The 57,036-nt window shown below is 60.2% G+C and carries 55 protein-coding genes, 1 other RNA gene and 1 pseudogene (2 of these 57 running past the window's edge); 37 read left to right on the top strand and 20 right to left on the bottom strand.

Translation table 11 applies throughout. The features are described from left to right. Both ACP3TE_RS01280 and ACP3TE_RS01275 read left to right on the top strand, forming a co-directional pair. Positions 1-96 carry the 3' end of a hypothetical protein gene (locus ACP3TE_RS01280; protein WP_426734936.1) on the top strand. The gene continues 216 nt to the left of window position 1, outside the view, so 96 of the gene's 312 nt are visible here — the last part of the coding sequence; its start codon lies off the left edge, out of view; its stop codon occupies positions 94-96. 211 nt (positions 97-307) lie between these two features. After that, complete coding sequence (locus tag ACP3TE_RS01275) at positions 308-2,197, top strand: FAD-binding monooxygenase (protein WP_105662555.1); 1,890 nt, start codon at positions 308-310, stop codon at positions 2,195-2,197. Positions 2,198-2,433: 236 nt separating this feature from the next. Here ACP3TE_RS01275 and ACP3TE_RS01270 read toward each other — a convergent pair whose 3' ends face one another. After that, positions 2,434-2,796 (bottom strand): DUF488 domain-containing protein, encoded by a 363-nt coding sequence (locus ACP3TE_RS01270; RefSeq protein ID WP_426734934.1) that lies wholly within the window; start codon positions 2,794-2,796, stop codon positions 2,434-2,436. Positions 2,797-3,063: 267 nt separating this feature from the next. Here ACP3TE_RS01270 and ACP3TE_RS01265 point away from each other — a divergent pair, with 267 nt between their 5' ends. The 4 genes from ACP3TE_RS01265 (at position 3,064) to ACP3TE_RS01250 (ending at position 5,705) form a co-directional block, all read left to right on the top strand. Continuing rightward, positions 3,064-3,516: an FHA domain-containing protein gene (locus ACP3TE_RS01265; protein ID WP_105659058.1), complete on the top strand. Its 453-nt coding sequence runs from the start codon at positions 3,064-3,066 to the stop codon at positions 3,514-3,516. A 74-nt stretch (positions 3,517-3,590) separates the two neighbouring features. Further along, positions 3,591-4,346, top strand: coding sequence for a MerR family transcriptional regulator (locus tag ACP3TE_RS01260; RefSeq protein ID WP_426734932.1), 756 nt, complete (start codon positions 3,591-3,593; stop codon positions 4,344-4,346). A 40-nt stretch (positions 4,347-4,386) separates the two neighbouring features. Continuing rightward, complete coding sequence (locus ACP3TE_RS01255; RefSeq protein WP_105662558.1) at positions 4,387-4,869, top strand: bifunctional nuclease family protein; 483 nt, start codon at positions 4,387-4,389, stop codon at positions 4,867-4,869. 242 nt (positions 4,870-5,111) lie between these two features. Then, complete coding sequence (locus tag ACP3TE_RS01250; protein ID WP_105659060.1) at positions 5,112-5,705, top strand: MerR family transcriptional regulator; 594 nt, start codon at positions 5,112-5,114, stop codon at positions 5,703-5,705. A gap of 93 nt (positions 5,706-5,798) precedes the next feature. Here ACP3TE_RS01250 and ACP3TE_RS01245 read toward each other — a convergent pair whose 3' ends face one another. Next, positions 5,799-6,614 (bottom strand): ParA family protein, encoded by an 816-nt coding sequence (locus ACP3TE_RS01245; RefSeq protein WP_105659072.1) that lies wholly within the window; start codon positions 6,612-6,614, stop codon positions 5,799-5,801. 351 nt (positions 6,615-6,965) lie between these two features. Between ACP3TE_RS01245 and ACP3TE_RS01240 the strand changes: the two genes are divergently transcribed. Together ACP3TE_RS01240 and ACP3TE_RS01235 are read left to right on the top strand one after the other, a co-directional pair. Further along, on the top strand, positions 6,966-10,418 hold the full coding sequence (locus ACP3TE_RS01240) for a pyruvate carboxylase (RefSeq protein ID WP_133834490.1): 3,453 nt from the start codon (positions 6,966-6,968) through the stop codon (positions 10,416-10,418). 98 nt (positions 10,419-10,516) lie between these two features. Further along, entirely contained in the window at positions 10,517-11,059 is a 543-nt protein-coding gene (locus ACP3TE_RS01235) for a hypothetical protein (RefSeq protein WP_105662560.1), read from the top strand. On the opposite strand, the gene ACP3TE_RS01230 is transcribed toward ACP3TE_RS01235, so the two are convergent. The 3 genes from ACP3TE_RS01230 to ACP3TE_RS01220 form a co-directional block, all read right to left on the bottom strand. After that, positions 11,032-12,843: an AMP-dependent synthetase/ligase gene (locus ACP3TE_RS01230; RefSeq protein ID WP_426734928.1), complete on the bottom strand. Its 1,812-nt coding sequence runs from the start codon at positions 12,841-12,843 to the stop codon at positions 11,032-11,034. The two genes, ACP3TE_RS01235 and ACP3TE_RS01230, sit on opposite strands and share 28 nt — an antisense overlap. 113 nt (positions 12,844-12,956) lie before the next feature. Continuing rightward, on the bottom strand, positions 12,957-13,391 hold the full coding sequence (locus ACP3TE_RS01225; RefSeq protein ID WP_133834488.1) for a hypothetical protein: 435 nt from the start codon (positions 13,389-13,391) through the stop codon (positions 12,957-12,959). After that, entirely contained in the window at positions 13,388-14,161 is a 774-nt protein-coding gene (locus ACP3TE_RS01220) for an alpha/beta hydrolase (protein WP_133834487.1), read from the bottom strand. The genes ACP3TE_RS01225 and ACP3TE_RS01220 overlap by 4 nt, the downstream gene beginning before the upstream one ends. A gap of 135 nt (positions 14,162-14,296) precedes the next feature. Between ACP3TE_RS01220 and ACP3TE_RS01215 the strand changes: the two genes are divergently transcribed. Both ACP3TE_RS01215 and ACP3TE_RS01210 read left to right on the top strand, forming a co-directional pair. Continuing rightward, the gene (locus ACP3TE_RS01215; protein ID WP_105659066.1) at positions 14,297-14,968 is read left to right on the top strand and encodes a lysophospholipid acyltransferase family protein; all 672 of its coding nucleotides are present in this window, start codon (positions 14,297-14,299) and stop codon (positions 14,966-14,968) included. Positions 14,969-15,039: 71 nt separating this feature from the next. Further along, on the top strand, positions 15,040-16,443 hold the full coding sequence (locus tag ACP3TE_RS01210) for a class II 3-deoxy-7-phosphoheptulonate synthase (RefSeq protein ID WP_105659067.1): 1,404 nt from the start codon (positions 15,040-15,042) through the stop codon (positions 16,441-16,443). Between the two features lie 72 nt (positions 16,444-16,515). On the opposite strand, the gene ACP3TE_RS01205 is transcribed toward ACP3TE_RS01210, so the two are convergent. The 3 genes from ACP3TE_RS01205 to ACP3TE_RS01195 all read right to left on the bottom strand — a co-directional run bounded on the left by ACP3TE_RS01205 (position 16,516) and on the right by ACP3TE_RS01195 (position 23,631). Beyond that, positions 16,516-18,732 (bottom strand): Stk1 family PASTA domain-containing Ser/Thr kinase, encoded by a 2,217-nt coding sequence (locus ACP3TE_RS01205; protein ID WP_105659068.1) that lies wholly within the window; start codon positions 18,730-18,732, stop codon positions 16,516-16,518. A 202-nt stretch (positions 18,733-18,934) separates the two neighbouring features. Further along, entirely contained in the window at positions 18,935-19,183 is a 249-nt protein-coding gene (locus tag ACP3TE_RS01200) for a WhiB family transcriptional regulator (RefSeq protein ID WP_013348560.1), read from the bottom strand. Between the two features lie 638 nt (positions 19,184-19,821). After that, a complete protein-coding gene (locus ACP3TE_RS01195) occupies positions 19,822-23,631 on the bottom strand; it encodes an FHA domain-containing protein (RefSeq protein WP_166650817.1) in 3,810 nt (1,269 codons plus the stop codon). 249 nt (positions 23,632-23,880) lie between these two features. Here ACP3TE_RS01195 and ACP3TE_RS01190 point away from each other — a divergent pair. The 9 genes and pseudogenes from ACP3TE_RS01190 to ACP3TE_RS01150 form a co-directional block, all read left to right on the top strand. Next, positions 23,881-24,147, top strand: a pseudogene (locus ACP3TE_RS01190) (CpaF family protein); the annotation flags it as partial. Positions 24,148-24,187: 40 nt separating this feature from the next. Continuing rightward, entirely contained in the window at positions 24,188-25,600 is a 1,413-nt protein-coding gene (locus ACP3TE_RS01185) for a recombinase family protein (protein WP_426734924.1), read from the top strand. 194 nt (positions 25,601-25,794) lie between these two features. Then, positions 25,795-26,013 carry a hypothetical protein gene (locus tag ACP3TE_RS01180; RefSeq protein WP_426734922.1) on the top strand — a complete coding sequence of 73 codons (219 nt, stop codon included), beginning with the start codon at positions 25,795-25,797 and terminating at the stop codon, positions 26,011-26,013. 135 nt (positions 26,014-26,148) lie between these two features. After that, positions 26,149-26,358 (top strand): hypothetical protein, encoded by a 210-nt coding sequence (locus ACP3TE_RS01175; RefSeq protein ID WP_426734920.1) that lies wholly within the window; start codon positions 26,149-26,151, stop codon positions 26,356-26,358. A gap of 265 nt (positions 26,359-26,623) precedes the next feature. Beyond that, the gene (locus tag ACP3TE_RS01170; RefSeq protein WP_426734918.1) at positions 26,624-27,331 is read left to right on the top strand and encodes a hypothetical protein; all 708 of its coding nucleotides are present in this window, start codon (positions 26,624-26,626) and stop codon (positions 27,329-27,331) included. Positions 27,332-28,103: 772 nt separating this feature from the next. Continuing rightward, positions 28,104-28,442, top strand: coding sequence for a hypothetical protein (locus ACP3TE_RS01165; RefSeq protein WP_426734916.1), 339 nt, complete (start codon positions 28,104-28,106; stop codon positions 28,440-28,442). 301 nt (positions 28,443-28,743) lie between these two features. Next, positions 28,744-30,012: a phage major capsid protein gene (locus ACP3TE_RS01160; RefSeq protein WP_426734914.1), complete on the top strand. Its 1,269-nt coding sequence runs from the start codon at positions 28,744-28,746 to the stop codon at positions 30,010-30,012. A 222-nt stretch (positions 30,013-30,234) separates the two neighbouring features. Continuing rightward, positions 30,235-30,528, top strand: a complete 294-nt coding sequence (locus ACP3TE_RS01155) for a hypothetical protein (protein ID WP_426734912.1) — start codon at positions 30,235-30,237, stop codon at positions 30,526-30,528. Continuing rightward, a complete protein-coding gene (locus ACP3TE_RS01150; protein ID WP_426734911.1) occupies positions 30,525-30,656 on the top strand; it encodes a hypothetical protein in 132 nt (43 codons plus the stop codon). The genes ACP3TE_RS01155 and ACP3TE_RS01150 overlap by 4 nt, the downstream gene beginning before the upstream one ends. Positions 30,657-30,733: 77 nt before the next feature. Here ACP3TE_RS01150 and ACP3TE_RS01145 read toward each other — a convergent pair whose 3' ends face one another. Next, positions 30,734-30,910, bottom strand: a complete 177-nt coding sequence (locus ACP3TE_RS01145; RefSeq protein ID WP_426734909.1) for a hypothetical protein — start codon at positions 30,908-30,910, stop codon at positions 30,734-30,736. Positions 30,911-31,474: 564 nt separating this feature from the next. Next, positions 31,475-31,756 (bottom strand): hypothetical protein, encoded by a 282-nt coding sequence (locus tag ACP3TE_RS01140; protein WP_426734907.1) that lies wholly within the window; start codon positions 31,754-31,756, stop codon positions 31,475-31,477. 153 nt (positions 31,757-31,909) lie between these two features. Here ACP3TE_RS01140 and ACP3TE_RS01135 point away from each other — a divergent pair, with 153 nt between their 5' ends. From ACP3TE_RS01135 to ACP3TE_RS01070, 14 genes are all read left to right on the top strand, one after another. Next, positions 31,910-32,812, top strand: a complete 903-nt coding sequence (locus tag ACP3TE_RS01135) for a CpaF family protein (protein WP_426734905.1) — start codon at positions 31,910-31,912, stop codon at positions 32,810-32,812. A 2-nt stretch (positions 32,813-32,814) separates the two neighbouring features. Beyond that, entirely contained in the window at positions 32,815-33,666 is an 852-nt protein-coding gene (locus tag ACP3TE_RS01130) for a type II secretion system F family protein (protein ID WP_426734903.1), read from the top strand. Next, the gene (locus ACP3TE_RS01125) at positions 33,663-34,604 is read left to right on the top strand and encodes a type II secretion system F family protein (protein WP_105662566.1); all 942 of its coding nucleotides are present in this window, start codon (positions 33,663-33,665) and stop codon (positions 34,602-34,604) included. Before ACP3TE_RS01130 ends, ACP3TE_RS01125 begins: the two co-directional genes overlap by 4 nt. An 81-nt stretch (positions 34,605-34,685) precedes the next feature. Further along, positions 34,686-34,901: a hypothetical protein gene (locus ACP3TE_RS01120; protein WP_286134310.1), complete on the top strand. Its 216-nt coding sequence runs from the start codon at positions 34,686-34,688 to the stop codon at positions 34,899-34,901. A gap of 6 nt (positions 34,902-34,907) precedes the next feature. Then, on the top strand, positions 34,908-35,327 hold the full coding sequence (locus ACP3TE_RS01115) for a TadE family protein (RefSeq protein WP_105658363.1): 420 nt from the start codon (positions 34,908-34,910) through the stop codon (positions 35,325-35,327). Then, on the top strand, positions 35,320-35,766 hold the full coding sequence (locus ACP3TE_RS01110) for a hypothetical protein (protein ID WP_105658364.1): 447 nt from the start codon (positions 35,320-35,322) through the stop codon (positions 35,764-35,766). The genes ACP3TE_RS01115 and ACP3TE_RS01110 overlap by 8 nt, the downstream gene beginning before the upstream one ends. Before the next feature lie 49 nt (positions 35,767-35,815). Continuing rightward, entirely contained in the window at positions 35,816-36,214 is a 399-nt protein-coding gene (locus tag ACP3TE_RS01105; RefSeq protein WP_332487271.1) for a hypothetical protein, read from the top strand. A 391-nt stretch (positions 36,215-36,605) separates the two neighbouring features. Beyond that, a complete protein-coding gene (prfB, locus tag ACP3TE_RS01100; protein WP_105658366.1) occupies positions 36,606-37,721 on the top strand; it encodes a peptide chain release factor 2 in 1,116 nt (371 codons plus the stop codon). Between the two features lie 280 nt (positions 37,722-38,001). Further along, positions 38,002-38,799, top strand: coding sequence for a cell division ATP-binding protein FtsE (gene ftsE / locus ACP3TE_RS01095; RefSeq protein WP_105658367.1), 798 nt, complete (start codon positions 38,002-38,004; stop codon positions 38,797-38,799). Then, positions 38,796-39,710, top strand: a complete 915-nt coding sequence (gene ftsX, locus ACP3TE_RS01090; protein ID WP_105658368.1) for a permease-like cell division protein FtsX — start codon at positions 38,796-38,798, stop codon at positions 39,708-39,710. The genes ftsE and ftsX overlap by 4 nt, the downstream gene beginning before the upstream one ends. 53 nt (positions 39,711-39,763) lie before the next feature. After that, positions 39,764-41,227, top strand: a complete 1,464-nt coding sequence (locus ACP3TE_RS01085) for a M23 family metallopeptidase (protein ID WP_105658369.1) — start codon at positions 39,764-39,766, stop codon at positions 41,225-41,227. A gap of 54 nt (positions 41,228-41,281) precedes the next feature. Beyond that, positions 41,282-41,761 (top strand): SsrA-binding protein SmpB, encoded by a 480-nt coding sequence (smpB, locus tag ACP3TE_RS01080; protein ID WP_105658370.1) that lies wholly within the window; start codon positions 41,282-41,284, stop codon positions 41,759-41,761. Between the two features lie 113 nt (positions 41,762-41,874). Continuing rightward, positions 41,875-42,243, top strand: a transfer-messenger RNA (tmRNA) gene (gene ssrA / locus ACP3TE_RS01075). A gap of 177 nt (positions 42,244-42,420) precedes the next feature. After that, the gene (locus ACP3TE_RS01070; RefSeq protein WP_166650814.1) at positions 42,421-42,894 is read left to right on the top strand and encodes a DUF2568 domain-containing protein; all 474 of its coding nucleotides are present in this window, start codon (positions 42,421-42,423) and stop codon (positions 42,892-42,894) included. Positions 42,895-42,941: 47 nt separating this feature from the next. Here the strand turns inward: ACP3TE_RS01070 and crcB are convergent, their stop codons facing one another. From crcB to aroA, 7 genes are all read right to left on the bottom strand, one after another. Continuing rightward, a complete protein-coding gene (crcB, locus tag ACP3TE_RS01065) occupies positions 42,942-43,322 on the bottom strand; it encodes a fluoride efflux transporter CrcB (protein WP_105658372.1) in 381 nt (126 codons plus the stop codon). Further along, entirely contained in the window at positions 43,322-43,783 is a 462-nt protein-coding gene (locus ACP3TE_RS01060) for a CrcB family protein (RefSeq protein ID WP_105658373.1), read from the bottom strand. The genes crcB and ACP3TE_RS01060 overlap by 1 nt, the downstream gene beginning before the upstream one ends. Then, entirely contained in the window at positions 43,780-44,265 is a 486-nt protein-coding gene (locus ACP3TE_RS01055) for a universal stress protein (protein WP_166650813.1), read from the bottom strand. Before ACP3TE_RS01055 ends, ACP3TE_RS01060 begins: the two co-directional genes overlap by 4 nt. 74 nt (positions 44,266-44,339) lie before the next feature. Continuing rightward, positions 44,340-44,969, bottom strand: coding sequence for a metal-dependent transcriptional regulator (locus ACP3TE_RS01050; protein WP_105658375.1), 630 nt, complete (start codon positions 44,967-44,969; stop codon positions 44,340-44,342). Between the two features lie 14 nt (positions 44,970-44,983). Next, on the bottom strand, positions 44,984-45,790 hold the full coding sequence (locus tag ACP3TE_RS01045) for an inositol monophosphatase family protein (RefSeq protein WP_105658376.1): 807 nt from the start codon (positions 45,788-45,790) through the stop codon (positions 44,984-44,986). A gap of 14 nt (positions 45,791-45,804) precedes the next feature. Beyond that, on the bottom strand, positions 45,805-46,896 hold the full coding sequence (gene rsgA / locus ACP3TE_RS01040; RefSeq protein WP_105658377.1) for a ribosome small subunit-dependent GTPase A: 1,092 nt from the start codon (positions 46,894-46,896) through the stop codon (positions 45,805-45,807). After that, a complete protein-coding gene (gene aroA, locus ACP3TE_RS01035) occupies positions 46,896-48,212 on the bottom strand; it encodes a 3-phosphoshikimate 1-carboxyvinyltransferase (RefSeq protein ID WP_426736263.1) in 1,317 nt (438 codons plus the stop codon). Before aroA ends, rsgA begins: the two co-directional genes overlap by 1 nt. 295 nt (positions 48,213-48,507) lie before the next feature. Here aroA and ACP3TE_RS01030 point away from each other — a divergent pair, with 295 nt between their 5' ends. After that, positions 48,508-49,161 (top strand): sigma-70 family RNA polymerase sigma factor, encoded by a 654-nt coding sequence (locus ACP3TE_RS01030; protein ID WP_166650812.1) that lies wholly within the window; start codon positions 48,508-48,510, stop codon positions 49,159-49,161. 1 nt (position 49,162) lies between these two features. Then, positions 49,163-49,423 carry a mycothiol system anti-sigma-R factor gene (gene rsrA, locus ACP3TE_RS01025; RefSeq protein ID WP_105658379.1) on the top strand — a complete coding sequence of 87 codons (261 nt, stop codon included), beginning with the start codon at positions 49,163-49,165 and terminating at the stop codon, positions 49,421-49,423. Positions 49,424-49,495: 72 nt separating this feature from the next. On the opposite strand, the gene ACP3TE_RS01020 is transcribed toward rsrA, so the two are convergent. The 3 genes from ACP3TE_RS01020 to ACP3TE_RS01010 form a co-directional block, all read right to left on the bottom strand. Further along, the gene (locus ACP3TE_RS01020; protein ID WP_369299107.1) at positions 49,496-49,570 is read right to left on the bottom strand and encodes a 50S ribosomal protein bL37; all 75 of its coding nucleotides are present in this window, start codon (positions 49,568-49,570) and stop codon (positions 49,496-49,498) included. A 98-nt stretch (positions 49,571-49,668) separates the two neighbouring features. After that, complete coding sequence (locus tag ACP3TE_RS01015) at positions 49,669-50,274, bottom strand: GDSL-type esterase/lipase family protein (RefSeq protein ID WP_105662568.1); 606 nt, start codon at positions 50,272-50,274, stop codon at positions 49,669-49,671. Positions 50,275-50,489: 215 nt separating this feature from the next. Beyond that, a complete protein-coding gene (locus ACP3TE_RS01010) occupies positions 50,490-54,248 on the bottom strand; it encodes a multifunctional oxoglutarate decarboxylase/oxoglutarate dehydrogenase thiamine pyrophosphate-binding subunit/dihydrolipoyllysine-residue succinyltransferase subunit (protein WP_426734894.1) in 3,759 nt (1,252 codons plus the stop codon). A 429-nt stretch (positions 54,249-54,677) separates the two neighbouring features. Between ACP3TE_RS01010 and ACP3TE_RS01005 the strand changes: the two genes are divergently transcribed. Further along, on the top strand, positions 54,678-55,994 hold the full coding sequence (locus tag ACP3TE_RS01005) for a hemolysin family protein (protein WP_105658381.1): 1,317 nt from the start codon (positions 54,678-54,680) through the stop codon (positions 55,992-55,994). Further along, positions 55,987-57,036, top strand: partial view of a hemolysin family protein gene (locus ACP3TE_RS01000; protein WP_166650811.1) — the 5' portion only. It continues 24 nt past the right edge of the window; only the first 1,050 of its 1,074 coding nucleotides appear in the window; its start codon is at positions 55,987-55,989; its stop codon lies off the right edge, out of view. The genes ACP3TE_RS01005 and ACP3TE_RS01000 overlap by 8 nt, the downstream gene beginning before the upstream one ends.

The raw sequence follows: 57,036 nt of genomic DNA, 5'->3' as shown, positions 1-57,036 counted from the left end.
GGGAAGTTCAACGCGGTGCACGGAGCCTATGGGCGTTCGCAACTTAATGAAGAGCAGATGCTGGAGTATGCCGGACCCGAGTGGGAGCATCGGTAGCAGCTGGCATCAGTGATGGGCCCCGGCGCGAGGTTATTGCGCCGGGGCTTCTGCCCATCTGCGGCTTAGGGTGGCCGGCGCAGCGTGCGTGAACTTGTGCCTGAGCTCACAGATTGTATATGATTAGTGTGCGATAAAAGATCATGCAGTTCTAATATCGAACATTATATTTATTGACTGAGGTCATCACAGGGAATTGGGGGATGAAACGGTGCAGTTTCACCACAACGGATACATTTCAGCCGATCCACGGGTGCAGCCAGCGGCTGGCGTGGGCATAAACCGTCCCATGGAGATGCCCGATGTCATGGATGTGCTGATCGTCGGTGCCGGTCCCGCAGGCATCATCACCGCCGCCCAGCTTTCTCAGTTCCCTGATGTGCACACCCGCATCATCGACCGACGGCCCGGCCGCCTGGAAATCGGCCAGGCTGACGGGATCCAGTCACGCACGGTGGAGACGTTCCAGGCTTTCGGTTTTGCCGAGCGCATCACCGCCGAGGCCTACATCATCAAGGAAACCACCTTCTGGAACCCTGATCCGCAGAACCCGGATCAGATCATCCGCACCGACCGCACCGCCGATGATCCAACCGGCGTCAGCGAATTCCCGCACCTCGTGGTCAACCAGGCGCGCGTTATCGACTATTTCGCTGATTTCGCGGCGAACTCCCCAGCTCGCACCGTCCCGGACTACGGGTGGGATTTCAAGGAACTGGTCGTTGAAGACGGCGAAGAGTACCCGGTGAAGGTCACCCTGATCGGCTGCGGCGAGAGCAATGACGGCATTGAGCGTGTAGTGCGTGCCAAGTACGTGGTCGGTTCCGATGGGGCCAGAAGCAATGTCCGCCGCTCGATCGGCGCGAAGCTCTCCGGTGACAAGGCCAATCACGCTTGGGGCGTCATGGACACCCTGGGCCTGACCAACTTCCCGGATGTGCGCACCAAGTGCGCCATCCATTCCAAGGCTGGTTCGATCCTGCTGATTCCGCGCGAAGGCGGGCAGCTCTTCCGCCTCTACGTCGACCTGGGTGAAGTTCCGGAAGGGGATAACGGCAAGGTCCGCGAGACTCCGCTGGAAGAAATCATCGAGCGCGCCAAGGCGATTTTGAATCCCTATACCCTCGAGGTCAAGGACGTCGCGTGGCACAGCGTCTACGAAGTAGGCCACCGGCTGGCTGACCGCTTCGATGATGTGCCGGTTGAAGAGATCGGTACCCGTGAGCCGCGCGTGTTCATTACCGGCGACGCCTGCCACACCCACTCGGCCAAGGCCGGCCAAGGCATGAACGTCTCCATGCAGGACGGGTTCAACCTGGCCTGGAAGATCGGCTATGTGCTCTCGGGCCAAGCTCCGGAAAGCCTGCTGCGCACCTACTCGGACGAGCGCAAGGTGATCGCCAAGGACCTGATCGACTTCGACAAGAAGTGGTCCTCCATCATGGCTGCTACTGCGAAGGAGCTTGAAGGCCAAGAAGGCGTTGCCGAGTTCTATGTACGCACGGCCGAATTCCCTGCCGGCTTCATGACCGAGTACGCGGCATCTGCGCTGGTCGCCGGCAAGGAGCACCAGGAGCTGGCCGCCGGATTCCCCGTGGGCAAGCGCTTCCGCTCTTCGGAAGTCATGCGCTTGGCCGATGCCAACCCAACGCACCTGGGCCACCACCATCGTGCCGACGGCCGCTACCGCATCTACGTCTTTGCTGATCAGCAGCCGGTGGGAGAGTCCCAGAAAATTGCCGCCTTGTCGAGTTGGCTGCTGGAGAATGAGCGCTCGCCACTGGTTCGCTTCACGCCGAAGGGTGCCGACGCCGACGCGCTGTTCGATGTCAAGGTGGTCTACCAGCAGGACTACACCACGATGAACGTGAATGACGCGCCGAAGGTGTTCCGTCCGGACACCGGCGTGTTCGGCCTGATGGATTACGAGAAGGTCTACACCGCATTGGACGGCTCGGACATCTTCGAGGAGCGCCAGATCTCCCGCGATGGCGCGATCGTGATCGTCCGTCCGGATATGTATGTTGCCAGCATCCTGCCATTGGATGCGGCCAACGAGCTGGCCCGTTTCTTCGAGCCGATCCTGCTGGAGCAGAACTAGTAGCGCCCTCGCTCCACACATCACCGATGGCGCCGCGAGTATCTCGCGGTGCCATCGGTTTCCCTGCGCAGGGCGTCGCGTGGAAGTGCGGAATATTCTTTGTCGCAACATGGTTGAACCACCAAGGGACAGGACTTCGATGAAAGGTGCCACGGTGAGCCAGGAATTCAGCTTTGACCTTCAGCAGGTGGTCGATTCGGATATGGTGTGTGCCGACGGCGTGTGCTTCGTGCCGCCTACGGACCAGAGAGCTGATCGAGCAGATAGTCACGCAACACCACAGCATGATTAGCCTGCTCATTTTTTGCTCCGTAGACCAAAGTGACCACGGGATGCTGGTCCACTACTTCCAGAAAGCCATCGACAGCGGGGTTCTGATATAGCTCGGCGCGATAGTGCTGCGCAAATTCGCCAAAGCGGTCGGCATCGTGATCCCAGCCTTTGCGAAGCCCGGTGCTCGGTGCCAAGGCCTTGGCCCAGTGATCCAGCTGAAGGGCAGCCTTGCTCTTCCCGCGCGGCCAGAGCCTGTCAACCAGGATCCTGTAGCCGTCCTCGACGCTGGGCGCGGTATACGCGCGTTTGAGAAGTATCTTCGTCATGATTCACCTGAAAGTTCCTGATTTATCCTTGCATCGCCTCCATCTGTGGGAAAGGATCGAAGTGCAGGCGCTGCCAAGGCATCATCGTCTCTCTTGGCATCTTGCCACACTGGCAATCCCTTGCAGCGGAAAATATGTACTTTTCTGTTATCAGTTGGGCAGTGAGTAGGCTAATCTGTAAATAGTTTGGTATTACTGACTGTGCCAACACAGAACTCAAGGTCGTCACGCACGAACTGTTAACAGAATTTTCTGGAGGACCCCATAATGTCGGAACATCGGCCGGTTGACCCGCACAACGAGTCTGCCTCTGAGACGACCAATATCGCTCTTCCTGCGGTGCACAAGGGTGCTGAACCTTCGGTCATCTACACCCTGAGTGAGGATGAGAAAAACGCAGTTAACGCCCTGCCAGCTGGTTCTGCGCTGCTGATTGCCCATTCCGGACCAAACAAGGGCGCACGCTTCTTGCTGGACACCGACGAGAGCATCGCAGGCCGCCATCCAAACGCGGATATCTTCCTGGACGATGTGACCGTTTCGCGTCGGCATGCCAAGTTCTCCCGAACGGACGCGCGGTTCACGCTCAGCGACATCGGATCGCTGAATGGTACCTACATCAACGGCGACCGTATCGACGAGATCCCGTTGAGCACTGGTGTTCAGGTTCAGATCGGCAAATTCCGCCTGAATTTCTACCAAAGCGTTCCGAACCTTTAAACTAGTAGAGTTCGAGGTTTTGTCCGCCGGCGTCTGGCACGCCGACATATCCATACATCCGAGGTGTAGACCCTTTGCCGATCTTTGACGCAGCCCGCAGCCCACGTCTCGAGGCTCAACGCCACGAGACCGTCCGGCAGGCCGCGCTGAATATCGGCGAGGTGCTCTCGGAACTCAAGGATGAGTTCCCACGTGTCACTGCGTCCAAGATCCGCTTCCTGGAAGACAAGGGACTGATCATCCCGCAACGCACCTCCGCTGGATATCGAAAGTACTCCGCGTCGGATGTGAGCCGCTTGCGTTTCATCCTTTCGGTTCAGCGCGACCAGTACCTGCCGTTGAAGGTCATCAAGGACCATCTCGACTCGGTGGATCGCGGTGAAGCGCCAGCAGCATTGCCTGGGGGAGCCCCGGTGGCGCCACAGGCGGTCAACGATGACATGGCTGAGGCCGTGGAGCGCAAAACCCGTTCGGTGTCCTTGGCTGAACTGCAGGGGCTGACCGGTGCCAGCGAGGAGCTCGTTGGCGAATTGATAAAGTTCGGCTTAATCGAACCGGTTGCTGGCCTGTTCGACGCCAACAGCATCAAGGTCACCAAATCGGCCGTTCAGCTGGCGGGCCATGGCGTTGAACCTCGCCACCTGCGGCAGTTCCGTACCGCAGCTGATCGCGAGTTCTCGCTGATTGAATCGATTGTCGGCAACGAACTGAAGAAGCCTGAAGTCTCCGCTCGTGCCCGCGCTGCGGAAGAGGCCCAGGAAATCTCGCGCCAGTGCCTGGAAATTCACGAGGCCCTGGTGCAACGTGCTATTTCCCAACTGGATCGCTAGGCTGAATTCGAACAGGCAACAACAACTCTAAGGGGCTAGCATGCTGGAACTGGAGTTTGCCGGAATCCGTATTCAATTGCCGGCGAATCAGCCGCTGTTGCTGCTCAAATACCCTGAGCGTAATCTCTACCTTCCGCTGTGGATAGGTGCGCCCGAAGCCTCGGCCATCGCAATGTCTGAACAAGGGCTCACTCCGCCTCGGCCGATGACCCATGATCTGCTGCTCAGCGTCATTGAAAGCATGGACGTGAAGCTTGAGCGGATCGAAATAGTCTCGGTAAACAATGCCGTGTTCGTCGCGGAGCTTGTCCTTTCCAACGGCAAACGCGTAGATTCCCGTTCCTCGGATGCCGTCGCCCTTGCCGTGCGCGCCCAGTGCCCGATCATGTGCGCCGAGCACGTCCTGGAAGAAGCTGGCGTGGCCATCGAGAATGAAACTGGCGGCGAAGAGGCACCCGAAGAGCAGTTGCGCGAATTCCGTGAATTCTTGGACAATATTGATCCAGAAGATTTTTCTTCGTAGATATCGCGCGTTTGGTTTCAGTGGAATATTGGCCTTGAATTGGGTAATTCCCCAAGCCTGCGCGACACGCCTTAAAGTTAAGCTTGAAGGTCTTTGACCATTAGTCGTTATCGCCGTACCGTCTTTGCATAGGGACATTTAAAAAGAGCTGTTTTTTGATGGTCATCACTCGCATCTGCGCGGTTCTCATTCGGTCCCTGGATACTCGTTTAGGAACGTGCTGACACGCAAGGAGCAATTGGATGGAGTCTCGCCAGACTGGGCCTCACTATGGGGTCGACGGTGGCAACAAGCAATCCAGCACCCAGGGATTGCTCTTCACCGATGACCTGCCTGAGCTGGATGAACATGCCGGCTACCGCGGTCCAATTGTGTGCAAGGCAGCCGGCATTACCTACCGCCAACTCGACTACTGGGCACGTACTGGCCTGGTAGAGCCGGCAGTGCGCGGAGCCAAGGGATCCGGCAGCCACCGCCTTTATTCATTCCGGGATATCCTCGTGCTCAAGGTTGTCAAGCGGCTGCTGGACACCGGAGTATCCCTGCAGCAGATCCGTTCGGCCGTTTTGCACCTGCGTGAACGCGGCGTTGAGGACCTTGCCCAGATCACGTTGATGAGCGATGGAGCTTCGGTCTACGAATGCACCAGCGCCGACGAGGTCATTGACCTTGTCCAGAAGGGCCAGGGCGTATTCGGCATCGCCGTAGGCCGTGTTTGGCGCGAGGTGGAAGGTTCCCTTGCCCAGCTGCCTTCAGAGAGCTCTGTGCAGCAGACCCTGCCAGAAGATGAATTGGCTGCCCGTCGGGCTGCCAAGGCGGCGCGCAACGTCGGCTAGGGCCGGCAGATAATTCAAGAGCTTAAGCAATTGACCGGATCTTCCTTGAAGGAAGATCCGGTCAATTGCTTAAGCTGCTATCCGTATCCGGGCCTAGGTGTTGTTCGGGCCTGCTGCGGACATGACTTCCTTGAGCAACGCGTCGAACTGAGCCAGCATCGGAGCAGTAGCCTTGGAAGGCCACTGGTGCACCGAGTACGCGGCACCTTGGATCTGCTGCCATTCCGGGTGTTCGGGAATCTCGGGCTTGACCATGGAGTCGCCGAACATCTGGCGCATTTCGCCCAAACGGAAGGTATGCTCCGCGGAGTCCTTGCGGACGCGGTTGGCGACAACACGTACCGGTCCCAGGGAAGGAGCGAATTCACGGCGGAAGAGTTCCAATGCGCGCTGGGTGCGCTCGGTGCCGGCCACGGAGAACAAGCTGGGTTCTGCCACTAGCACGAGCTGATCCGACGCGCTCCATGCCATGCGGGTCAAGCCGTTCAGCGATGGCGGGCAGTCGATGAGAACCAACTGGTAACCGCTGGTGCGGCTCAGAAGCTGGGAGAGGCGGCGTAGGTCGCGGGTCCGCAGATCTGGTCGATCGTAGATGCCGGTGAATGCGTCGCCAACGGCAACATCGAGCACTGGAATGCGGGTACGGGATTTCTTCTCTGCTGCCTTGGACTGCCAAGCGCTGGCGACAACCTGATCTTGCAGACGGGCGCGACGAGCGTTCTTGAGCATTTGCCCAATTGGCTGCTTCCCATTAGCCCGGACTCCAAGGCCAGTGCTGGCATCCGCATGGGGATCCAGGTCAATGACGAGAGTCGGAATGCCGGCGGCAAGTGCTGCTGAAGCCAATCCGAGTGTCACGGAGGTTTTTCCTACGCCACCCTTGAGGCTGCTGATGCTCACTACGTGCACGGACCAGACCACGCCTTTCACTGTTCGTTAGTTTAAACGTCCCACCGAATTTTTAGTCTCTCATCATCATAGTGTGCCGAGCCGTGTTTCTCCGACTTTGCAACGTCAGTTTTTGCCATTAGGCACAAGTTAGTGATTAAAACTTCAAAGATCCAATTATTTCATGTGGTCTGACCACAAGGCGAAATGTTTGGACGTTCTGGAGAATCCCCGTGTAGTGTGTTTCACAGAAGTGGCAAATGCTAGCTGCTTTTCGAGACCCGACACGCTGGGATGGCGGGCCTGCACCTGAGGGGAACAGTCCTGATTGTGCCGTTGAACCAGCGTGTACAGATTCGATGTAGGGACACTATGTTTGAAAAGATCTTGGTCGCCAACCGCGGTGAGATTGCGATTCGCGCTTTCCGCGCCGGCTACGAGCTGGGCGCAAAGACCGTTGCTGTCTACCCACATGAGGATCGCAATTCGATCCACCGTCAGAAGGCCGCAGAGGCCTACCAGATCGGCGAAGAGGGCCATCCGGTCCGCGCCTACCTGGATATCGACGAGATTATCCGCGTTGCCAAAGAAGCCGGCGCGGATGCAATCTACCCGGGCTACGGCTTCCTCTCGGAAAATCCTGACCTCGCACGAGCTGCCGAAGCAGCAGGCATCAAGTTCATCGGTCCAAAGGCGGACGTGCTTGAACTGGCCGGCAATAAGGTAGCGGCGCTGAAGGCTGCTCGCGAGGCAGGCATTCCGGTACTGGAATCCTCCGAGCCAAGCGATGATGTTGATTACCTGATTGCCGAGGCCGATCGCATCGGCTTCCCGATCTTCGTCAAGGCTGTAGCCGGCGGCGGCGGTCGCGGCATGCGCCGTGTCGACAAGCGCGAAGACCTGCCGGAGCTGATGGGCGCGGCAATGCGCGAAGCCGGCACCGCCTTCGGGGACCCCACCGTTTTCCTGGAACAAGCAGTGCTGCGTCCGCGCCACATCGAGGTGCAGATCCTCGCCGACGAGCAGGGCAACATTGTCCACCTGCATGAGCGCGACTGCTCGCTGCAGCGCCGCCACCAGAAGGTTGTCGAAATCGCTCCAGCACCGAATCTGGATGAATCGATTCGCCAGGCGCTGTTCCGGGACGCCGTGAAGTTCGCGCAGACTCTGGGCTACCAGAACGCAGGCACCGTCGAATTCCTCGTTGATACCGTGGGCGACCGCGCCGGGCAGCACGTATTCATTGAAATGAACCCGCGCATCCAGGTTGAGCACACGGTGACCGAAGAGGTTACCGACATCGACCTGGTGCAGGCGCAGATGCGCATCGCTGCTGGCGAGTCGCTGAAGGATCTGGAGATCAGCCAGGACACCATCCAGGTGCGTGGCTGGGCCTTGCAGTCCCGCATCACCACCGAAGATCCAGCCAATGGCTTCCGTCCGGATGTTGGAACCATTACCGTCTACCGCTCCGCCGGCGGCTCGGGTGTCCGTCTGGATGGCGGCACGATCTACACCGGCGCCGAGGTGTCCCCGCACTTCGACTCGATGCTGGTCAAGCTCACTTGCCGTGGCCGTGACTACCAGACGGCTGTGGCTCGCGCCCGCCGTGCGCTGGCCGAGTTCCGCGTGCGCGGTGTGGCCACCAACATCCCGTTCATCCAGAATGTGCTCAGTGATCCGCAGTTCCTGGCCGGTGATGTCGCTACCGACTTCATCGACTCCCGCCCGGATCTGCTCACCGGCAATGAATCCCAGGACCGCGGTACCAAGGCGCTGAACTTCCTGGCCCATGTCACGGTGAACCAGCCAAATGGCAGCCGTGTCGAGGGAATCGACCCGCGCAAGAAGCTTCCTGCTTTCCCGGGTGACAAGACCGACGAGCCAGAGCGTTCGCCATTCGATGGCCCCTCCAAGTCCGCCGTGCCGGCCGATGGCTGGCGCCAGAAGCTGCTGGATCTCGGTCCGGAAGGATTCGCCAAGGCCCTGCGCGAGTCGAAAGCGGTGGGCATCACCGATACCACCTTCCGCGATGCGCACCAGTCGCTGCTGGCCACCCGCGTCCGCACCCGCGACCTGCTCGCGGCAGCACCGGCCTACGCGCACAACGTCCCGCAGCTGTTCTCCATGGAAGTCTGGGGCGGTGCCACCTACGATGTGTCCCTGCGATTCCTGGGCGAAGATCCCTGGAAGCGCCTGGAGCTGCTGCGTGCGGAGCTGCCGAACATCCCGTTGCAGATGCTGCTGCGCGGCCGCAATACCGTGGGCTACACTCCATACCCAACCGAGGTCACCGACGCTTTCGTGAAGGAAGCCGCGTCCGCAGGCATCGACATCTTCCGCATCTTCGATGCGCTGAACGATGTTTCGCAGATGGCTCCGGCCATCAAGGCGGTACGCGACACCGGCACGGCAGTCGCCGAAGTGGCCCTGTGCTACACCGGCAACCTGCTGGATGCCAACGAGAAGCTGTACACCCTGGACTACTACCTGGAGCTGGCACAGCAGATCGTCGACGCTGGCGCGCATATCCTCGCAATCAAGGACATGGCCGGCCTGCTGCGCCCAGCGGCAGCAACCAAGCTGGTCACGGCCCTGCGCGAACGCTTCGATCTTCCGGTGCACCTGCACACCCACGACACCTCCGGCGGGCAGCTGGCGACGTTGATGGCTGCCATCGACGCCGGTGTGGACGCCGTCGACGTGGCCAGCGCGGCCATGGCGGGCACCACCTCGCAGCCATCGGCCTCTGCACTGGTCGCAGCGCTGGAGTTCACCGAGCGTGATCCCGGCCTGTCACTGGATGCCGTGGCGTCGCTGGAACCGTACTGGGAAGCAGTGCGCGCCATGTACAAGCCATTCGAATCCGGACTGCCAGCGCCAACCGGCCGTGTCTACCAGCACGAGATTCCGGGCGGCCAGCTTTCGAACCTGCGCCAGCAGGCCATTGCATTGGGCCTGGGCGAGCGTTTCGAAGCGATCGAATCGATGTACGCCTCGGTCAATGACATGCTCGGCAATGTGGTCAAGGTGACTCCATCGTCCAAGGTCGTCGGCGACCTGGCCTTGCAGCTGGTGGGTTCCGGAGTCCCAGCCGCGGACTTCGAAGCGAACCCGCAGAACTACGACATCCCGGATTCGGTCATCCAGTTCCTCTCGGGAGAGCTGGGCAACCCTCCAGGCGGCTGGCCGGAACCGTTCCGCACCAAGGCGTTGCAGGGACGCAATGTCAAGGCCCATGTCGAGGACCTCTCGGCAGAGGACCTGGCAGCGCTGCAGGCGGATTCGGACACGATTCGCGGTACCCTGAACCGGTTGCTCTTCGCTGGCCCAACCCGTGACTTCGAGAAGTCGGTGGAGAACTACGGCGATTTGTCCGTCCTGCACACCCGCGACTACCTCTACGGCCTGGTTCCCGGCTTTGAGCATGTCATTTCGCTGGGTACCGGTGTTCGATTGCTGGTCAGGCTGGTATCGGTATCGGAAGCCGATGAGAAGGGCCTGCGCACCGTCGTGGTCAACCTCAACGGCCAGTCCCGCCAGCTCAAGGTCCGCGACGAATCGGTAGAATCCACCGTGAAGTCCGCGCCGAAGGCCGATCCGAACAACAACGGCCACGTCGCTGCACCCTTCGCGGGAGCGGTGACTGTGAACGTCAAGGTCGGCGACCTGATCGAGGCCGGCCAGTCCGTGGCCACCATCGAAGCAATGAAGATGGAAGCTGGCATCACCGCCAACGCGGGCGGCGTGGTCAGCCAGGTAACCCTGAATGGCACCAGCCAGGTACAGGGTGGCGATCTGCTGCTGGTGATCGAACCCAAGTAGCATCCGCAGTACCCAGAGCACGGGGGCTCGTGACCAAAGTTGCGGGCCCCTGCGCTCTGCCAACTAATCGTGCGAACCACAAAGCAGAAGGAGCTGTGATGCGCCCAAGCAAGATGACGCCCGGGGCTGTGCCCGCCCGGCTGAGGCAGCAGGTTGCCGAGCTGGGATCCAAGGGCCAGCCGATCACGGTACTGGTCTTCACCCTCGACACGCATCTTCCGTTCTGCGAAATCGCAGAGCACCTGGCCGAACAATTCGGCGAATTGGATTGCAAGGCCCAGGTGGCCACGGCCGGACCGCAGCGCGTGCAATCGGTGATGGACGGGAAATTCACCGGCACCAACGTGTTGGTGGTTGTGGGCGATACCAGTGCCGACTCGGAAGACCGGCTCATGGAATTGGTCGAATGGCTGCTGGCCAATGGCCGCAAGGACCTGGCTGGGAACCTGATCTACGCGGTGCTTGGCCACGAGCACCAGAATCACGCCACCCAGGCATTCAGCCGCGTGGTATTGCCGCGCAGCTACTATGCCCGAACACAGCAAAGCGGCCTCAAGTTGCCTTGGGCCGCCTCAGCTCGCGAATCGTGGGAGCTGGCTAATGCAGTGCTGGACTATGCTGTCGGCTTGGGCGCCGAGTAGATGCCTTCGATCACGGCTTCGTAGTCCTTGAGCACTACTGCACGCTTGATCTTCATCGAGGGAGTCAAATGACCGGTTTCCTCGGTGAAGTCAGCAGGCACAACGCGGAAGGACTTGATCGCCTCGGCCTTGGATACCGAGGTGTTGGCCTTGTCGATGACCGCCTGCACGGTTTCGAGCACCTTTGGATGGGTCGATAGCTCGTCCAGCGACAGGTTCTGGTCCATCTGGTGACGGGCCAGCCAACCTGGCAGGGCTTCTGGATCCAAGGTCACCAGGGCCGCAATGAACGAGCGGCCCTCGCCGATGACCACGCACTGGGAAACCAGCGCGTCGGCGCGGATCTGGTCCTCAAGCAGCGCAGGAACCACGTTCTTGCCGCTGGCGGTGACGATGATTTCCTTCTTGCGCCCGGTGATTCTCAGGAATCCGTCGGCGTCGAGTTCGCCGATATCCCCGGTGCGGAACCAGCCATCGGTGAAGGTCTCATCCTGCAGCTCTGGACGGTTGCGGTAGCCGCGCATCACGCAAATGCCCTTGGTGAGGATCTCTCCGTCCGCGGCGATGCGCACGGCGTTGCCCGGCAGCGGCTTGCCTACGGTGCCGATCTTGATCCGGTCCAGGGTGTTCACCGTGATCGGTGCGGTGGTTTCAGTCAGGCCGTAGCCTTCCAGAATGGTGACCCCGATGCCGTTGAAGAAGTGGCCGAGGCGCTCGCCCAGCGGACCTCCGCCGGAGACCGCATGGCGGATGTTGCCACCCATCGCGGTGCGCAGTTTCTGGTAGAGCAGGACGTCGAAGAGCTTGTGCTTCAGGTTCAGCACGAGCGGTACCTTGCCCTCCTGCTTGGCGCGGGAGTATGCCACTGCAACGTCAACGCCGGCGTGGAAGATCTTGCCCTTGCCGCTATCTTCAGCCTTGAGCATGGCCGAGTTGTAGACCTTCTCGAAGACGCGTGGCACAGCGAGGATGAAGTTCGGCTTGAAGGACTGGAGGTCCTCGAGCAGGTGCTTGACATCGGGGGTGTGTCCGGTGCGGCAACCAGCGGCAATGTTGACTACCGAGATGAAGCGGGCGAAAACGTGAGCCAGCGGGAGGAACATGATGGTCGATGCGCCCGGGTAAACGGCGCCGGGCAAGGTAGCCACAGCGTTCTCCGCCAGCTCCACGAAGTTGCCGTGGGTCAGCTCGCAGCCCTTGGGGCGGCCGGTGGTGCCCGAGGTGTAGATGATCGTGGCGATGTCATCCAATGCTGTGCCCGAACGGCGGGCTTCGAGCAACTGGTCATCGACGTTCCGGCCATCTTCGGAGAGCTGTTCCAGCCCGCCATCGAACTGCCAGACGTGATCCAGTCCGTCGAGCTGTTCCTGATGGGCGGCGCGGCGGACCACGGCTTCCTGGGCGGCGGCCTCAACGACGACGGCCTTGGCACCGGAATCGGAAACGATCCAGGCAACCTGGCTAGGGGAGGAAGTTTCATAGACGGGGACGGTGACGCAGCCGGCGAACCAGATGGCGAAGTCAACCAGCGTCCACTCGTAGCGGGTCTTGGCCATCAGCGCGATGCGGTCGCCAGGTTCGATGCCATTGGCGATGAACCCCTTCGCAATAGCCCGGGCGTCGGCAGCGAACTGCGATGCCGTGACATCATTCCACGTTCCGTCGGTTCCCGGCTTTGAGAACAATGCCGGGTTGGCCGCTGAATTCGCGTGGCGTAATAGCAGATCTGTAATATTCGACTGCTGTGGCGAATGAATGCGAATTGGCGAGCTGTATTCGCGCATCTGGTCTTCAACTCCTGAAACTCTGTGTGACCCCATTAGCAATAGCGGGTAACCCGCATCACATATTTATTACTATAGAGTAACCTACCGTGTGGTGTACTCAAAGCCGTTTTCTATACTTGAGCCCCATCATCTCCCGGATCGCGTTCAGTGGGAAGACGTTTGAGCAAGTAGGCGATTCCGAGCAGGGCGGCGAGTGCCAGTCCGAAATAGATGAACACCGGAGCTGCGCGGAAAAACACCACGCACAGCAGCAACCCAAGCGGACCGCCAGCGGCGCCAACCCAGGCGAGGTTCAGCATCGGATCACCTGAACCCAGCGCGGCGGGTTCTTCTGGAACGAACTCTTCCGGGGTCTGCTCAGCAACATAGTCGCGCGGTCCGCGAACCGCGGCAGGCCCGGTGTTGAAGAGCTTCTCCAGTCTCGCCGCGCGCTCGTCGGCGCTGGGTTCGCGGGGTACCGAGGCATCAAGCTGACGGAAATTCTCGACTAGCTCATCCCACTGCGGATCATTCTGGTTTGAAGGATGGGCATCTTCCGGATTCATGCGCGCTCCTCCTTGCGCTTCTGTTCCGTGGCGGCCAGCTGCGCGAAGAAGCGAGCGGATTCGTGGAAAATCTGCTCCGCATCGTAGTCCAGGGTGGCTACGTGCTTGGAGTGCAAGAGCATGTGGTGCTCGGCCAGGGTGCCTGAGTTCAGGCCCTCGACCAGCTCGCGCACCGACTGCTCTGAGACTACGTTGTCGACGGTGGAACGGAAGAGCTGCACCGGGGCGTTCACCAGCTCCAAGCGCCGGCGGGTCTGGGCAAAGAGCGAACGGAGTTCGGCTACGGCTGCTACCGGGGTGCGCGGGTAGGCCCCTTCATCGACACCGCGCTTGGCGATGTCATTGCTGATAGGGGCAACGCTGCGCACTACATGCTTGAGCCAAGGAGTATAGGAGGACAAGGGGGAGTCCACGACCAGGCCCGGATTGACCAGCGAAACACCGGCTACATTGCGGCGGGTCGCCAGATGCAGGGCCAGGGCGCCGCCCATGGAAAGGCCAGCGGCGAATACCTGCTCGTGCGTGCGCGCGAGCCTGTCAAAAGCCGCTTCGGTAGCGTGGATCCACTGGCCATAACCTCGACCGACCATGTCCTGCCATTGCGTTCCGTGCCCGGGCAAAAGGGGAATGTCCGTGTCGAATCCGGCCTGCTCCAAGGAATCCGCCCATGGCTGCATGGAAACAGCGGAGCCGGTAAAACCGTGGATCAAAAGTACTGCACATGGACGTTTGCGCTCGTCCAGCGGAGTATTGCCTGCATCAAGTTTCATCGTGAACCCTCCGGATTTCTGCCTTCACCTTCGAGCGTAGTGCACAATTGAAGGGTGCGGAGTGCGCTTCGACCAGTAAGGTCGCGGTTTCTCTTCCCGCGTAGCTGGTCAACTAGAAGAAGGAATTTTCCCGCTGTGCTGTACGACTTCCTCAAGCGTTTCGCTGTCCGGCCGCTAATACGAATTTTCTTCCGCGTCAAGATCCAGGGCATCGGCAATGTGCCTGAAACCGGTGCGGCGATCTTGGCTTCCAACCACCTGTCGGTGAGCGACTCGGTGTTCCTCCCAGCGGCGCTGGATCGTACCGTGATTTTCCTGGCCAAGGACGAGTACTTCAACGGCAAGGGCATCAAGGGCCGGATCACCGCGTGGTTCTTCCGCAATATCAACCAGCTGCCCATGGACCGTTCAGGCGGGCAGAAATCGGCTGCTTCGCTGGCCAGTGCCAAGAACGCACTGGCGCAGGGCCAGGTGCTGGGCATCTATCCGGAAGGCACCCGTTCACCGGATGGACGGTTGTACCGGGCCAAGCTCGGCGTCGCCAAACTCGCCCTGGAAACAGGTGCACCGGTGATACCAATTGCAATGATTGGCACCGACAAGGTCCAGCCCATCGGCCAAAGCCTGCCGCATCCGGGCCGGATCGGGATCAAGATCGGCAAGCCGCTGACCTTCGAGCACCTGAACGGCAGGTCCGCGAATCCTGAAACGCTTCGCGCTTGCGCCGACGAGATCCGCAAGGCAATCAATGTCCTGTCAGGTCAGAGCTACGTCGACATCTATGCTCCACGCAAACCAAAGAAGTAGCAGGCCGCTATGCGCAGTGTTACGGCGACTTGTTACATTCATCGCGGTCCTTTGAGCTGATGCCACGTAGAATGGGCAAGGTGAGCGAAGAAAACCGAACCCCATTGCCAGGCTCCTCCGTAGCCGGCCCCGCCACCGATCCGCAACTAGATTTGTGGCGTGAATTGCCAATTGCCCAGCAGCCGACTTGGCGTGAGCACAAGGACTATCAGTCCTCCATCAACGAATTGGGTTCGCGTCCGCCACTGGTATTTGCCGGCGAAGTCGACGTACTGCGCGAACGCTTGGCCGCAGCAGCCCAGGGCAAGGCCTTCTTGCTGCAGGGCGGCGACTGCGCCGAAACCTTTGCCGATGCAACCGCCGACAAGATCTCCTCGCGAGTTCGCACCATCTTGCAGATGGCTGTGGTGCTGACCTATGGCGCATCGATGCCGGTAATCAAGATGGGACGCATGGCTGGCCAGTTCGCCAAGCCGCGCTCCTCGAATGACGAAACCCGAGATGGTGTTACTTTGCCGGCATTCCGCGGCGACATCGTCAACGGCTTCGACTTCACACCCGATTCCCGTGCCCACGATCCGAAGCGCATGGTGCAGGCCTACAACACCTCATCGGCCACGCTGAACCTGATCCGCGCGTTCACCCAGGGCGGCTTCGCAGACCTGCGCAGCGTGCACTCGTGGAACAGCGGATTCATGGCCAACCCGGCGCACTCCGCCTACGAGCAGCTGGCCGGCGAGATCGACTCGGCCATCCGCTTCATGGATGCCTGCGGTGCAGACTTCGAGGCGCTTAAGCGCACCGAGTTCTTCGCCTCCCATGAAGCACTGCTGCTGGACTACGAGCGTGCGTTGACGCGTACCGATTCGCGGACCGGCCTGCCGTACGACACCTCCGGCCACTTCCTGTGGATCGGTGAACGAACCCGTCAGCTGGACCACGCACATGTGGACTTCCTCTCGCGCGTGCGCAACCCAATCGGCGTGAAGCTGGGCCCGAACTCGGATCCGGAAGATGTCCTCGCGCTGATCGAAAAGCTCGATCCGAACCGCGAACCAGGACGCCTGACCTTCATCACCCGCATGGGTGCGAAGAACATCCGCGAGAAGCTGCCAAACCTGATCGAAAAGGTCACGGCCTCCGGCGCCCAGGTGCTGTGGGTTACGGACCCAATGCACGGCAACACGGTCACCAGCCAGAACGGCTACAAGACCCGCAACTTCGAAGATGTCATGGACGAAGTCCGCGGCTTCTTCGAAGTGCACGACGCGCTGGGCACCTTCCCAGGCGGCCTGCATGTGGAGATGACCGGCGACGATGTGGCTGAGTGCCTCGGCGGAGCGGATCCGATCCGCGAGGAAGACTTCGACTCGCTGTACGAGTCGCTGTGCGACCCGCGCCTGAACCACCGCCAGTCCCTGGAGATGGCCTTCCTGGTCTCCTCGGCACTGCAGAGCCGCAGCCGAAACCGCTAGCAGCTAGAGAATAATCCGGTTCCCGACAGCGGGAACCGGATTATTTTTATGCCTGGGGGAACGGCGCAGGCCTCAGAAGGCGTAGATGCTGATCTCGCTGCCGCGCACGGCTTGCTGGTGCAATGGAGACTGCATGCGAACGGTCTGGCTGAAACCGCCAAAGACATTGTGCGTCTTCACGGAAAAGCCGGCGGCTTCCAGTGCAGAGAGTGCTTCCTCGACGCCCATGCCGAGCACGGATGGGATCTGGACGTATTCTGGTCCTTCCGAGAGATTCACTGTCACGGTGCTGCCGTACGCAACGGTGCCCTGGGCCGGGTCCTGGACGGCGACTAGGCCTTTTTCGGTCGTCGTGGAATGGACGGATTCACCGGTTTCCAGCTTCAAGCCCATGGACTCAAGCTTTTCCTTGGCCGCATCCTTGCCAAGACCAATGACCGCAGGAACAGGAACCGGAGCATGTCCCTTGGAAACAGTGAGGGTGATGATGTTCTTCCGCGGCAATTTCTTGCCGGCGGCAGGGGAGGAACTGATAATCTCGCCCTTCGTCACCGATTCCGAGTAGGCCTCGGCTTCCTGGACATCTTCGAAACCGATTTCATCGAGCAACTTGGTGGCCTGATCCAGGGTTTTCCCGGTGAAATCCGGAACTGCAAAAAGCTGAGGGCCTTGCGAAACGATCAGATCGATTCCCTGGAACTTCATGATGTTCTCGCCGGTCCCCGGCTGCGAGTCGACCACCCTGCCGATGGCAATCTCATCGTTGTAGGTCGTGCCTACCCGAACTGGAACACCTTGGCCATCCATTTGCGCGACTGCCTGCGATTGAAGCATGCCGGTCAATGACGGGATGCGGATGACGGTTCCGGGGCCGCGGCCGAAGAACCATCCGGCACCTGCGACCAGAGCCACGATGAGGATCCACATCACGGTGATGACGAACTTCTGCGTACCCGAGCGAGGCTGACGCAACCGGTGGGTGGGTACCTGTGCTTCCTTGCGCCACTTTCTTGCAGCCTGCTTCTGCGCACGCTTTTGGCCACGTACCGACAGCGGTGCTTCGGAATCGGCGTCATTCTCGTGGGCCGGTTCCAGATCGCGGCCGCGGGTGTACACCGACGTTGCGGCTATGCCAGAATCAGCGGCAAGATCAGTGGGACGAGGCTGGGCCAGTGTGGCTTGCGCATCGCGAAGATCCAAGACTTCGGTGGCGTCAACCGCGGCAATGACGGTTGTCTGGTCAGGATCGGCGGGGGCATCATCGATAACGTAGCTGTCCTCGTGCTGAGCAGTATTCCGCTTCAGCCATAGCTGTTCACGCTCATCTTCGCGCTCGCGTTGCATCGCATCAAGACGCTGCTGCAGCGTAGTGGGCATCTGCGCCATAGTTTGCGGGGTGAGATCTTCAATCCCGCCGAGGTCCTCGGCGCCCAGGTCCAGTTGCGCATCGTTGAGCGTTGAGCGGATCTGGATGATCTCCTCCAGCAGCAGCGAAGCATCTTGCGGGCGCTTCTCTGGATCCTTCTCGGTGCACCATCGAACCAACTCATCGAGATCTTCGGCCAATCCCGGAACCAAGTCCGAGGGCATGGGCATGGGGGAGTCCAGATGATGCTTCATTAATGCAGCGGCATTGGTCTCGGTATACGGTGCTTGTCCAGTCAGCATCTGGTAGATCATGATGCCCAGTGCGTAGATGTCGCTGCGCGAATCGGCTGGTGCCCCTGAAACTAGTTCGGGGGAGACATGGGACAGCGTGGCGACGAGCGTGGCTGACTGGGTATGGGCGCTGGCAGCACGGGCCAAGCCGAAGTCGGTAACTTTCACTTCGCCGGTATCGGAGAGCAGCACATTTGCCGGTTTCATATCCCGGTGGATGATTCCCTCGCTGTGCGCGGCGCTGAGACCGTGGCAAATTTGTTCAAGGACGCTTAGCGCCTGACGCGGAGTAAAGCGGCCGCGTTCTTCAATGACCTGTTCGAGGTTCCGTCCTCGAACATACTCCATCACGAGGTACACCAGATTATCGCTCACGTTGTGATCGCGGATGGAGACCACATTCGGATGAGTGATATTCGCAGCGATGACAGCTTCGGATTCGAATCGCTCACGCACTGTATGCTCGCTGGAGAAGTTGTCGTTCAGGATCTTCACGACAACCGCTCGATGCAGGCGCTTGTCCATGCTGCGGTAGATGCGTGACATGCCACCCAGGGCAAGCAGATGGTCCAGTCGGTATCGACCATCCAGCGTCTTGCCCAGGTTGGGGTCGGTCAGGGCCGGGCTCATTTTGCGGTCGCACCTGCCTGAACGGTGCACGCGAAGCGGGCCAGAGTCACTAACGGATCCTTTCGAACATGAATACTACTTTTAATGTACCTAGCTGAGCTGACAATTTGTCGCTTAAACTCGAAATCCGCCAGTGGTGTTTACCTCTGGCGGATTTCGTATAGCGTCTCGGGTTGCGAGAATTACCTCGAGCGCAGCTTAATTAGGAAGCGCGGCGAGCTCGTGCTGCACGACGCTTCAAGGCACGACGCTCATCTTCGCTCATGCCACCCCAGACGCCTGCATCCTGGCCGGACTCAATAGCCCACTGCAGGCAGGTTTCGGTTACTTCACATCGACGGCAGACGCTCTTGGCCTCTTCGATCTGCAACAGGGCCGGACCGGTGTTTCCCACTGGGAAAAACAGTTCCGGGTCCTTTTCCAGACACGCCGCGCGGCTACGCCAATCCATGCTTATTGATGCTCCTTGAAATCTGAGAGGGTGTGAAACACCAACGACAATCAACACACAGGCAAAAAATAACTAGGAGTGAAATGAAATCCTGGTTGCCTAGCGGTTAACATCTGGCGTCTCGAAAGGTCGGAGAAGTCCATTCGGGCACTTCGTTTAACCGACCACATAAGGTTTTCATGTAACGCGGAAGTAAACAAGAGTCACGGTAGCGAAATGTTGCTGAATGCCTGAGTGCTTTCTCACATGGCATTTGGCACTAGGATCCGCTAGTTATCAGAGGTGTGGCGCGAGCAACAGCAAAAGTCAATTGTTGCGGTTTGAGTTCCTGCAGAAGGTCAACGAAAATTGTTGATGTGAGCAACGAAAATGCAATCTCGTCCCGCCCAACCAGTGTTTTCGTGGTTGCCGCGCTTGTCCTAATTGAGGCCCTGGCTGTTCTGGCGTACGCCATCAGCTACATGTTGAACCTCGACACCAACGGAACAGTCAATATGGGCGGGCAGTTATTCATGCTGGCCCTGTGCTTGCTTCTTGCCGTTTGGCAAGGCTCGGTAGCTGTCAACTTCTTCAAGGGAAAAGCGTTCACTCGTGCTCCGATTGTCGTTTGGCAACTATTCCAGCTCATCCTCTCTGTTTCATTCCTGAGCTCCAATATCCCGATGGTGACGGCCGCGGCGGTACTTTCCATCGTGGTCGCCGGAACCACTGTGGTGATGCTCTTCGCGCCGAAGACCACCGCATTCCTCGGAGACCGGCCAAACCGCTGAATTGCCAGCAGATAATTCGTACGGAATATGAATCATCCGCGGTTTGCCTCGTTTGGAGATGACCGCGCACCAATAGTCTTTGGCTCCTTGATGAGGCACCTGATGGATTGGCTGCCAATTCATCGGTTGTAGATCTTGCGGATGATGGGCTTCGACAGCGACTACCTGGCGATCATCGAACCCGTTGGCGCTCAATCCCAGGTCGAAGGCCATCCTGCTGGACGGCGGAACGAATAGCGCGACACCGATTCCCCTCGAATTCAGAGCGTTCAAGAGCGGTGGCAACCGAGAGTCATTGGTGGTTTCGAGGAAGAGGCAAAGCAAGTCCTGCCGAACACGGTACGAGCCGTCCTCGAGAGAACGTACGAACCGTTCAAAGTCCGGTAGGCCGCAAATATGCGGGGAGTTCCAACGCACAGCGAGTACGGCAGTCAGCTGCCGGCGCTGTTGCGTATCGGGGCACAGCACAACAACCATCGGACCTGCTGGTCGAGGGACCGCCTCACCATCGAAGGGCGAGTATCCCAGAAAGTTTGCCGGTTGAAGGGCAGAACCTGAAGGCATCTGCCAAGCCGAAGGCACTTCGGGCCAGGTGCTTCCCGGGATTTCAGCTAATTGAACTTCGGTGAGTTGGAAGACCTGCGGAGGATGCCCCGAACTCAGCTTGACCCCTCGACCCGGCAAAAGCGAACAGGCCGGGATCTTGGGCCACATCATCTTTAATGACTCGGTAGCGTTGAATGGGAAGAACCATTGCTCTGTACAAAGACCGGTGGACTTCAACGCGTTTTGGTCGCGGTCAACTGAACAAATCACCATAGGCGATTGCGGGCCGCCGAAACGCAATAGCGTACCGAGTGCTTCGTCCAGGCGTTGGAAATGTTGCGGGTGGATATTGGACTGCAACTGGGCCAGTGAATGAACGAGAATGATCAATGCTGGATCACTGGGCATGGATTCCAGGAAGTCGACAGCATCGAAAAAGCCATAGGGATCCTCACCCGTGACAACCTTGACGTTTTCAGTGGCATCCGGGATCGGCGACGGACCGAAGCAAAGTATTTTTCTGGGCGAACGGGCGAGGGAAGCGAACAGGGTTCGGGCACCGGCTTCTGGCAAGCCGCAGATCAATGTTGATCGTGAACGGGCAGGGTCAAGAATCAAAGGTTCAAGCCGGGCCAAATGCAGATTATCTGCAACGCCGCAGTAAATCGTTCCTCGTTCCTTCCCATCCCACGTATCTGGCGAGTGCGTTGGTTCTGCTGGCCGAGGCAACGCTGGAGCAAAACCAGATACCGGGAGCTCCGAAGTGGACCACTGTGAGGAAAGTTCTGCTGCATGGTTTTGCAAGCGATCTCCAGCGACTGACGCGATGCTCTTTTCGAATCGGCATAACGGACGAAGGCTGAGATCTTGACGATTCCGCTCGAATAGTTCGCCGTGCAGTGGCGGCTCGATGGCCAGCTGGAATTGCATGTTCCTAGTGGGCTTGGAAGCGCCCTTGATGATCGCCTGTCCGGGGTGGAGGAGTTTGGACGCCTCGGTGGAGCCCACCAGTTCCACGGACTCACCCGGGTCGTTTACCCTCAATGCGATTGTCGTGTTTAAGTTCGCCTTGGTTTGTCCCGTCAAAGCGCCAGCCGGACGCTGCGTGCTGAGAATCAGATGGATTCCTAGAGCTCGACCCACCGCAGCTAAACGATCAATTCTGGCGCTGGCTTGAGGAAGCGTTTCGACGAAAACACGGAATTCGTCAATGACTACCAGCAAGCGAGGCAGAATCGGGCCTGATTCGTCGAGATCTTGATATTCCGCAATGTCGCTGCAGCCTTGTGCTGCCAGAAGCTCCTCGCGCCGCCGCACCTCATGTTCTAGTTGTTCCAACGTGCGCTGAGCCGCTGCCTCATCGAGGTCGCTTGCGAAGAGCTGGACATGGGGCAAACCTGCATAGACGCCTAGTCCAGCTCCACCCTTGAAATCAATAAGTGCGAAGGCAAGCTGAGTCGGCGGGTGGTTCCGGGCAAAATCAGCAATCAGGCGCCTGAGCGCTTCTGACTTGCCTGACCCTGTAGTGCCGCAAATCAGTACATGCGGACCATCCTCATGAAGATCAAGGAACACGTCCTCTTGCTGTTCATCGAGGCCCAGATGTGCCCGTACGGCTAGTGACGGGGATGCAATGGATTCTGCGTTCTTGGTTATTGCCTGCTTTTGCAGCTGCACATACTGCTGCACCATCCTGTCGAACCGCGAAAGGCTCAGCGTGCTTAGGTTCTGCAGCACTAAGCGTTCGTCGGGCAAACGCGAGGACACGGGGCTTGGAACAATCCAATTCTCCACGGATTCGGCCAGCACCGGTGAAACGCCCAGCACCAGGGCGCCGGAAATAGGTTGAGGTTCCTGGGCAGTGACGTACAACGTCGCCAGGTTGGTTTCCTCTTTCCTGGTGAAGCTCGATTCTTCGGGAATCGACAGGTGGGCCACGGAAACGTTGCTCACCAAAAGCAGCGACGCCGGAAGACACCTGACACTGGGATCGAGCACGAGCCGTATCTGGCCGGAATGTATGGCCGGGAGATAGCGTGCAAGTACTGCGGCCAGAATAGCCCCAGCGCTTTGCCCTTGTGCAGAATTCAGCTGCCAGACGCTCGGGGTACTCGGGAAAAATACTGGACCGAACCAGGGCGCGTCCGACTTCGTCTTCCTGAGGCTACGAAATACTTTGCGGATCCCCGTGGGATCAGAACGAGAGGTGTCCTGCGGAGACCACAGTCCCTCGCCCCAAACCAGTGGTGGTATCCGGGCATGCGACAGTCCCAAAGAAGCGGAATCCAGTCCGGCTACGAACGATTCTCCGAGAGCCGGAGAATATTTACTTCTCGCGATAATGGCGGAAGCTCGTTGCACTTCCATTTCCCTTTTCCATTCGCGACGCTCCACGAACAGTTGACCGGCAGGCACCATACCCATAAGGGCCGAAACGCCACTCAAGATCAGAAAGAGCATCGAACCGGTAACCAAGGCAAGCAAGACGCCGGAGATGATCGGAACGAATGCTGCGAGGACCAGAGCAATTAAGCGGGACAGCTCGGGCTTGGAAGGTACTTGGATTTCCAATTGTTCGGGGGTTACCAATTGACCGGATTGGGCGGTTAATGGATCGCCGACAGCGAATTCAGTGTTGCCCAGAAAGAAGCGCGATCCGTGTTCCAATTCCACGGACTCGCAGCGGCTGCCATCTGGCATGGCAAGTTGCTGCTCAGAGCAGGCTACCAGGCGCAAGCTCCGGGTTGTCACGAATAACTTCGCGTGAACCCGGGACACCAGCGGATCTTCTAACCATAATGGGGCGGTTCTGCCGATGACATGTTCTCCCTTTGTGAGCGGAATCCAGGCACCAGCGTCGGGGCCGCGAACTACATATAACTTGAGGCACGAAGCTGTGGTGCTTGTGGCGCGAACAGGTTGGGGCAATTCATTGAGCAGAAGACGTTCAGACGCATGCAGGATCCCCAACTCTTCTATCCGCGTTATTCCCGAATACCATCGTTGTCCCGGGAAATGCTGCTGCAGCAGTGCGGCGAGCTGCTCGCCCGATATTCGTCCGGACATGACAAGTTCGAATTGCCGCGGATGCTGGAATTTTCGGGAAATCAGAAGTAATTCATAGCGGACCATGAGGTCTCCTGAATGTAATGGAATGTTGTCGTTCCCATCTAAACCAGCATTGAGGGCGGCGCTGGAAGATAAGAATCTTGGTGTGGAGAAAGTACCAAGAACTATCCACAACTTCGGGAACCTCTTGAAAGCGGTCTCTGCTGCAGATAGCATCCCTTGTCATACGAATAGGTATGCTGCACCGACGACGCGCTCGCCGATAGTCCCCGAGATCGGGATCCTCCAGTAGGGAAGCCAAAGGAGTCAGTCGTGGATGCGCTGTCCATTGTCGAAGACGAAGTACGCGAGCTGGTTCGCCGGCGTGGATTGGACCCGGCAAAGCAGCCAGCGATGATCCGATCACTTATTGAAGAGGTCATTCGCGACTACGACGAACGCGCATTGCTTGGCGCCGTGCCTTCACTTGGATCGCTAGAGGCCGCCCAACGTTCAGTATTCGATAATGTGGCCGGGTTCGGAGCGCTGCAACCCTTATTGGATGATCCTTCTGTTGAAGAGATCTGGGTAAATTCTCCTGTCAAATTCTTATAATAGTCTCGCTGTGTAACATGGAGACATGACCACGAAACAGGCCTGCGGAATTTACGCGCGCATTTCCAGTGATATTGACGGAACGGCCCTAGGAGTGGCTCGGCAGCTGGAGGATTGCACGCGTGAAGCGGCTCGGCGCGGCTGGTCGATCGTGGACCGTTTTGTAGACAACAACGTGAGCGCTAGTAACGGACGCGCTCGCCCCGAGTACGTCCGGATGATCGAGGCAATAGAAAACGGCACCATTGGCGCGGTGATTGTCTGGGACGTTGACCGGCTGACGCGCACGCCCGCTGAGCTTGAAACGTTCATTGACTTAGCGGACCGGCACGAGCTGGCGCTTGCATCTGTCGGGGGCGAAATGGACCTCGCCACCCCACAAGGCCGCCTTCTGGCGCGTATGAAGGGGAGCGTGGCACGTCATGAGGTGGAACAGCAGTCCCGCCGGCTGAAGCGTAAGTTTGACCAACTGGCGGCATCGGGGGAGCCGCACGGGCCTGTGCCGTTCGGTTATCGCCGCGTGAACCAAGTAGGCGAGGACGGCCGGAAATTCCGCCAAGATGTGGTGCACGAGGAAGAAGCGGCCATCGTGCGCGATTGGTACAGACGGGTGGCTGATGGTGAGACGCTTAGGTCAATTGCTAATGATATGAACGCGCGCGGACTGAGAACCCATTCCGGGAAACTGTGGCTCGGGGCCGTGATTGGGCGCATGCTGCGCCGCGAAGCCTACCTAGGCCTGCGGAAACACCGCGGGCAGGTTGTAGGCCCGGGAAACTGGGAACCGCTGATAGACCAAGAAACTTTCGACCGTGCGTTTGCGATCCTCTCGGACCCTAACAGAATCCCGCCGCGTGGCCGTGAGCCGCGCTACCTCGGATCCGGCATCTATCGGTGCGGGAAGTGCGGCGGCGCTATGCGTCCCATTGTGCAGGCCAAGGAGAACAAGCATCGAAGGGCCCCGGCATACGGCTGTTCTGCTTGCCAGCGCACCGTTCGCATAATGGAGCCGCTGGATGCGTGGGTCGAGCGGATCGTTGTGGGCCGCCTGTCGAGGCCTGACGCTGCGTTGGACTTGAGCCGGGACCCTTCCCGGTTGCGTGAGGCTATGGCAGCCCGGGACGCGATTGTGGCGCGCATGGATAGCGCGGCCGATGAGTACGCGGCCGACACCATTACTGTTCGCCAGCTTACGCGGATCACGGAGCAGCTGAAGTCTGATCTGTCGGCGGCTGAGGCCCGCGTGACCATGGAGCAGCCTTTCCGCGTGCTGGACGGGATGGTGGGCAGCGGGGCCGCTGAGGCGTGGGCCGCCGCGTCAATGGAGCGCCGCCGCGCGGTGCTGCGGGAACTGGTGGACATTACGATTTTGCCTGCCGGTGTGGGTGTGAAGTTTTCGCCTGAGCAGGTCCGTTTTGAGTGGAAGGGTGCGGCATGAATTGGGATGACTGCGAATGGCCCGGCCCCGTGTCTGCGGAGCTGCGGGACTTGGTGCTTGGTACTGCTCGGCCGGCCGGCAGCGTTCGGACAGTTCCAGTGCATGTTCGTTGTGCCGGCGGCCATGACACGGGCGCTCGGTTGCGGTTGGAGTTGGACGGCGACGGGCTGAGGCTGGCACGGCGCAAGGGTGAAGTGTTCACAGCTGTGGACAACGAGGTGGCCGAAGATTTGGCAGACCGTGAACCGGACGCGGAGCCGCCGCTGCGGGTTGAGTGCCTGACCTGCGGCGACGTGGGGCAGGGTGTGGCCGTGTGGCGCTTGCTGGAGCACGTGGAGCGGGCGCTGAAGCTTTGGCGTGCCCGGGGGATGGAAAAGCAGCGGCCGCCGCGTTTCGTTTGGCCTGGTGCTTAAGCATGAAGTATTCTTTTTTCAGGTTCCCCGGGCAACCATAGCCACGGACGATTCAGGGCCTCCAAGAGTTGGAGGAAGTAGTGAGATAGCTCCCGGTGAAACGCTTTTTAGCGCTTTCATGCAGGGAGCTTTTTTATGTCTGAAGTAGTGCAAGCCCGGGCCGCGCTTGGATCCGCGAGCCGCTGGGGCAACACGGAACAAATCGAGAATGCACGCCGGGACCTCGCGGCCGCGAAACTGGCAGCGTATGCCGAAAAGATCATCAATGAAGCGCCGCCGCTGACTATGGAGCAGCGGGCGCGCATATCTGGGATGCTACGTCCTACCGGCGGCGTGTCCAAATGAGCCCGCGCATGGCAACGGCCCCCGCCGGGAAGGGCAGGGGCCGCAATCTGGAGGTAATGGCACGCTCCAAGCAGATGTCGACCATCGTACCTGATACGTTCCCGGGTAGCGCGACGGCCCCCGAGTGTATCGAGGGCCGCCGCGTTTCTGGATCGAGCCGGATCCGTGCGACCAGCCTAACTGAGCAGGCCCCCGAGTTCATCCCCGGCCCCTCGGTATTCAGCAGCTGCGCGCAAATAGCGGCGCTCGCCGGTGGTGGTCTGTCATGACGTGGCTAAAGCTCGGTGAAGAGTTCACCAAAGAGGCGGCTCGAGCGGGCTTGTCCGATGCTGCGTTCCGTACCCACGTTGAGGGGTTGGCCTATGCGGTTGACCGGGAAACCGACGGCATATTGGACCGGCGCGACGTTCGGCGGTTCGCTGAGACTGAGGATCCGGGCGCGGCCGTTGCTGAGTTGCTGGCGGCCGACTTGTGGATCCGGACCGGTCCGGATGAACTGCGGATCGTTCACCACATGCAGGAGCAGCCCTCGGCGGCCTATCTGACCAACAAACGGGCCAACGACGCGCGTCGGCAGCGTCGAGCCCGGGAGCGTCAAGCATTGAAGGCGCAAGGGCTCACAGATGACGCGATCGGAGCGGAGCTGGCCGCGCGTGGGCTTGGCAAGGATACGCCGCCGGCGGTGCCTGAAGCGTCACGCGGTGAGTCACGGCGTGACACTGGCGCGGAGTCACGCCGTGACAATACGCGTGACCCGGAACGGAACGGAACGGACCGGACCGGACCGGTTCGGGACGGTACTTCTTTTGATGACAAGCAACCAAAAAACCAAGCGGAGCCATGGTTGGCCACTGTACCGGCCGGGCTCCAATGCTCGGTGAACGACTGCGACCGCCGGGTGACTGAGTACTCCGCCCAATTCGGCCAGTACTGCGCAGGACACGGCGAAGAGCTCGGAGGCCGTGATGCGTGAGGAACGGGACCCCACGGACCTCGGCCTATCGCCGGCCCCGGCTGAGCCCCCGAGTTCCCCTGGCCCAGTGCCGCATATCTGCAATGACGGCTGGCGCGGCGAAAACGAGCGCGGCGACGTGATCCCCTGCTACATCTGCCGGCCCTACCTGAAACGAGGAAACAAACGATGACCACAACCACCGGCGAGCGCCAATTCTTCGAGGCTGAGGCGTGGAAGTTCTGCAATGGCTGCGGTGAGGACAAGCCGCTCGAGGGGTATCAACGGCAGGGAGGAACACGGGACGGCCGGAAAAGTCGGTGCCGTGCCTGTGTCGCTGAGGTTAGCGCTATTTGGCGGGCGCGTAATCGAGAGGATATTCGGGCCAAGGCGGCGGAGTATCGGGCGCGGCCTGAGAACAAGTTGCGGGCGCGTGCCACTTCGGCGGCGTGGCGTAAGCGGCAGGAGGCAAGCAAGTGAGGGCACCAGATTACGAGGGCCGGCCAGCTAATCGGCGGCGCACGAAGGTGAACCTATGGCGTTACGGTGACCGCGGCGTGAGGCGGTCAGGGGTGCAGCTGCGCATTGAAAACAAATCAATATGGCTGAGTCCGGAAAAAGCTTACGCGCTGGCAAACAAGCTAGTGGATGCTGCGGAGCAAGCCGAAGCGGCCCCGGATCCGGTCCCGCCGGCAGCGGACACGGACTAGCAGGCCCCCGGCCGGGTGATCGGCCACGAAAACACGGTGAGGCCCGGAAACGGGCGCACAGCGATTAGACAAGGAAAACAAAAATGAGCAACACAAACGAGAACGCGCTCGAGCTGCGTGTGGCAGCAGGCGACGCGGTCGGATTGGTGCGCGCCGTGCAGTCCAACGACGGGGCCGGCGCGGCCGCGCTACTCTCCGCCATGGATCCAAAAGAGCTAGAAGCAATGACACTGGCGCTCGCCGGTATGGTGCCTATGGCTTGGCGTGCTGCGTATCGTGCCGGCGTGCGGTTCGGGTCCTTGAACGTCCCGGATCACGAGCTGGACGAGTTCGGGGCATCAGAAGATTTGGCCGGCCTGTCCGCTGCGGAGCTGACGGCATATCTGGGCGCTTTGGCGAAAGAGTCGCGGCGTTCGAGTTAGTGTTGTTCTAGCGCGACTAGTTCGGCAGCTGGCCAAGGCCAAGAACGAGGATCCCGGGCACGGGACAAGTTCGAGGAGCCCCCGCCATTGACTGAGCGTGACGCGCTAGGACTTGCCAGCCGCCGGTACTCATTCCGTCCGCTAGGCCCCGCTTTCATTTTGGCCCTGTCATAGGTCCGCCGTTCCGTTTTGCGCCGGGACCGCGTAGCACCGCGCCGGGCCGTATTCACATTCATTTTTAGCCGTGCCCATGGGTGAGCTATCCCCATTTGTGGACGGCGCTAATCGTTAGGAAAAAACGATGAACAAGTTTGAGCAGCTAAAAGCCAAGGCACTGGAGAATGCCAAGGCGGCCCGCCTGTTGGCGGAAAAAGCAGATAACGAGAACCGCGAACTTACCACCGCTGAGAAGTCAGCATTTGACGCAGCTATGAAGGCCGCCGATGACTTCGTGAAGCGGGCCAAGGAGGCCAAGGCCGACGCGGAGATTCTGGCAGCCGCCAAGGCGCTGGCGGATGAAATCGGCGGTGCCCCGGGCAAGAAGGCCGCCGGCCCTGTAGGTCGCAAGGCATGGGGCCGCGCCGGCGTAAAGACCGTGCGCGAGGCCATGGGCCGCGCTGACGGATCCAAGGCCCTAGTGTCCGGATCCGTGACCATGGCTAACCCTGTCTCTGATGGGGTCGCGCCACTGGGTGCCGTGCCAACCTCGGTGCTGGACCTGCTGCGCGGAGAGCCGGCCGAGGGTCTGTCTGATGAGGACTACGGCCGCGATCTGGCAGGCTACAAGCCACGCGTTGAAAACGACAGCCAAATCATGGACGCAATCATGCGCGGCGACGGCGGCGGAACCAACACTTTCACCTACCTGCGCCAGACCGTCCGCGATTCCAAGGCCGCGCCAGTCGCTGACGGCGCACTGAAACCGACCTCGATCTACACCATGGAGGAAATCGAGGACCGGTTCCGCGTCATTGCTCACCTGTCGGAGCCATTCCCGCAGCGTTACTTCCACGATGACAAAAGCCTAGGGGAGTTCCTAGCCAATGAAATGGGCTACGGCTTGCAGCGCGCCATTGAGCAGCAGGCGCTGAGTGGTGACGGTACCGGGGAGAACATGACTGGCATTCTGTCCACCTCGGGGCACCTATCGCAGGCGTGGAGCGCTGACCTGCTCACCACACTGCGCAAGGCCATGACCGCCTTGCAGGTCACGGGCGTGGATCCTACCGCGCTGGTGCTACATCCTACGGACGCTGAGCGTCTGGACCTGCTGCGTGAAGGTGTGGACTCTGGCAAGTACCTACTCGGGGACCCGGCAGCGGAGGCCGTGCGCACGCTGTGGACTATCCCGCGCGTGACCTCGTTGGCCGTGGCCGCTGGTACTGCGGTACTTGGAGACTGGGCCGCTGCCAAGCTAGTCACGCGGCAGGAGGCAGTGCTGAACGTGGACACCGGCGGCGCACTGTTCGACAAGAACCAAGTGAAGTTCCGTGTTGAGACTCGCGCCGGCGTGGCTATCAAGCAGCCCGGCGCATTCGTAGAGATCGACATTGCGGAGCCTGCTGCCTAGCAGTTCGGGCACCTCCCAGCAGCGGCCGGCCGCCCTTCCATGGGTTGCCGGCCGTTGCTTTCTCCCCCCGGGGGTAAGGGGGGTCGAAATCTCTACCACCTGCCCCAGCCCGAGTTAGGTTCCGGCAAGAGATTCTCCCCCTCCGCGACTTTTTGCCCACCTCGCGCGCGTGCGCGGGAGGGCTGATGTTGTCAAACACTCATAGACAAGGACGGTTTCACGATGGACGAATTGCAGCGAGACGCGCTCGAGCGGACTATCTCGGCCGGCGTTCGTCGCGGCGTGCTGAAGCTGGATGAGGACGCGGCCCTGCTGGCCTTGTGCCGGATGCTTGCGGATCAAATGGACAACGAGGCCGCCGACAACGACGAGGGTCCAAGTACTCGACTGTCTGCGGCGTACCTGTCCGCGCTGAAGGACCTACAACGGGCACTGGGCCGGGAGAAAGAGAAGAGCCAGAAGGGCAGCAAGCTCGCACACCTGCGGGCCGTGCATAGCGTAAAGGATGCAGGATGAACGAGAACGGAAACGAGGCCGACCCCGAGTCCATCGCGGAGACGCTGGCCCGGCTTGAAAGAAAAATTGACGAGCTGGCCCACACTCTCGGCGGCGTGGTGGCCATGCTGAACATGATGGACGATTAGACAGACTGAAGGCCCCGGCGAAAATATCCGCCGGGGCCTTCGTCGCACCTGCCCCGAGTCCAGCCCGGGGGCCGCTGCTACATGCTGCGAGCCTGAGACACAGCCGCCTGCAGTGCTTCGATAAGTTCGTCCGCTTCGTCCGGGGTGAGCATGTCCGCCGAAACGGTGAGGATCGTTTCATCCTCGGTGGTGGATAATCCCACGGTGAAGGACTCGGCCGCGGTGGTGGTCTGCGTGGTGGTCGTGGTGCTCATTGTTGGTTCCTCTCGTTGGTGTTTCATTTGGTGGCCAATGCCCCGAGTTTCCCCGGGTGTGTGGTGTCTAGTTATTGGGGCCCTGCGGGCCTAGCGGAGCCCCAAGGGGCGCGGGTTGCTGTCTGACCCTCTCCCCATAGCTCCACGTTCGCCCCAAACCCCGTCAACCATCATTTGGAGTAGCACCGATGGCCCGCCCTCCAAATGAGAGCGAGCGAAGGTGGAACCGGTGCCGTTGGCCATTGGCATCGGTGCCCCGGCGGTACGGGACTTAACGTTGATATATTCACCGCGCCGACTCTGGTTATGCGCTAGGTCAGCAGGAACGCGCTGGGAGATACCCAATAGCGGGCCACGGAGACAGACTGCCTAGGAGGGCTTGCAATTGCCCGACGCCGTGACCACTATTCGGCAGCTCCCCCGAGTGTGGGGAAGTGCCGGGCCTGCTAGGTCATGGCCGGCAGCAGGAGCGCGACCGGCATATGCAGCCCAATGATGACTGCGGCGGTTCCGATTGTGCCTAGGGTGAGGCGGACGGCGGCGCGAGTGGCGTAGTAAGCGCGGTTATGCATTGGATCCGCCCCCAAGAATGTACTCGAACGCCGGCGCGTATTCGCGGACGTAATCGGCGGGGCTGGCTTGATCCGCGTCGACCCACGCATAAAGGTTGACGGCCTGAATCCCGGGGATACTGGCTACGGATACCCGCGTGTGCTGCGGCAGGCTGGCCGGCTTGGTGTTTGTGGCAATGCCCGGGATGGGCTGGAAGGTGGCGCGTAGCGCGGTAATGCCGTATTCGGCGGGGCTGCTTTCCATCTTGTCGGGGCAGCTGTTAAAGTTGGTCATGTGATCGAGCCTTATTCCTCGGTTACCGTTCCCCGGGGTGTTTGCAGCACCGCCGGGGCCTTTTATGTGACACAAGGAAACCTATATAAGTTTTTTTCACCACATCAAGTATTTTGCGCCAGAGGTGGCCAAAGCGAACTGACCCACATATGCATGGAATCGGCAGAAATCGCGGCTCTAGTAGAACGCATGCTCAAAACGTCGGGCAGGCGTCTGGACCTTTCCCAGCCATTCGTCGACTGCCAATTGCCTGATGGGTCTCGTCTTCACGTCGTGATTCCAGACATCACCCATGAGCATTGGGCCATCAACATTCGTAAGTTCATTGCTCGCGCGGGAAAACTTGAAGATCTAGTTGAGCTGGGAGCCTTGAGCGAACAAGCAGCGAGGTTCCTTTCTACGGCGATCAGTGCCGGTCTGAATGTCATCGTTACTGGCCCTACACAAGCCGGCAAAACGACAATGCTCAACTGTCTGGCATCAGCGATCGGCCCCAGGGAACGCATTATCACCATCGAGGAAATCTTTGAGCTGAATCTTTCACTAAGAGATGTCGTTGCCATGCAAACTCGCCTCGCCAATCTTGAAGGCACCGGTGAAATCACGATGCGCCGGCTGGTCAAGGAGGCCTTGCGCATGCGCCCGGAACGGATCATTATCGGCGAGGTCCGCGAAGCAGAGTCCTTGGATATGCTCATTGCCCTGAACTCGGGAATCGCGGGGCTATGTACCTTGCATGCGAATTCTGCCCGCGACGCTATCACAAAAATTTGCACTTTGCCGTTGCTTGCAGGACCAAATATCACCAGCGACTTCACCATCAAGACCGTGGCTGCATGCATTGACCTTGTGGTTCATTGCGTGCGGAGTCCACAGGGCCATCGCTATGTCAACGAGATTCTCAGCGTGCGCAACCGCGTGGAGGAAGGGCAAATTGAGTCCTCGACGCTATTCGAGCGGCAAGCCGATCGCCTGCTGCCGGCTCGGGGAGCCGATTGGTCCCATGAAAAGTTTGATGTCGCTGGAATCAATATTGCCGAATTGATGGCGGTGTAGCGGTGGTTGCTTTCTTTGCTCTCCTTGGCGGGCTAGGCATTGCCCTCATGGTTGACTGGTTGCTCTTCGCCCCGTGGGCAAAATCGTCCAAACGTAGCTCGGCCATCAAGAATGCTCTTTTGCATGCAGGAATGAGCAATCTGGCTCCGGCAAAATTCATCGTGATTTGCCTGGTCTGCGGGCTGACTTCCGCGTTGGTGACGTTGGGACTCACCGCTTCGTGGCTCTTCGCCTTGGTGTTTAGCATCTTCGGTTCATTCGCACCATGGGTCTACCTGCGCCATCAAGCCACCAAGCGCCGCACAGCATTGCAAGAACAATGGCCAGAGGTGGTTGATCACTTGCGAAGTGCCATCCGGGCGGGCCTATCTCTTCCCGAAGCATTGAGCCAATTGGCTGTCGTCGGCCCGCAGGTATTGCGTCCGCTATTTCGGGATTTCGCATTGGACTATCGAGCCACAGCGAACTTCTCCGTGGCGCTGGACCAGCTGGGCGAACGCTTGGCAGACCCGGTAGCCGACAAGATTCTCACGACATTGCGGATTACGCGTGAAGTCGGGGGCACCGACTTGGGGCATACGCTCACAACTTTGTCGGCATTCTTGCGAGATGACGTGAGAACACGAGGGGAACTCGCTGCCCGCCAATCATGGATTGTCTCGGCAGCGCGTTTGGCAGTCGCCGCGCCATGGATCTTGCTGTTGGTCTTGGGCACCCAGGAAGCTGCGAAGGATGCATATATGACGTTCGGGGGAGTGATAGTGCTATGCCTGGGCATGCTGGTTTCCCTCGTTTGCTATCGAATCATGCTCCGGCTGGGCACCTTGCCAGTAGAAGAACGAGTCCTGGCATGAACAGCTATACACCGTGGGCGGCGCTTTGCGGTTTGGGACTTGGCATAGGCCTTTGGCTGGTCTTTGTGAACCTGCCGGGCTGGCGAAGAATGGCCTTCGCTGATCGTATTGCGCCCCATGTTCGCGTTGGCGTTCGAAGCTCACGCATGCTGGAAGACTCATGGCACTCTGACTCCGGGCACTCGGCTTTAGGCCAACTCGCTGCCCCCATGTTGCTGCAAATCAAGAAGCTGGCTAGCCTACACAGTCCTTCGGCAAGTACTCTTCGGAAGCGTCTGAACGCTGCCGGATTGGACATGAGCGTAATTGACTACCGGTCTCAAGAAATTGTTTATGCTCTGGCAGGCCTAGTAGCAGGATCTGCGCTCATGGCCTTTGCCGCCGTTCAGTATCATGTCTCTTTGATCCTATCGGTGCTAGTCGTTATTGGTTTCGGGATTGTTGGCTATGCATTGCGTGGTTGGTGGCTTGGCGAACAGATCCATCGGCGGGCCAGGAAAATATTGACTCAGTTTCCAACCGTGGCCGAAGTGCTGGCGCTAACTGTCGGCGCAGGCGAATCAACCACCGGGGCCATCGAAAGAATTTCACGAATCTGCCACGGGGTGATCGGTGACGAATTCACCAAGACTTTGAACGACATTCACGCAGGCACACCGATGGTCCAAGCGATGCAGAATATGTCCGACCGGATGCAAGTTGGAGCCATGACGCGATTTGTCGATGCAATCGTTGTTGCAACAGAGCGAGGCACACCATTGGCTCAAGTGCTCAGAGACCAAGCACAAGATGTCCGCGATGCGTCCAAACGAGAACTTATGGAAGTTGCAGGAAAACGCGAGATTTCCATGCTGGTACCGGTCGTGTTCGGAATTCTTCCTCTCACGATCGTTTTCGCCGTATTCCCCGGTCTGGCGTTATTGGAGATGAGTTATTGATCGGAGCATAGAAAAGCTTGAATCTCCCACTTTGAAATCCTTTAGCAAGTTAGAAGGGCCGTCATGAATCACATACAAGAAATGATGCTCAAACTGGTATTGCAAATCACTGCAACCGGTGAACTACTCTTTCGTAAGGTTTCCCCGAAACTCAGGGATAGCAGAGGCGACGTGCCCGGATGGGTCATGATTACACTCATGTCCGCGTTGCTGGTTGCCGCCTTGCTGGCCATTGCAGGGCCTAGGCTGCAGGACCTGTTCAACCAAGCGATCGATCGAGTTTCCGGATTGGGATAACCGCGCATGTGGTCGAGTGCGGGGTCTCCTGGAAATTCGGAATCTGCGGAACTTGTAGATTGCGAGAACGGGTCTGCTGTAGCCGAATTTGTCATGGTCACAACGTTGCTTGTGGTCATCGCAATGACGCTCATCCAACTCGCGTTGGTACTGCATGTGCGCAACACCCTGATTGACGCAGCATCGAACGGCGCCCATTACGGTGCTTTGGCCAATCGGTCAGTATCCGACGCTCGAAGCAGAACTCGGATGTTGATCACCGAAAGCTTGCATGGCGGATTTGCCCGTGACATTGCTGTGAGCACAACCCGCGTTGGTGATAGCCAGTTGGTAACCGTATCGGTTAACACGAGGGTGCCCTTAATCGGGTTCTTGCCCAACGGGTGGGATTTGCAGGTTCAGGGAGAAGCTGTGCGTTATGGGTAGAGCCAAGTATCTCGCTGCCGCGATGCACAAGAGAATCCGGGCCGAAGATCGCGGCAGCGCGATAGTGGAGTTTATTTTTGCTTCAACTGTCTTGCTGATTCCCATGGTGTACCTGATTCTGGCCGTCGGACAGCTGCAAGGCGGTAGCTATGCCGTGGTTGGAGCTGCTGATCATGCAGCGAAGGTTTTCGCCGCCGCCGATAACCCCGCCCAGGCAAGGTCAGATGCGCACGCAGTCGTACGAAGAACCATGAACAACTTTGGATATGCCGACGCTCGCACATCGATTAGTTGCGACAAGGAATGCTTGAGTCCGGGCAGTGTCGTCACTGTGACGGTAGCGTTGGATGTTCCCCTTCCTTTCGTTTCCGACTGGGCAGAGGTATCTGCTTTCACCGTGGATTCTTCAGCCTCGCAAAGGACTGATCGCTTTGGCTAGGACAAAACGCGCTGCCCTGAATCCACGGGACGAGGATGGACAATCCTTAGTGCTGGCAATCGGCTTGTGCGCCATCACTTTGCTGACAATTTCAGTGGTGCTAGCAGTCAGCGCAGTCAACCTCAAAGCGCGTCAGCTGTTGTCAATTGCCGACGGGGCGGTCGTGGCTGCCGTGGATGAATTCGAATTTGTTGCGGACAATGGCGACCCGAGGATTCAGTTGGACCAGCAGCGCGTGCAACAAGCCGTGCAACAGTACCTTTCGGATGTGGGTGCGGCCGGCCGCGTCGACAATTTACGCATTGGCCGGGTGCAGATCACGCCTGATGGGCAAGGCGCGAATCTCGTGCTGCAGGGCTCGGTGCAACCGCCGATAGTGGGGTGGATCGTTCCAGACGGAGTACCAATATCTGTAGATTCATCAGCAAGAACTGTACTGAGCAGGTGAACACCTCCGCGCAGAGCAGCATGGATGTTCCAGGGAAGCGGGAAATGCACAAGTACGGGGAAGCAAGAGAAAGAACGTGTCAGCGAGCAACGCTGCTGCATGCCCCAGGAGCGGAATCCAAGAAGGATGGATCCAGCGCAACCGGATCCATCATTTTTGCGGTAGTTCGGGCTTCTTTGGAAGCTTGCGGACCCCACCTCCAAATCCCAGTTCAGAAATACTGTTCGAGAACTGACTGGCCGGATTCCCGATCGACCCGTGGATGCAAGCCTTGCAAGTTGGCTAGGGGTTCCACAGCGCGATTTTCAGTGAAAACCTCGATTGGAACTTCTTTTCGGCGATAGCACCGGACTCATTGATCAATGGCTAAATGACGTAGTCTTAGAGGACCATGGCAAAAACTGACTTCTCCGCTGAAATCCGCTCACTGCGTTCTACATTCTCCGCAATTGAAGACGTGAGCGATGTCGAGCAGATCAAAGCTGACATCGCAGTCCTCTCGGAGGAAGCTGGCGTTCCGAACCTCTGGGATGATCCGGCCGCCGCGCAGATCGTTACCAGCAAGCTATCGCATCGCCAGTCTGAGCTGGAACGGCTGACCCGGCTGAAGACCCGCATCGACGATTTGGAAGTCTTGGTTGAGCTTGCTGAACTTGAAGACGACGATGATACGTTGCACGAAGCGGATAGAGAGCTCGTCAGCGTCCAGAAGTCCCTTGCCGAACTCGAAATTGTTACCCTTCTCAACGGTGAATTCGATGCTCGCGGAGCGGTTGTCACGATTCGCTCCGGTGCCGGCGGCGTTGATGCCGCCGATTTCGCAGAGATGCTTTTGCGCATGTACCTGCGCTGGGCTGAACGCCGTGGTTACAAGGCCACCGTTATGGATACCTCGTATGCCGAGGAGGCCGGCCTTAAATCGGCAACCTTCGAAATCGACGCACCGTATGCCTTCGGCACACTCTCGGTAGAAGCCGGCACGCACCGTCTGGTTCGTATTTCACCATTCGATAATCAGGGACGTCGCCAGACGTCGTTTGCCGCAGTGGAGGTCGTGCCGCTGATTGAGCAGACTGACACCATCGAAATCCCTGAATCTGAAATCCGCGTGGACGTCTTCCGTTCCTCTGGCCCTGGCGGACAGAGCGTTAACACCACCGACTCTGCAGTACGCATGACGCATATTCCTACCGGAGTTGTCGTCTCGATGCAGAACGAAAAGTCGCAGATCCAGAACCGTGCTGCCGCACTTCGAGTTCTGCAATCGCGGTTGCTGCTTCTGAAGAAGGAACAAGAAGACGCCCAGAAGAAGGAATTCGCCGGAGATGTGAAGGCATCTTGGGGCGATCAGATGCGATCCTATGTGCTTAATCCGTACCAAATGGTCAAGGACCTGCGTACCGAACATGAAGTCGGCAATACCCAGGCAGTACTTGATGGTGAAATTGACGATTTCATTGATGCAGGCATCCGCTGGCGTGCAGGACAGCGTCGCCCTAGTAAGTAAGCGAAATCGCGAATTCCAGCTGGTCTAAACGCTTTTGCCACAGAGGGTGTAAGTATCATCACCGTTACGAACTCCGTTTCGCTAATTCCAGCTAGTCATGCCTAAGCTGGGCATTCTGCGTTAGCTGTATGTACGGCATGAATCTCGCAACACACCTTATATTTCGGCTGGTTAGCTACCTGGCACCGATAGTGTTTGGAAGACTGGCGCACCAAAAGACGTTTGATCTCGAGATTGGTATTCGTGGGTCGCGCCCCGACGAAGACTAGTGATTGAAGACATGATTAAATTCGAAAACGTCTCGATGGTTTACGAGCCAAAGCAGCAGAATGCAGCTTTGGACGATATAAACATCGAGATAGACCGTGGCGAGTTCGCCTTCTTGGTTGGCGAATCCGGTTCGGGTAAGTCGACCTTCCTCAGCTTGGTGCTGCGCGAAAAGCGCTCCACCGACGGATCCGTCTACGTGGCGGGACAGAACCTCAACCGCATTCCGAGCCGCCGTGTGCCTAAGCTGCGCCGTGACATCGGTTTCGTTTTCCAGGACTTCCGCCTGCTGCGCGAGCGCACGGTCTTCGACAACGTCGCGTTCGCCATGGAGGTCATTGGAGCTTCACGGGCCCAGATCCGCGAGCGTGTGCCAGATGCACTTAAAATGGTCGGCCTTGAAGATAAGGCGCGTCGCAAGCCAACTGAACTTTCCGGTGGCGAGCAGCAACGCGTCGGCATTGCCCGCGCCATTGTGAACAGGCCCTCGATCCTGCTTGCCGATGAGCCTACGGGTAACCTCGACCGCAAGAACAGCATCGAAGTCATGAACGTGCTCAACCGCATTAACCAGAACGGTACGACTGTCCTGATGGCTACGCACGCACATGAACTGGTGAGCGAATACCGCCACCGCGTTATTGAACTGAGTCGCGGGCAGGTCATCCGCGATGAAATTGATGGACAGTACGCCCCGATGACCACCGTGGTGAACCAGGACGGTTCGCGCGAACTGCTCGTCGGCGATTCCGCCGTGGAGTACGACGAAGAGTCACAGGTTGCTGAGGACAAGAAAGACGAGGACCAGTGAGACTAGGATTTATTCTCCGCGAAGCGGCGAAGGGTCTGCGGCAGAATGTCGTCATGGTCGTCTCTGTGGTGCTGGTGACTTTCGTATCGTTGACCTTCGTCGGTGCCTCGGTATTACTGCAGCTCCAGATCAACCAGATGAAGGGCTACTGGTACGACCGCATGGAAGTTGCGGTGTACCTCTGTGATGACACGAGCACTTCGCCCAACTGCGCTGGTAGCGCGGTTTCCGAAGAGCAGCGCCAGAGCATTGAAGAGATGCTCAAATCAGAGCAGCTTGCGCCGTATATCAAGGAATTCGCCTACGAGTCGAAGGACCAGGCATACGAAAACTTCCTCGACCAATACGAGAACTCGGCATTGGTTGACCAGGTCACTGCTGAGCAGCTGCCCGAATCATTCCGCGTCGCACTGGTAGATCCGGAGAAGTATCCGGTGATCAACGAAGCGTTCTCCACGGTACAAGGCGTTGACTCGGTCATTGACCAACGGGAACTGCTTGAAAAGGTCTTCCAGTTGGTGCGCGTGGCATCCGCCGCCGCTGCTGTCGTTGCAATCGTGATGATTGTTTGCGCGGTGCTGCTGACCGGTACGACTATCCAGCTCTCAGCCATGCACCGGCGACTCGAAACAACGATCATGCGACTGGTTGGTGCATCGAAAGCAACGATTCAGCTGCCGTTCATTATCGAAGGAGTCATCGCGTCGCTGATTGGTGGATTGCTGGCTTCTGGCACCTTGTGGTTGCTGCTGAAGTTCCTCGTCGAGGATAAGTTGGCCAATGAAAACGTCGGTGTAGCGTTCATCTCCACCAGCGAAATATGGCTAGTTGCTCCGATACTCTTGATTATTGGTATCGTTTTGGCCACAATTTCATCAGTGGTAACGTTGAAGCGTTACCTGAAGGTTTAGCTGAAACGTTATCTAGGCTTGAACTGAAGTACGCAATTTCTAAAAGGAGCTTTATGCTGTCGAACGCAGTGCGACGTAAATTCTTACGCGCCTCCATCGGTGGAGCAATGGCTCTCGCGCTCACGCTGCCCGCAGGGCTGGTAGCCGCCGATGAGCTGGACGACAAGAAAGCTCAAGTCGAAAAGAACATCGATACCCTCGAGAACGACATGGAATTCTTGGATGCCGACATTCAAGAAACCGACAGGAAATTGCGTGACCAGCAAGCACAGGTTCCTGTAGCCCAGCAGGCATTGGCTGACGCGCAAAGCCGCGTAGCCAATGCACAGGCCACCCTTTCCGATCTCAACAACCGCTTAATCAGCGCGCAAGCGACTCGTGATGAAGTGGCTAAGCAGATCGAGGAAAACGCGGCTAAGCTTTCCGACGCTCAAGATGCGATGGCGCAGATCGCTTCTGAGGCTTATAAGCGCGGCGGCGTTTCTGGCGGGCTGGACATGATCCTCAACATGGATTCGGCGACCAAGATGGCCGATGGCCTGGACATGGCCAACCGCGCCATGGAATCCCAGAATGCCGCATACAATGACCTGGCCCAGGAACAAGCCAGCAATGAAAGCAACAAGCTTCGCCTGGTTGCTGTTGAAAAGGAAATTTCCTCCCTGAAAGCCCAGGCTGAGGAAGCCTTGGCGCAGGAGCAGGCGGCGCGAGATGCTGCGCAGAACGCCAAGAACGAACTGGATGCGCTGGTTGCCAGCACCGAAGAACTCAGTGCTGAACTTGAAGCGCAGAAGCCGCGTATCCAGGCGAAACTGCAATCGCAGCAGAAGGAATACGCCGCGGTCAACCAGCAGATCAAGGAACGCCAGGAGCGCTTGATCAGGGAAGCTGCCGAACGCAAGCGCAAGGCAGAAGAAAAAGCGCGCCGCGAAGCAGAAGCCGAGCGAAAGCGCATCGCCGAGGAAAAGGCGGCCTACGAAGCTGAGCAGGAGCGCAAGGCAGCAGAAGCTCGCGCAGAGAAAAAGGCCTACAAGAAGAAGGCCTATGTAGCACCCAAATCCGAGCCAAAGGCACCGACATATGCCGAGCCAAGCAGCTGGGGTTTGGTTAAGCCCACTACCAGTAACCGATTGACCTCGACCTTCGGGTGGCGCCCGACTCCAGCTGGAACAATCGACTATGGCGGCCGTGGCGGCTATGTCCACGCAGGCATTGACTGGGGATTCGGCGGCCAGTGCGGCTCGCCAATCACGGCTGCTGCCTCCGGTGAAGTGTGGATGGCCGGTTGGGGCGGATCCTCGGGTAACAAGGTCACCGTTTCTCACGGCGTCATCAAGGGCAAGGCCCTGGCCACCAACTATCACCACATGTCCCGCATCGCGGTAAGCGTCGGCCAGCATGTGAAGCAGGGCCAGGTTATAGGCTACGTTGGCACCACCGGCAATTCGACCGGCTGCCACCTGCACTTCGAAACGATCATCAATGGTTCACATGTGAACCCCTTGGGACTTCTCTAGCGCTAGACTTGTAATCTGTGCGCGGGAATCCGCCCGCGACATGCAAGGAGTAACGTGGCTAAGAAGAATCAAGAAGATCGAGTAATCGCGAGCAACCGCAAGGCGCGCCACGATTTCGAAATACTCGACACCTTCGAAGCTGGCATGGTGCTCACGGGTACTGAGGTGAAGTCGCTTCGCGAAGGCAAGGCCTCGCTGGTTGACGGTTTCGGCCAGTTCTACCGTGGCGAGCTGTACATCGAGAACGTCTACATCCCCGAGTACCTCAATGGATCGTGGACCAATCACGCGGCCCGTCGTCGCCGCAAGCTCTTGCTGCACCGCCAGGAACTGCTCAAGATCGAACGCAAAATCAGTGAAGCCGGCCTGACCGTCGTCCCGCTGAGCTTGTACTTCAAATCCGGTCGGGCGAAGCTGGAGATCGGCGTTGCCCGCGGTAAGCGCGAATACGACAAGCGCCAGACCCTGAGGGAAAAGCAGGATAATCGCGAGGCGTTGCGTGCCATGCGCGAACGCAACCGCGGAAACGCATAAGGCTAGCTTGTGGCGCATTTCGCATTGGGGGAAACCCGGGCAGTGCGCTATGATTGGTAGACACGCCCTAGGGTGTGGTTGTACCCGGGAGACCGGGACTGACAACAAAATACGGGGATGATCGGTTTCGACGGTGTGAGTCGCGACAGATGAAGCGGGCCGAGGACGCAAAGTTATCTCGTAAACGCCCTTTGCAAACCAATAAGTGCCGAATCAAAGCGCACTGACTTCGCTCTCGCTGCCTAAGCAGCCAGACGGTCCGTTAGCCAGGGGACGCTATCGCCCCTGTTCCTAACGTCATTTAGATAGCCAATGTATCCAGCGGATGTTGCCGCTTCTGGATACACATTTAGGCAACTGTGCCCGGATCAACCACATGTTTGCGTGATGGTTGGGGCAGAGAAAATCCGCAGCAAACTGCGCCCGGAGAAGACCTGGCAACACCACATCGGACGGGAGTTCAATTCTCCCCATCTCCACAATATCCAGCTCCGGAGCCAGGCCCATAGGTCTGGCTCCGGAGCTTTTTGTTTGTTTCGGAGTCCGCAGTCACATCGCGAGCCTGTTCGCGGGATGGAGAATTTACACATAGACTTGAAATGAAAGTCCAAGGCTTTCGAAACGACAGCGTGTGCAGAAACGGAGTGAGATTGAAGTCGATGGGTAAAAACAGTTCCCAGCGGGTATCGCCTTTCCTTTCAGCAAGCTATGCGGCAGTTGCCTTCCTCTTGGAAGTAGGATTGCTTTTCGCCGCGGCACTAGCCGCTATCGCTTTCATCCCATGGCCGACAATTCCAGCAATCCTTGTAGTAGTTGTCCCGCTGCTGATCCTCTGGTCGATTTTCTTCTCGCCGAAAGCCGTCATCAAGTTGAGGCTGCGAACCCGTCTGCTCCTGGTCCATATCATTTACCTCATCGGAGCCTACGTGCTGTGGCTGAGCGTCGACCATTCCTTCTACGATCAATCGCAGATTTGGGCCATCGGAATGCTTGCGTTGACCGGCATCAGCGCCATTCTGGTCATCGCCACCGGCGGATACGTGGTCCCGCACGATCGAACCAAGCAGCCACCGAAGCAAGTTCCGAGCCGGGCACGAGCGGGTGCTCCCAAGGGACGCCGGGCAGCACGCTAGAACTGATGGAATGCCAAGCCGAAAGGCTTGGCATTTTACGTTTGCGGCTAGAAGAGCCCAGCGACGTGGTAGCCGAGCAATGCCGCGAGCACCGCTCCAGCGAGGGTCCCCAATGCATTGGCCAGGCTGGCTGCGAGGCGGCCGGCCTGGAGCAGCCGGACAGTTTCGAAACTGGCCGCCGAAAACGTCGTGTAGCCGCCGAGCAATCCTGAACCTATGGCGGCAAGCCATTGCGCCGACAACAACTGCTGGGCCATCAGCCCGGTCAGCGCACCCAGCGCGAAGGAGCCGGAGAGATTGACCAGGATCGTGCCCCAGGGCAGCGGGGCCGGAAGCCACCGCTTGATCAGGGCATCGACCACGAAACGCAGGCAGGCGCCAAGGCCGCCGCAGAGCGCAACGATAAGAAATAAGCCGGGGGAGAGCACTAGTGAAGCCCTCCCGATTTCCGGGCCATGCGCCTAGCACCGGCGGCGATTCCGCACCAGGTTGCCAATGCACCGAAGAACACCGTGAACAGTGCGTAACCCAGGGCATGGAGCGCTGCGCCGGATGCGAACATCTGCATGCTGCCGGTGGCCAGCGCGCTGTAGGTCGTGAAGCCGCCCAGGAAACCGGTGCCCAGCAGCAGCCGCAGCCGGTGACGCTTGCCCTCGTCGAGGCCGGGATGCGAAAGCGCCTCGAGCAGCAGGCCGAGCAGGAACGCCCCCAGCATGTTGGCTAGGAAAATCGCGATCGGGAAACCGCCGGGATCTGGCAGCAGCAGGCCCAGGCCTTGCCGGCAGGCAGTACCGGCAGCGCCGCCAAGGAATACCAGCAGCAGGAAACGCGGGTTGAGGAAGGAACCCTGCGCGGGGCGCTGGGCCATGGGTGTTGGCGGACGGGTCATGAATTGCGAATCTGTTCTGCGCGGCGTGGCGGGACGAGGAGCACCGGATGGCGCTGTCGATGGGTCAGATGCACCGCTACCGAACCGTTGAGCAGTTCCCCAATAGTGTTGGCCATGGAACGCTCCCGAACCCCGAGCACAATCAGCGCCGCATCATGCTGCAGGGCAAGATGCGACAGCTGCTGACCGGGGCCACCGGCCGCGGCATGCGCCTGCCATTCCAGTCCCGATCCGCCGAGCTGGGCTTCGAGCTGCTGCAGAAGCCGTGCCGGGAAGCGCTCAATTGCTTCGTCCCCGGATTCGGGATCCAGCGGTGCGCTGCGGATGGTGCCATCGGGAAGCTCTTCGAGCGGATAGCGGGTGGGATCCACGTGGACGCAAAGCAACCGCGCTCCGAGCGCGCCTGCGAGGTCTGCGGCTGCGTCCAGAACGTGGGGATCGAGGCGATCCGGGATGCCCAGGATGATCGGTCGTGTCTCCAATGGCTCTCCCTTTGGCAGTGGGGCGCACCGTGCAGCGCGTCGCTGCTTTTAATTCTTGCACAGCCGGCAATCAGCTAGGCTTTGCGCACCCAGATCAGCGAAGCCTCAATGAAATCCAGCTGATGCGGCAGCTCGATGACCGCCCCGGGAACCAGCCCCTGGGCGGCGGCACGACGCAGGAACTGGGGATCTTCATCGCTGATCCGGTCGATGACGGCCCGGGCACCGGAGAAGCGGTCAAGCCGGATGGCCCCGGAGACCGGCAGTTCCCCTTCCGCGCTGGGAATCGCGTCGCCATGCGGATCGTGGCGCGGGTGGCCCAGCCGGGCTTCCAGGGCGTTGATGAAGCGGTCGGTGACGGTGTGCTCCAGCGCCTCGGCCTCGTCATGCACCTCATCCCAGCCGTAGCCCAGCTCATCACGCAGGAATGTTTCCAGCAGGCGGTGGCGGCGCACCATGCGCAAGGCCTCGCGCCGGCCGGTGCCGCTGAGCGTAATGGCCCCGCGCGGCACGTGATGGACCAGGTGCTTGGCTGCGAGCTTCTGCACCATGGCGGTGGCCGAGGCAGGGGACAAGCCCAGCTGGTCGGCCAGCGCGCCGGTGCCCACTTCGGTGTCTTCCCATTCGGTGAGCAGGTACACCGCCTTGAGGTAGTCCTCTTCGCTGGTGGTCAGCCCGGCCGGCCCGCGTCGTGCAGTTGCCATCGTCCTCGCGCTGCCTAGCTGCGGTTCAGGTAGGGAAGGATCGCCTCGTGCAGCTTGCCGTTGGTGGCCAGGGCGTTGCCGCCATGGCAGCCCTCTTCTCCGGCCACCGAGGTGAAGCGGCCCCCGGCTTCGCGTACCACCGGCACCAGGGCGGCCATGTCGTAGAGCTCCAGTTCGGGTTCGAAGGCCGCATCGACCGCGCCTTCGGCCAGCAGCGCGTAGGACAGGAAATCCCCGTAGCCGCGGGTGCGCCACGCGGTATCCAGCAGTTCCAGGAAGCCCTCGAGCTTGCCGGCCTCCTTCCAGCCGTTCAGCGAGGCGTAGGCCAGCGAGGAGTCAGACAGCTCGCTCACCGAGGAGACCTTGATCTGGCGGGTGGCGGTGGTACCGGCGGTGGCACCCGGTTCGGTGACGTACGCGCCCAGGCCGCTCGCGGCATGCCAGCGGCGGGTCATGGCCGGGGCGGAGATGACTCCCAGCACCGGTTCGCCGTCGATCTCCAGCGCGATCAGCGTGGCCCAGACGGGTACGCGGCGCACGAAGTTCTTGGTGCCGTCGATCGGGTCGATGACCCAGCGCCGGGAGCCGGTTCCGTGCACGCCGAATTCTTCGCCGAGCACCGAATCATCGGGGCGGTGGGCGGCCAGCTCGGCCAGGATCAGCTGCTCGGCGCCGCGGTCGGCGTCGGAGACCGGGGTCATGTCCGGCTTGGATTCGACCACCAGGTCGTTGGCGCCGTAGCGGGCCAGGGTGAAGGCGTCGACCTTCCCGGCCAGAGCCAGGGCGAAGTCGAGATCTTGCTGCAGGGTGTATTCAGCCATGGTGTTGCGGGCGCCTAGAGCGCGCCGAGCTCCTTTTCGTGCGTGGTTTCCTCGGTGGTGACCAGCCGGCGGTAGGAGGCCAACCGGTCAGCGGCCTGGGTGCCTTCGGCATTTTCGGCCCAAGCTTCCAGCGCGCAGCCCGCCTCGCCGGCGGCATGGGTGCAACCGCGCGGGCAGCCGGTGGCGATTTCTGCCAGGTCCTCGAAGGCGGCCAGGATATTGTCCCGGTCTACCAGTCCCAGCCCGAAAGAACGGATGCCGGGGGTGTCGATCAGCCAGGATCCAGGGGTGTCGCCCAGGCGCAGTGCCAGGGCGTTGGACGAGGTATGGCGTCCGCGGCCGGTGACCGCGTTGACGTGCCCGGTGGCGCGGGTCGAACCGGTCAGGGCGTTGACCAGGGTGGACTTGCCTACTCCGGAGTGGCCCAGCACTACCGAGACGCAGCCGGAGAGGATCTCTTCGAGTTCGGCCAGCGCGCCTGCATCCAGCCGGGCGCTGGAACCGTCGGCGCCGCGCGCGTCCACGCCGGAGGCGTCGGCAGTGGTGGTGCGGGAGATGACCACGGGGAACTCCAGTCCCTCGTAGTGCTTGAGGAAGTCGGCCGGATCCTTCACATCCGCCTTGGTCACGCACAGCACCGGCTGGATGCCGGCGTCGAAGGCGGCGACCAGCGCGCGGTCCACGAAGCCGGTGCGCGGCTCGGGATTGGCGGCGGCCACGACGATGACCAGCTTGTCGACATTGGCGACGACCACGCGCTCGGTGGCGTCGGTGTCGTCGGCGCTGCGGCGCAGCAGCGTGGTGCGCTCTTCGATGCGGATCAGCCGGGCCAGGGTATCGGGCTTTCCGGAGGTGTCGCCCACCAGTCCCACCAGGTCCCCGGGCACGATCGCCTGGCGGCGCAGCTCGCGGGCCCGGGCGGCGATGACGATGCGCTCCGTGGCGGTGTCCTCATCCAGGATTGCGGTGTAGCGGCCGCGGTCCACGGTGATGATGCGGCCGATGACCGCCTGTTCGTAGGCCGGGCGGTCCTTGGTGCGCGGACGGCTGCCCTTCTTGTTGGGGCGGACGCGGACCGAGGATTCGTCGTAGTCGGAGTAGCGCATTAGCCCTGGCCCTTTGCGGTAGCCGCCATGCGGGACCATAGCTGCGGGAAATCCGGCATGGTCTTGGCGGTGGTGGCGATGTTTTCCACGCGCACCCCGTCGATGGCCAGGCCCAGCAGGGCACCGGCGGTCGCCATGCGATGGTCCTCGTAGGAATCGATATCCGCTGCCTGCAGGGCTCCGGGAACGATTTCCAGCGCGTCCGCGGTGGCGGTGATTCTGGCGCCCACCTTGGACAATTCGGTTTCCAGCGCGGCCAGCCGATCGGTTTCATGGCCGCGCAGGTGCCCGATGCCGGTCAGCTTGCTCGGCGAATCGGCCAGCACGCACAGTGCTGCCAGGGTAGGGGCCAGCTCGGAGGCATCGGCGTAGTCGATGCCGCGGATGACTCCGGTTCCGCGCACGGTGAGCACGCCGTCGCCGCCGTGGCTGACTTCCGCTCCCATCGCGGCCAGTATTTCTACCCACTTGCCGCCGACCTGGGTGGTCCTGGCAGGCCAGAAGGGCACGCGCACGGTGCCATGGCTCGCCAGAGCGGCGGCCAGGAACGGTCCGGCGTTGGACAGGTCCGGTTCCACGGTGACGGTGAAGCCCGCCAGCTGGCCCGGGGCGATGCTCCAGCCGCGCGCATCGGCATCGACGCTTACCTCTACGCCCAAATCGCGCAGGGTCTGGACGGTCATCGCGATGTGGTCCGGGGAAGCGATAGGCCCCGGCGCGGCGCGCAGCTTCAGCCCGCCGGGCAGGGCCTGGCCAACCAGCAGCAGCGCGGAGATGAACTGGGAGCTGCCCGACGCGTCGATGACCACTTCGGCATCCTGCTTCAGCTTGCTGGCATCAATGGTGAAGGGCAGCATGCCGGTGCTCCCGGCGTAGTCGATGCGGGCGCCCAAGGCTGCCAGCGCGTCCAGTACCGGGGCCATGGGCCGCACGCGGGCCGCGGCGTCGCCGTCGAAGGCCACCTTGGCGCCGGCGACGGCAGCCAATGGGGGAACGAAGCGCATCACCGTGCCCGCCAAGCCGCAGTCGATCGCCAGCGGTCCGGCGGCCAGCTGGCCCGGGGTGATGTCCACGGTGGTGGAGCCGTCGGCCTGCTCGGTGCGCTTGATCCCGACCCCGAATCCGGCCAGGGCGCTGAGCATCAGCTCGGTGTCGCGGCTGATCAGCGTGTTGTGGATCGTGGATGGCGAGGAGGCCAGGGCCGCAAGGATCAGATACCGGTTGGTCAGCGACTTCGAAGCTGGCACCGGGACGGTTGCATCCAGTCCGGCGGCGGCATAGGGCGCTGCCCACCAGTTCTTTTCTGCGTCGTGCAGCTGATCGAGGGGGCTCCCGGGGGCGCTTGCAGTGCTGATTGGTAGATCCTTAGGCTCGAGGCTTCAATTCGGGGCCGCTGGCAGTACCGCAAGTACTGTGCGCCCGCTGCCTAATTCTAGCCGAGATCGGTGCGGGAATAAGGCTTTAGCTCCGCTGGTTATACCTACTGTGACGATACGACAGGACACTTCAAACGCCGGCGGCACCGCTTGCGCCGTCGCCGAGCAACCGCGGCCGGCCCGGGCCCGCGCTGGCACGCGCATAAAGCCGTTCGAACGCGTAGACTCGGCAGTGATGAACAACAAGAGTGTGGACGAGAATTTGCCCGATGTGGCCTCCGAGTCCGAGCAGCAGCGCCGCGAACGCTTCGAGCGTGACGCGATGCAGTACGTGGACCAGCTCTATTCGGCTGCCCTGCGCATGGCGCGCAACCCGTCGGATGCCGAGGATTTGGTGCAGGAGGCCTACACCAAGGCCTATTCCGCCTTCCACCAGTACAAGCCGGGCACCAACCTGAAGGCCTGGCTGTACCGCATCCTGACCAACACGTACATCAATTTGTACCGCAAGCGCCAACGCGAGCCGCTGCGCACTTCCACCGATACGGTCGAGGATTGGCAGATGGCCCAGGCCATGGAGCATTCGCCGACCGGCTTGCGCTCGGCCGAGGCCGAGGCGCTGGACCACCTTCCGGATTCGGATGTGAAAGCCGCGCTGCAGTCGATCGGCGAGGATTTCCGCATGGCCGTCTACTTCGTGGATGTCGAGGGCTTCAGCTACAAGGAAGCCAGCGAGATCCTGGGCGTGCCGATCGGCACCGTGATGTCCCGGTTGCATCGCGGACGCAAGAACTTGAGGGAACTGCTGGCCGATTACGCAGCAGATCGTGGGATCGCCACCGGCACCCAGAGCAAGAGTGCCGCCAAGGCTGACCGAGGAGCGAAATAAGATGGATTGCAATTCAATGGGTGATTGCGCCGATGACCGCATCGTCCGCATCTACGAGTACCTCGACGGAGCGCTGACGCTCGATGACCTCAAGGAGGTCAAGTCCCATCTGGATGGCTGCCCGGAATGCACCGAGCAGTACGATCTGGAGTGCATCATCCGCTCGGTGGTGCGCCGCAGCTGCCAGGAGCATGCCCCGCAGACCTTGAAGGCCAGCATCATCGCGCGGATCTCGCAGATCCGCGTGGAATCAGGCCACTAGCACGGCAAAGAGAAACCCCGTATCTTCCGAGTTGATCTCGAAGGGTACGGGGTTCTTTTTTGTTCGCTTCGCTTAGCTGTTTGGGCGCTTGCCGTGGTTGGCACCGCCACGCTTGCGATCGCGACGCTTACGAGCGCGCTTCGACATGGTGACTCCTTAGAGGGAACAATATTGCTTCCCGAAAATTCGGGCCGGCTCATAGTCTTTCACACTTCCGGCCCATTTTCCTAACGGACCGGCGGTCCCTAGCCCTCGCCTGGCTCAGGCAACTCCAGCCAGGAATACCAGCCGCGGTGCAGCACCAGCCAGGCCATCAGCCCGTAGCCTGCCTGGCCGGGCACCCCGCCGGAAGCGTTCAGATCGGCACGCCACTGGGCATGGGAACGCAGGGGCGTGAAGGTATCGACGTAGTGGTGGTTGCGGCGCAGCGCCACATCCGAGTAGACGCGGTTCAGTTCTGCCACGCGCTGGTTGCGCGCATCATCCAGGCCCGGGGCCGGGCCGACCAGCAAGGCCTTGATGTTCATCTGCGAGGCCGAATCCAGGATGTTGGCCAGGTTCAGCCGGCTGCGCGCGGTGGTGACATCCAGATCGACGTCGCGGTCCGAGAGCGCGATGACCAGGCGGTTTTCGTATTGGTCGCTGAATCGGCGGGAGGCTTCCCCCAGCCAGCGTTCGGCCAGCGCTTCGGATCCCTCGGCCGGGGAAGCCAGGACGAAGGACTGCAGGCGCAGGGCCGGATCCTGGGTGCGGGCCATGACGCGGCCGAACCAGCCCAGGCCCCGCGGGTCGCCATGTCCGGCCAGTAGCTCATCTCCGATTGCGGTAATTCGGATTGTGCGTAACTCCAACTGGGCGACCTTTCGTTGGCTCAAAAATGATGAATCGCTCCCCACCTTAGCAGTCGGAACGCTGGCATCGGGGGAGGCGGTCATTGGTTAAACCCCACAATTCCCTGCGAAAAACCAGCGCCGGGGTTAAAGCGCTGTTGCCGGCGAACCTCCGAGGTGGAACCCCCGGATAGTTCGCCGGCAACAGTTGGCCAGCAGCGTTCAGGCGATGCGGTCTAGCGGGCGAAGGCCTGCTGGATCAGCACTGCGTTTTCTGCGTCGTGGCGCTTTGCATTGCCAGCGGAGGTCGCAGCCGATGCCGGGCGGGAGATCAAGGTGATCTTCTGCTCCAGTGCCGGTGCAACGTACAAGCCGAAGAACGGCCATGGACCCTGGTTCGCAGGCTCGTCCTGGACCCAAGCCACCTCGGCGTTCGGGTACTTGGCCAGTTCGGCAGCGATCTGCTCGGCCGGAGCCGGGTAGAGCTGCTCGACGCGTACCAGCGCGGTCTTGGTGTCGTTCGCCTTGGTGCGAGCGGCCAGCAGATCGTAGTAGACGCGGCCCGAGCACAGCAGCACCTTGTCCACGGCGTTCGCATCGGTGATCGACGCATCGCCGATGACCTCGCGGAAGCCTCCGGTGGTGAAGTCCTCTACCGAGCTGGCCGCGGCCTTCAGGCGAAGCAGCTGCTTCGGGGTGAAGACGATCAGCGGCTTGCGCGGACGGGCGTAGGCCTGGCGGCGCAGCAGGTGGAAGTGGTTTGCACCGGTGGAAGGCTGGGCAACGACCATGTTGTTCTCGGCGCACAGCTGCAAGAAGCGCTCGATGCGGGCCGAGGAGTGATCCGGGCCCTGGCCTTCGTAGCCGTGCGGCAGCAGCATGACCAGCGAGGAGGACTGCGACCACTTCTGCTCTGCGGAGGAGATGAACTCGTCGATCACGGTCTGCGCGCCATTGACGAAGTCGCCGAACTGCGCTTCCCACATGACCAGTGCATCCGGGCGTTCTACCGAGTAGCCGTACTCGAAGCCGAGCGCGGCGTATTCAGAGAGCAGGGAGTCGTAGATCCACAGCGGTGCCTGGTCTTCGGCCAGGTGGTGCAGCGGGTACCACTCGGTGTCGTTCTCGCGGTCGTGGAAGACTGCGTGGCGCTGCACGAAGGTGCCGCGGCGCGAGTCCTGGCCTGCCAGGCGGACCGGCACGCCTTCCATGGTCAAGGTGCCCAGGGCTGCCAGTTCTGCGAAGCCCCAGTCGATGCCGCCTTCGCGGGACATCTTCTCGCGGCGCTCGAGCAGCGACTTCAGCTTGGTGTGCATGGTGAAGCCGGCCGGGATATCCAGGTGGGCGGCACCAATCTTCGCCAGCGTCTGGGCGGTGATGGCCGAGCCGCGTGCGCCGTCGACGGTGTTCTCGTCGGCAGCCTGGGCGAATGGCTTCTCCAGATCGTTGATGGTCGAGCCCGGGGTGATGATCGGGATCGGCGAAGTCTGGGCCGCATGCGTCTCGGCGAAGATGCGCTCCAGGTTCTCCTTGTACTCGGCCAGCACGTTCTCGGCTTCTTCCTGCGTGATGTCGCCGCGGCCCACCAGGGCCTCGGTGTACAGCTTGCGGGTCGAGCGCTTGGCTTCGATCAGGTTGTACATGATCGGCTGGGTCATCGAAGGGTCATCGCCCTCGTTGTGGCCGCGGCGGCGGTAGCACACCAGGTCGATGACGACGTCCTTGCCGAACTTCTGGCGGTACTCGAAGGCCAGCTGGCCCACGTGCACCACTGCCTCCGGGTCATCCCCGTTGACGTGGAAGATCGGAGCCTGCACGGTGCGTGCAACGTCGGTTGCGTACACCGAGGAGCGCGAGGAGCTCGGCGCGGTGGTGAAGCCGATCTGGTTGTTCACGATCACGTGGACGGTGCCGCCGGTCTTGTAGCCGGGCAGCTGGCTCATGGCCAGTACCTCGGAGACCACGCCCTGGCCGGCGAATGCCGCATCGCCGTGGACCAGGATCGGCAGCACGGTGTTCTTCTGGTTCAGGCGGTCCAGCTTGGCGCGGGTGATGCCCTCGAGCACTGGATCGACTGCTTCCAGGTGCGATGGGTTGGCAGCCAGGTAGATCTTGGTCTGGTTGCCCGCATCCGAGGTGTACGAACCCTCGGTGCCCAGGTGGTACTTCACATCGCCCGAACCCTGGACCGAGCCCGGGGTTGCGGTGCCTTCGAATTCGCGGAAGACCTGTGCGTAGGTCTTGCCGGCGATGTTGGTCAGCACGTTCAGGCGGCCGCGGTGGGCCATGCCGATCGCGACCTCGTCCAGCTGCTCGTCGGCTGCGTCGGAGATGATCGCATCCAGCAGTGGAATCAGCGATTCGCCGCCTTCCAGCGAGAAGCGCTTCTGGCCAACGAACTTGGTCTGCAGGAAGGTCTCGAAAGCCTCGGCGGAGTTCAGCTTCGACAGGATGCGCAGCTGCTCTTCGCGGCTTGGCTTGGCGTAGCCGGACTCCAGCTTGGCCTGGAACCATTCGCGCTCTTCGGGGTTCTGCAGGTGCATGTACTCGGTGCCGATGGTGCGGCAGTAGGCATCGCGCAGCACGCCGAGGATGTCGCGCAGCAGGCCGCGGTCCTTGCCGCCCAGGCCGCCGGCCAGCCATTCGCGGTCCAGATCCCACAGGGTCAGGCCGTAGGAATTGATGTCCAGGTCCGGGTGCTTGCGCTGGACGTACTCCAGCGGGTTGGTATCGGCCATCAGGTGGCCGCGCACGCGGTAGGAGTTGATCAGGTGCTGGATGCGGGCAACCTTGTTGACCTGCAGGTCGATGTCGACCTGGTTGTCAACGGCCCAGCGAACCGGCTCGTAAGGGATGCGCAGCTGCTCGAAGATCTCGTCGTAGAAACCCTGCTCGCCCAGCAGCAGCGACTCGACCAGCTTCAGGAATTCGCCCGAACCTGCACCCTGGATGACGCGGTGGTCGTAGGTGGAGGTCAGGGTGATGTGCTTGCCGATACCCAGGGCGGACACGGTCTTCTCCGAGGAGCCGCGGTACTCTGCCGGGTATTCCAGTGCGCCAACGCCGATGATCGCGGCCTGGCCCTTGGACAGGCGTGGAACCGAGTGAACGGTGCCGATGCCGCCTGGGTTGGTCAGCGAAACGGTGGTGCCTGCGTAGTCGTCAGCGGTCAGCTTGTTGCCGCGGGCGCGCTTGATCAGGTCTTCGTAGGTGGCCCAGAACTCGTTGAAGCTCAGGGTCTCGGCAGCCTTGATGTTCGGCACGGCCAGCATGCGGGTGCCATCCGGCTTCGGCATGTCGATCGCGATGCCGAAGTTCACGTGGGCTGGCTGGATCGCAGTTGGCTTCTTGTCGATCACGTCGTAGGTGACGTTCATCGACGGGATCTGCTTCAGCGCACGGATCACGGCGAAGCCGATCAGGTGGGTGAAGGAGATCTTGCCGCCGCGAGCGCGCTTGAGGTGGTTGTTGATGACAATGCGGTTGTCGATCATCACCTTCGCCGGTACGGCACGCACGGTGGTGGCCGTAGGCACGGTGAGGGAGGCATCCATGTTGGTTGCGATGGCCTTCATTGGTCCACGCAGCGGGGTGCGCTTTTCCTCACCGAAAAGTTCGGTGGACGGCGTAGCCTTCGGAGCCTGTGCCGGGATCGGCGCAGTCTTCGGTGCTGGCTCGGCCTTCTTGGCTTCAGCGGCCGGAGCTGGTGCTGCCTTGGCAGCCGGTGCTGGTTCGGAGGCACGGGCCTGGGCTGCGGCGCGTGGCGCGCCCTGCCCGTTGGCTGCAGATGCTGCGGCAGGTGCTGCCGCTGCTGGCGCCGGCTGCGCTGCCGGTGCTGCTGGTGCCTTCTTTTCGGCGGCGAGAGATTCGAAAATATCCCACCATTTCTTATCTACCGAGTTCTTGTCGACGAGATACTGTTCGAACAGCTCGTCTACTAGCCACTCGTTTCCACCAAACTCTTCAGTAAGTCGGTGGTGTGCTTGCTCTGGCACGTGCAACGCCTCTTCCCTGATTTCTACGTTGTTCTAGCTTGAGCCGGTGGTCTTTCGAGGACGTGATACGACCACTGCGGCCCACAAGATTTCTAGACCTGCGCACCAGTCTAGTGACTTTTCCGCCCACTTGGCCACGGCACGTATGTAATGTCACGAAAGTGTTGCGCCTAACATGCCGTTCAGCGTATCCAAAGCACCGCTGGGCGAGCATGTGTCGAAGTGGTGCGCAATGGCCCTTCGTTCGATAGACTAATTCGCACTATGGAATCCCACTCTCCAAGCCGGTGTGCCGCCCAAGGGCGCAGTGCCGGCCACAACAGTCCATGTTCAGGAAGTTCCGCCTCCCTTTTGGAGCCTTCTAGTTGCCGCCCTGTCGGCACTGGAACTGAACTTCGCACGCCAGTGAATAGGCGGCGGTAAACGCCTATGGAATGGCTCTCAATACTTTTCGGCCTGCTGCTGATTCTCGGCACCGGCTTCTTCGTGGCCGTGGAATTCTCCTTGGTCGCCCTGGATAAAAGCACCGTGCAGCGTGCCGTAAATGACGGCGAGCGTGGCGCTAAGCCGCTGCTGCAGTGCCTCACCTCCCTCTCTACCCAGCTGTCCAGCTGCCAGCTGGGCATTACGCTGACCACGCTGCTGACCGGCTACGTGCTTGAACCCGCAATGAGCGCGCTGCTCGAGCCGTTGATGGAACAATTCGGCATTCCGGCCGCAAGCTCGCTGGCCATTGCCGTGGTGATCTCGATGGTCGTTGCCACCTTGCTTTCGATGCTGATCGGCGAACTGGTCCCGAAGAACATGGCAATTGCCCAGGCGATGAAGGTTGGCAAGCTGCTGGCCCGCCCGCAGCTGGTTTTCACCGCCATCTTCAAGCCGGCCATCATCGTGCTCAACGGCTTCTCGAATGCGGTACTGCGCAAGTTCTTCGGACTCGAAGCCAAGGAAGAAATCTCCGCGGCCCGCTCCTCGCAGGAACTGGCATCGCTGGTCCGCCGTTCGGCTCAGCTGGGCACCTTGGATGTGCAGACCGCTCGCTTCGTGGAATCCACCATTGAATTCTCCGAGCGCACCGCCGCCGACGTGATGACCCCGCGAACCTCGATGTCCACCATTGATTCCGAGGCGGCACTTTCCGAGCTGATCGAGGTCAGCGCGGACACCGGATTCTCGCGTTTCCCGGTCACCACCGGCTCCACCGATGAAATCCAAGGCATCTGCCACGTCAAGGCAATTGTCTCGGTGCCCCGCGAACGCCGCGCAGCGCTGCAGGTCGGCGAGTTCGCCCGCGACGCGCTGTACGTTCCGGAAACCATTCACCTGGATGTGCTGCTTGAGCAGTTGCGCGCCGCCGAGTTCCAGGTCGCGATCGTGATGGACGAATACGGTGGAACCGCTGGACTGGTGACCCTTGAAGACCTGGTCGAAGAAATCGTCGGCGAAGTTTCCGATGAGCACGACGAGGACGAGGAGGAAGCAGTCACCCAGCCCGACGGCAACTGGCTGTTCCCGGGCATGTACCGCCCGGACCAGATCAACGAGAACTTCGATACGGACGTCATCCCGGAAGAGTCGACCTACGAAACCATCGGCGGCTTCATGCTCGCCGAACTGGGCCGCTTGGCTGAACTCAATGACCGCGTCGCCACCGAGCACGGCACCTTCACGGTGACCGAGCTCGATGGCCGCCGCATCTCGCAGGTTCGTTTCGAACCAGCAGTGCAGGAGGATGGCAATGAATGACTTCATGGGCCTGGTCTGGCTGATTGTCTTGCTGGCTGGCAATGCCTTCTTCGTTGCCGGCGAATTCGCGGTGATGAGTGCGCGTCGTTCGCAGATTGAACCCTTGGCCGACGAGGGCAATAAGCGGGCAAAGATCGCGCTGTACGCCATGGAGCATGTTTCGATCATGCTCGCGGTGTGCCAGTTGGGCATTACCGTTTGCTCGCTGCTGATCCTGAATATTTCGGAGCCGGCGATCCACCACCTGCTGGCCGAACCGCTGACCATGATCGGCATGGCCGAATCAGCTGCGGACACCGTAGCGTTCCTGATTGCCTTGATCCTGGTGACCTTCCTGCACGTGACCTTCGGCGAAATGGTGCCGAAGAACATTTCGGTTTCCGTTGCGGACAAGGCCGTGCTGCTGCTGGCCATGCCACTGGTCGGCCTGTCCAAGGTGCTCAAGCCGATTACGGCGTCGCTCAATGGCGTGGCGAACCTGGTGCTGCACGCCTTCGGTATCGAACCGAAGGATGAGGTGGCCAGCTCGTATACCGCCGCTGAAGTCCGATCGATCATCGATGCTTCATCCGAGGAAGGCGCGCTGGATGAGGACGATGCCGCACGCTTGACCAAAGCGCTGGAATTCTCCTCGGTTACCGCGCGCAGCTGCATGGTTCCGCTGGATGACCTGTTCACCTTGGAATACGGGCAGACGACCGCGCGCGCTTTCGAGAAGAAGGTCGGCAAGACCGGATTCTCGCGCATGGTGATCACCAAGAACGAGGTTCCGGTGGGCTACTGGCATGTGAAGGACGTGATGCTCATCGATGATGCCCACTCCACGCAGCCACTGCTTGATTTGCCATTGCACCCGCTGGGCCGGTTGGAGCAGGACACCGAAATCGAGGCCGCCCTGGAAGCGATGCGGCAGGAAGGCAACCACCTTTCGGCGGTTGTCGACGAGTCGGGGGCAACGCTCGGCGTGCTCTTCCTGGAGGACGTGATCGAGGTGCTGGTCGGTGAAATCACCGATACCACGCGAAAACGCGTCAACCCGCCT

The organism is Glutamicibacter sp. 2E12 (assembly GCF_050030965.1).
Taxonomy (GTDB): domain Bacteria; phylum Actinomycetota; class Actinomycetes; order Actinomycetales; family Micrococcaceae; genus Glutamicibacter.
Note: the sequence above shows the minus strand (reverse complement) of the source record. Positions and strands in the feature narration are given on the sequence as shown.

Bases quoted from the DNA above. Each gene is read 5' to 3' on its own strand.
- ACP3TE_RS01270 (WP_426734934.1), bottom strand. From the start codon at position 2,796: ATGACGAAGATACTTCTCAAACGCGCGTATACCGCGCCCAGCGTCGAG.
- ACP3TE_RS01265 (WP_105659058.1), top strand. From the start codon at position 3,064: ATGTCGGAACATCGGCCGGTTGACCCGCACAACGAGTCTGCCTCTGAG.
- ACP3TE_RS01255 (WP_105662558.1), top strand. From the start codon at position 4,387: ATGCTGGAACTGGAGTTTGCCGGAATCCGTATTCAATTGCCGGCGAAT.
- ACP3TE_RS01250 (WP_105659060.1), top strand. From the start codon at position 5,112: ATGGAGTCTCGCCAGACTGGGCCTCACTATGGGGTCGACGGTGGCAAC.
- ACP3TE_RS01240 (WP_133834490.1), top strand. From the start codon at position 6,966: ATGTTTGAAAAGATCTTGGTCGCCAACCGCGGTGAGATTGCGATTCGC.
- ACP3TE_RS01235 (WP_105662560.1), top strand. From the start codon at position 10,517: ATGCGCCCAAGCAAGATGACGCCCGGGGCTGTGCCCGCCCGGCTGAGG.
- ACP3TE_RS01230 (WP_426734928.1), bottom strand. From the start codon at position 12,843: ATGCGCGAATACAGCTCGCCAATTCGCATTCATTCGCCACAGCAGTCG.
- ACP3TE_RS01225 (WP_133834488.1), bottom strand. From the start codon at position 13,391: ATGAATCCGGAAGATGCCCATCCTTCAAACCAGAATGATCCGCAGTGG.
- ACP3TE_RS01220 (WP_133834487.1), bottom strand. From the start codon at position 14,161: ATGAAACTTGATGCAGGCAATACTCCGCTGGACGAGCGCAAACGTCCA.
- ACP3TE_RS01210 (WP_105659067.1), top strand. From the start codon at position 15,040: ATGGGCAAGGTGAGCGAAGAAAACCGAACCCCATTGCCAGGCTCCTCC.
- ACP3TE_RS01205 (WP_105659068.1), bottom strand. From the start codon at position 18,732: ATGAGCCCGGCCCTGACCGACCCCAACCTGGGCAAGACGCTGGATGGT.
- ACP3TE_RS01200 (WP_013348560.1), bottom strand. From the start codon at position 19,183: ATGGATTGGCGTAGCCGCGCGGCGTGTCTGGAAAAGGACCCGGAACTG.
- ACP3TE_RS01195 (WP_166650817.1), bottom strand. From the start codon at position 23,631: ATGGTCCGCTATGAATTACTTCTGATTTCCCGAAAATTCCAGCATCCG.
- ACP3TE_RS01185 (WP_426734924.1), top strand. From the start codon at position 24,188: ATGACCACGAAACAGGCCTGCGGAATTTACGCGCGCATTTCCAGTGAT.
- ACP3TE_RS01175 (WP_426734920.1), top strand. From the start codon at position 26,149: ATGTCTGAAGTAGTGCAAGCCCGGGCCGCGCTTGGATCCGCGAGCCGC.
- ACP3TE_RS01170 (WP_426734918.1), top strand. From the start codon at position 26,624: ATGACGTGGCTAAAGCTCGGTGAAGAGTTCACCAAAGAGGCGGCTCGA.
- ACP3TE_RS01165 (WP_426734916.1), top strand. From the start codon at position 28,104: ATGAGCAACACAAACGAGAACGCGCTCGAGCTGCGTGTGGCAGCAGGC.
- ACP3TE_RS01160 (WP_426734914.1), top strand. From the start codon at position 28,744: ATGAACAAGTTTGAGCAGCTAAAAGCCAAGGCACTGGAGAATGCCAAG.
- ACP3TE_RS01155 (WP_426734912.1), top strand. From the start codon at position 30,235: ATGGACGAATTGCAGCGAGACGCGCTCGAGCGGACTATCTCGGCCGGC.
- ACP3TE_RS01150 (WP_426734911.1), top strand. From the start codon at position 30,525: ATGAACGAGAACGGAAACGAGGCCGACCCCGAGTCCATCGCGGAGACG.
- ACP3TE_RS01145 (WP_426734909.1), bottom strand. From the start codon at position 30,910: ATGAGCACCACGACCACCACGCAGACCACCACCGCGGCCGAGTCCTTC.
- ACP3TE_RS01140 (WP_426734907.1), bottom strand. From the start codon at position 31,756: ATGACCAACTTTAACAGCTGCCCCGACAAGATGGAAAGCAGCCCCGCC.
- ACP3TE_RS01135 (WP_426734905.1), top strand. From the start codon at position 31,910: ATGGAATCGGCAGAAATCGCGGCTCTAGTAGAACGCATGCTCAAAACG.
- ACP3TE_RS01125 (WP_105662566.1), top strand. From the start codon at position 33,663: ATGAACAGCTATACACCGTGGGCGGCGCTTTGCGGTTTGGGACTTGGC.
- ACP3TE_RS01120 (WP_286134310.1), top strand. From the start codon at position 34,686: ATGATGCTCAAACTGGTATTGCAAATCACTGCAACCGGTGAACTACTC.
- ACP3TE_RS01115 (WP_105658363.1), top strand. From the start codon at position 34,908: ATGTGGTCGAGTGCGGGGTCTCCTGGAAATTCGGAATCTGCGGAACTT.
- ACP3TE_RS01110 (WP_105658364.1), top strand. From the start codon at position 35,320: ATGGGTAGAGCCAAGTATCTCGCTGCCGCGATGCACAAGAGAATCCGG.
- prfB (WP_105658366.1), top strand. From the start codon at position 36,606: ATGGCAAAAACTGACTTCTCCGCTGAAATCCGCTCACTGCGTTCTACA.
- ftsE (WP_105658367.1), top strand. From the start codon at position 38,002: ATGATTAAATTCGAAAACGTCTCGATGGTTTACGAGCCAAAGCAGCAG.
- ACP3TE_RS01085 (WP_105658369.1), top strand. From the start codon at position 39,764: ATGCTGTCGAACGCAGTGCGACGTAAATTCTTACGCGCCTCCATCGGT.
- ACP3TE_RS01070 (WP_166650814.1), top strand. From the start codon at position 42,421: ATGGGTAAAAACAGTTCCCAGCGGGTATCGCCTTTCCTTTCAGCAAGC.
- ACP3TE_RS01060 (WP_105658373.1), bottom strand. From the start codon at position 43,783: ATGACCCGTCCGCCAACACCCATGGCCCAGCGCCCCGCGCAGGGTTCC.
- ACP3TE_RS01050 (WP_105658375.1), bottom strand. From the start codon at position 44,969: ATGGCAACTGCACGACGCGGGCCGGCCGGGCTGACCACCAGCGAAGAG.
- ACP3TE_RS01045 (WP_105658376.1), bottom strand. From the start codon at position 45,790: ATGGCTGAATACACCCTGCAGCAAGATCTCGACTTCGCCCTGGCTCTG.
- rsgA (WP_105658377.1), bottom strand. From the start codon at position 46,896: ATGCGCTACTCCGACTACGACGAATCCTCGGTCCGCGTCCGCCCCAAC.
- ACP3TE_RS01030 (WP_166650812.1), top strand. From the start codon at position 48,508: ATGAACAACAAGAGTGTGGACGAGAATTTGCCCGATGTGGCCTCCGAG.
- rsrA (WP_105658379.1), top strand. From the start codon at position 49,163: ATGGATTGCAATTCAATGGGTGATTGCGCCGATGACCGCATCGTCCGC.
- ACP3TE_RS01005 (WP_105658381.1), top strand. From the start codon at position 54,678: ATGGAATGGCTCTCAATACTTTTCGGCCTGCTGCTGATTCTCGGCACC.